The organism is Streptomyces sp. NPDC104309, assembly GCF_055584025.1.
Genome location: NZ_JBVJMV010000001.1, coordinates 400335 through 458005, shown reverse-complemented (window position 1 = coordinate 458005; position 57671 = coordinate 400335). Strand labels below are relative to the sequence as shown.

Genomic DNA, 57671 nt, shown 5'->3' with positions numbered 1-57671 from the left:
CTGCACCGGCTGCGCGAACTGGTCGCGGAGGCCGCGGACAACGGCCTCAAGGTCGTCGTGTTCTCGTACTTCCGCGAGGTGCTCCTGACCGTCGGACAGGCCCTGGGAGCAAGCGTGTTCGGACCTCTCACGGGGAGTCTCCCGGCTGCCCGGCGCCAGGAGATCATCGACGACTTCGCCGCCGTGCAGGGCCATGCCGTCCTGCTGAGTCAGATCCAGGCCGGCGGGGTCGGGCTGAACATGCAGGCCGCCTCGGTCGTCATCCTCTGCGAACCGCAGATCAAGCCGACGATGGAGCACCAGGCGGTGGCCCGCGCCCATCGGATGGGACAGATACGGACCGTCCAGGTGCACCGGCTCCTCGCGGCCGACAGCGTCGACGAACGGATGCTGAACATCCTGGCCCGCAAGGAGCGGTTGTTCGACCTGTACGCACGGCGCAGCGCCGTCGCCGAGACGACGCCGGACGCCGTGGACGTGTCGGACGGGGCTCTGGCCCGACGCATCGTCGAGGAGGAACAACTGCGCCTCGCCACCGGAGCGGCCGGAACGGCCGCGGCGGCGCCGGAGAACTGACCAGTCGAAAGCCGTGCACCGCCGGATCACGGGCGGCCGCGCCTCGCCCGTCGTCCCCGTCCGGCAGTCCCGGCCCGGGCACCGGAGAGCACGTGGAGCACGCCGCTGCCTTGGCGGGCCCTCGCCGGGCTCGATCGCGGCGCTCCAATGGGGGTGGGCCGGGTCGAGGTCGTCGGCCTCGTGGATGCCGGGGAGGCCGACGGTGTTGAATTTGCCGTGCTCGCTGGTGTGCAGCCGCACCGGCGGGTGGGGCGCGTCAGCAGCGTTCACCGTCCGCGTGGGTCCGGCGCTGGACCCGCACGCGATCGACGGTTCTGGTGGCCGGCAGCGCGAGCGGCGGACCAATGAGGTACTGCCATACGCACCACCGGCTCCTCGTGGATCCTGGACGGACCGCCACCGACCCGGCGGTGATGCTCGCCGACGGTGGCGAGGCCATAGCGGACCTGGCCGTCCTACGGGACCAGGCCGAAGTGGTCGGCTCGGTCGCCTCGACACCGACGGCCTGGCGGCTGCTCGCCGACGTTGACGAGCGGGCACTGGCTCTTCTGCGCTCGGCCCGCGCTTCGGCTCGGGAGGTCGCCTGGATGCAGGCCGCCGAGACCACTGACGGCATACCCGCTGCCCAGGCCGACGGACGCGAACTTCCCGCCCTCGTCCTGGACCTCGACGCCACGCTGATCACCTGCCACTCGGCGAACAGCAGCGCCTCATCACCCCAACCGAAACGGCGAGGCTAAGAGGCTAAGATCCGTCCAACCGTTGACGTTCTCGCCAATCGGCGAGGCGGGTCCGGGTGATGAGGGTGCTCGAGTGGTCATGGCCCAAGACGCGTTCCTGGTCGGCGAGTACCTCTTCGAGCGCGGCAATGGCACTCGTGGTGTCCCCTGCTATGCCCCTCATGTTGGCAAGCTGGCTTCGGGCCAAAAGGGTGTGAGGATGGTCAGGGCCTAGCACACGCCGATGGTGAGTGACCGACTGACTCAGGGCGACTACCGCTCCTGCGGCGTCTCCTGCCGACCCGCGGTACAGGGCAAGTTCGTACCCTGTCATCAAGGCCAGCTGATGATCTGGTCCCAGGGCGCGTTCCATTTGGGGAAGCAGCGCTGCGCACGTATCTGCCGCGCTGGCATGGTCACCCGATAATCCCTGTAGCCGGGACAGGGAGTGCCGGGCTTCAAGGGTGTCCTCGTGGTCCGGCCCCAGGACCCTGTTCAGGTCAACGAGCAGTTCGACACATACGGCGAGGGCTCCGCCGAGATCCCCGGCGTCTGCGCGCACGCGAATGAACTTTACCCGGGCTTTGAGTACCCGGGGATCCTGGAAGGCCTCGGGATTTTGTTGCACTACGTCCAACAGTTCGGCGTAACGTGCCGCCTGGGCTACAGCCTCGGCAGTCTGCTCATCCTGCGGATTCTCATCCGTAGTCCAGCTCGCGGAGCTGGCCTGGCGTTTGTGCTGCTGTCCCTGGAATGGCCCCTGTTGGGGGTGCGTGTTGTTTCCGGCCGCGCTCCCTCTGAGCTTGAGCAAGCTCCTGGCGGTGGCGATGGTGTCGGGGTGGTCGGGGCCCAGTCTGCTCACCTGGTCGGCGAGGAGTTCCTGGCGGGTGGCGATGGTGTCGGGGTGGTCGGGGCCCAGTCTGCTTACCTGGTCGGCGAGGACCGACTCCAAAATGCCCGTAGCGATGCTCGTGCCCAGGTCTTCTAAGAATCCCTTGACGGCGTCGGGGCGGTCGGAGTCCAACGTGCCTGACAGGCCGGCGAGTAGCTCTTCCAAGTCCCGCCAAGAGCGTGCGGGGCCGATGTCGGGGAATTCACTGGGCATTTGGAGGCCCAGGTCGCCCCACGTCTGCGGGATGACGTCCTTGCAGAAGTGCAAACGCCAGGCATCGTGGGCCTTCCTGTACTCGACATCCCGGTCGGTCCACATGAACGGTCCGAACCCCTGAGTCATCCGCTCTTGGCGCTCCCTCATGATGTGCGCCTGGACGAGTGGGGCGCGCAGCGCGGCGCTCAGCAGGCGGTGTGCCTTGTCGTCTTCGCCGCGTCGCCACGCGACCATCCCAAGGACACACAGTGCGCTGTGGAACGCCTGGCACGCCTCGGTCGCGCGATGGGCGCTGTGCAGGGCGCGAAGCCGGAATTCCTCCCTGTGCTTGCGCTCCGCACGGCGTCCCTTGGGTCGCGGGGTGGTGTACACCCAGGTGCCGAGGATGAGGTTATAGCAGGTGACGAAGGTCGCGGCGTCCGCCGCGAGTTCTTCATTCATCTCCTCGGAGATCTCAAGCAGAGATGCCCAATTCGACGGAAGCAGTCGGCTTTCCAGGGGCATCGCTTCGGGAAGCAGGTGCCCGTGCTGGATGTGGGCAAGTTCGTGCGCGATAACGAACGACATCGCCGCTGCCTTGTAATCACCCGGACCCTGGCCACTCGCCCACGGCAGCCCCATCTGATGTGCCGTCTCAAGCGGACTCTCCGGCAAGGGCCCAGCACCAGGAGCCTCCAGCGACTTCACGTACTCGATTACGGCAGAATCGAGCAGTTCCTGCGGCTGCCTGGCATCCCAGCCCGCAGTGAACGCCTCCTGGAAGCGGGGGTGGATCATGTTCACACCCCAGGCGATCTCCGCGGCCATCTGGACGGGCAGCAATGCGACGCCGATGAGATAGCCCGTGGCCTCCCCTGGATTCTTCCAGACCTGCGACTCCACCGCGTTGGACGGAAGACAGAACACCTCCACGGATCCTGCCAGTTCCCTGGCCTGGTCCCGTTCGTCCGGAGGGAACGTCCCGAGCAGCCTGTCCAGGACCAGCCGGGCCTGGGGCTGGGTATCGGTGAAATACTTCTCCCACGCCCGCCAACGATCCTTCTCGCCGGTAACCCGCCGCAGGTAGTCGAAGTCGGCGAACGCCAGGCTCATCTCCCGCGCCTCGGTCACAAGCGCCTGGTTCTGAAGTCCTGGGAACAGGGAACTGCGCGTCACATCAGGCATTTCCCCGCTCTCCGGTCCCCGTAGAGTCACTTCCGCGTGGAGGGAGCGCACCCGCGATGATGTCCGCCAACCCGACCCCGTCCCGGACCGCGACCTCCCCCGACACGGACCGCACGACCACAACACCGCGGGGTAGAGACGGGTCCTGGCGAACAGTCAGTCGCAACCCCATTGCGTCGACCACTACGCCCTTGCTCCAGGACTTCCGCAGCGTATTGATCATGTAGGCGAGAGCGTGCGTTGCCACCGACCCGATCAACAGTATCTCCGCCAGGGAAACAGACCCTCGGGCCTCTACCTCCCTCTCGACACTTTCCACTGCGGCGAAAGCCGCATGTGCGGCGGCCCGCTCTTGCGGATCAGCGGGGGAGAGCACATTCACCCTGATCCGCTCGGTCTCGGCCTCGTCCATCAAGCCTCCATCGCATGGTTCGCAACTCCGCTAAAGCCAAGTTTGGCACCAAACAGATGCTGTAACAGCGAGATCGGAGATTAGCTAACCTCGCCGTTTCGGTTGAGATGAGGCCGGAAGCGGGGAAGAAATACGAAAGTGCCTCCTGAGCTGGGACGATGGACCTTATCGAGGGGTTCTTTCGGTCCAAGCGGAAGGCACTCTCTGCGTGCAGGGTATCGAGAACACGAGCTGCGCGATCGGCTCGATCTTCCGGCGGGCTCAGGGTGCGGCCGCGCGGGCACCCTCGCATAGGCTGGCCGTCTCATCCGACGCACTGCGACGAGGATCAGCCCATGCGCAGCAGCACCAGGATCCGCCTGATCGAGCCCAACGACGCCGCCTCGATCGCCGCGCATCGGGTGCGGGACTTCGAGGCTTTCCGGCCGTGGGAACCGGCCCAGCGGGCCGACTTCTTCACCCCGGAGGGCCAGGCGGAGCGGATCGACAGCCTGCTGGCCGGATACCGGGCCGGCTCGGTCTGGCCGGGCGTGGTGCTCGCCGACGACCAGGTGATCGGGCAGGTCACCGTCGGAGGCATCCTGCCGCAGCCGCACCTGCGCCGCGGCTCCGTCGGATACTGGATCGCCAGCGTCGCCCAGAATCAAGGGCACGCCGGGCACGCCGTCGGGCTTGTACTCCGGGTGATGACGGACACACTCGGGTTGCACCGCGCCGAGGCGTCCACCAATCTGGAGAATCTGCCGTCGCAGCGGGTGCTGCGCCGCAACGGGTTCAGCCCGTACGGCGTCGCGCACTCCTCGATCTTTCTCGACGGGAGCTGGCGGGACGGGCTGCTGTGGGAGCGGATCCTCGGCGACTGACCTCGCCGCTTCGGCTGCGATGAGGCCGGAGGCGGGGAGGACATACGAAAGTGCCTTCTGAGCTGGGACGATGAACCTTGTCGAGGGGTTCTGTCGGTCCAAGCGGAAGGCAATTTCTGCGTGCAGGGTATCGGTTCTCGTCCCAAGCTCCACGTCTCCGCTGACGGTTGGGGGGTGGTCGGGCACGCGGGCGCACGTTTGCTGGCGGATCTTGCCGGTGCCACCCGTCTGACCACCGCCTACTCCACTGCGCTCAGGCCGCTGCGACCGCGTGGCACCGGGCACGATCCAGGTCGGACCGCCACCGATCTCGCGGTGATGCTCGCCGACGGCGGTGAGGCGATAGCGGATCTGGCCGTACTGCGGGACCAGGGCGAGGTATTCGGACCGGTCGCCTCCACGCCCACGGCCTGGCGGTTGCTCGCCGACACCGACGGGGCAGTACTCGCTTCGCTGCGAGCGGCCCGCTCCTCGGGCCCGGGAAGTCGCCTGGATGCAGGCCGCCGAGACCGGCTAGGGCATACCCGCGGTCCAGGCCGGCGGACGAGAACTTCCCGGCGTGGTCCTGGACCTCGACGCCACGCCGATCACCTCCCACTCGGAACCTCGCTACCGGCTGCTGCACGTTGCCGCCCGCCTCACCCGCGGTGGACGCCGCCTCCGCCTGCGGATCTCGGCGACCTGTCCCTGGAGACACGAACTGGCCACGGCTTTCCACCGCCTTGCCGCACTGCCCCGACCGGTTGACTGACCTGCGGCCCTTCGCCCACCGACGATCCGAAGGACCCGGAGAACCCGACCATTGCGCCGGGACTCCACCATGCCCAGGCAACAGAATCGCCTCGGACACCCGACAGCTGATGACCAACGCAGCCGCCTCAGCCCGACCGAAGCGGCGAGGCCAATGTAGGTTTCCGGTTACACATCGACGCCGGGACACGCGTTCCCGATCTCCCCCTACGTCGAATTACGCAACCCTACAACAGCCCCTACAACACAGGGGTTGTGTCCGTTCGGCACGGCCCGGCAGGCTGGTGCGTGAATCCCGCTCGCCGTGCGGGCAGGCGCGACCGCCCTCCTCGACCGGCAGCACGCGAAAGGACTTCGGGTGACCGCGAACCTCACCGACACCAGCCTGTGGATCCGTCGATTCCACCCGGCCCAGGACGCGCCGGCGAGACTCCTGTGCCTGCCGCACGCCGGAGGCTCCGCGCCGTTCTACTTCCCCGTGTCGAAGGCGCTTTCGCCCGACGTCGACGTGCTCGCCGTGCAGTACCCGGGCCGTCAGGACCGCCGCACCGAGCCGTGCATCGAGTCCCTCCCCGAACTGGCCGACGTACTGGTCGAGCAGGTCCTGCCGTGGACCGACCGGCCGCTCGCGCTGTTCGGGCACAGCATGGGCGCCTCGCTCGCGTTCGAGCTCGCCCTGCGTCTGGAGGAGCGGGGGACGGTGCCGCTGGTGGTGTTCGCCTCCGGGCGGCGCGCGCCGTCCCGGCACCGGGACGAGACCGTCCACCTGCGTGACGACGACGGCATGGTCGCCGAGCTGCGTGCGCTCAGCGGCACCGACGCCCAGGTGTTCGGCGACGAGGAGCTGCTGCGCATGGTGCTGCCCGCGATCCGCAGCGACTACAAGGCCGCCGAGACCTACCGGCACACGCCCGGCGCCCGCCTCGCCGCCCCCATCCATGTGCACGTGGGCACCGAAGACCCGAAGGCTACTCTGGACGAGGCCCGCGCCTGGGGCGAGCACACGAAGAGCGACTTCGAGATGCACACCTATCCGGGCGGACATTTCTACCTGAACAACCACGCACCGCGTGTCATATCCACGATTTCCGAGAAGATTTCCGCACTGCTTCCGTAAGCGGAATATTCGCTGCTGCCGCGACCGGGGTAATCCTCTATAGGGGTACTGGGTCCGGAGGGGTTGTTGGGGGCGGGGTCACGCCCCAACAGTGGACGGCATGACCATCCATCCCCAAGGGCCGGTCCCTTTCGTCTCCAGCTCGGCCCGCGGCCATTTGAAAACTGACCATGGCCGGTGAACTCGCCGCCCGCGGCGGGCTCGATGTGTGTTTCGCCGCGGACGACGACGTCCGCGGCGACCTGGAGGCACTGGGGAGCGGCTCCGTCACGTACGTACCGCTGGGCCCGCAGGTCCGGGGGCTGCACCCGACCTCTGGGACGACAAGGCGCACCGGGCGGCCACGACGCAATCGAAGTGGAAGAACTGCGTCGCCGTCATCCGCTAGGCCCTGGACGTGACGGTGCTCACCGAGTAGTACCTCGCGCTGGACGCCGAGGCCGAGCGCATCAGGCCCGCGCTCATGGTGGTCGACGCCGAGACGGTGTACGCCGTCGACGTGGCGATGACGCGCGGCATCCCGTTCGTCCTCAGCGTGCCCTACCCGGCTTCTTTCAGCCGCTGCTTCCCAAGGACTACCCGACCCAGCTGTCCGGGCTGCCGCAGCGCATGACGCGCGCCCAGCGGGTGGCCAACCGCCTGCTCCGTCTGCGGTTCCTGACGCTGCCGCTGCACACAGGCATGCCCAAGAAGCCGGCGGCGGTGGCGGTGGCGGCAACAGCGTCGGCGAGTGCCTGCACTTCGGCAGGCCGCTGGTGGTGGCGCCGCTCCGGCTGGACTGTCACGATCTGGCGGTGCGCGTCGTCGACTGCGGCGCGGGCCTCGCCGTGGACGACACCAGGACGTTCGACGCCGCCGAGGTCATCGCCGAGCCGAACCGGGTGCTGACCGAGAACTCGTTCTCCGAGCGCGCACGCCACTGGGCGGGGCGTCAGCACGAGGCCGGCGGGGTCGCCAGGGCGACCGACCTGTTCGTCGAGTACGGGGAGGGGCCTGCGCGCCCGGTGAACGGCCGGGGGCCGGAACGGGTTCGGGCGCACCGCCACACGACGGTGCGCCCGACCCCGTTCCGGCCCCGAGGATCCGTCGGCGGCGAACCGTGTCACTCGGCGAGCTTGGTGCCCCCCACCCAGACGAACACCCGCAGCTGCATGCCGTCGTGGGTCTCGCTCTCGGCGGTCGGCTCGAAGTGTTCGTAGCAATTGCCCCGCAGTAGCTTCAGCTTGTCGTCGGTGTCCTCCACATAACGAATGCGCTGATCATCCGTCAGATATGGCGAGACGCCACCCCGGAGAATCACATTCGGTTCGACGGCGTTCATACGGTTTCCTCTCCTCAAAGGCCGCTGTCAACAGACGAGCCGCTCGCAACCGACAACGCGATCGCTGTCACCACGAGACCGTTTCCGGTAATCCACCGCCCTGCGATCCCCCGGGGGAAATCCTGAGCACTCCGCACATGAGAGAGCAGCCGCACGGAGAACGTGCCGTCCGTCGGATCGAAGTCGATCACCGCGTCCTCGAATTCCAGCGGGCGGCGCGTGAGCGGATACCAGGTCTTGTAGACGCTCTCCTTGGCGCTGAAGAGCAGCCTGTCCCAGTGCACTTCGGGCACATCGGTGATCAGTTCCTTGACCATGACCTGCTCTTCGGGGAGCGCCACCGCCTCCAGCACACCGTCCGGCAGCGGCAGGTTGGGCTCCGCGTCGATGCCCACCGAGGCCAGCTCGGAGACCTTGCCGACGGCCGCCGCACGGTAGCCGCTGCAGTGTGTGATGCTGCCCCTGACTGAGCGCGGCCAGACAGGAGCCCCTCTGACTCCTTGGAGCACCGGCTGCGGAACGGAGTATCCGAGGCGCGCGAGTGCCTGGCGCGCACAGTACCGTCCGGAGGTGAATTCACGACGTCGCGATTCCACCGAGTCACATATCAGAGCCTCTTCCTCAGGGAAAAGCGTGGCCTCCGCCGGATCCTCGAACGTTTCGTACGAGGCGACCTGAGTCGGCAGTATCTTCTCAAGCATTGACTTTCCTTGGGGAGCGATTTCGAGCAGCGTATTTGTCGCCCCATCGGGGCGGTACCCCTATGCCACCCCTGGTTTCCCCGATACATAATCTGTCGTACTCGCCCATGCTGCATGCTCGGTGCAGGCGATCCGCCGACGCGGCCGACCACGAGGAGTTTTCAAGTGCCCATGACCCACAGGCGGATCGAGGTCGCGCTCGGCGAACGCTCGTACGCCGTACGCATCGGCCCGGGGATACGCCACACGCTTCCCGAGGTCGTCGCCGAACTGGGCGCCAGGCGGGTCGCCGTGGTGTCCGCGCGGCCGGCGGACTGGGTGCCGGATCCCGGGGTGCCCGCCCTGATGCTCGCGGCCAGGGACGGCGAGGAGGACAAGACGCTGGCGACGGTGGAGGAACTGTGCCGCCGCTTCGCCGAGTTCGGCCTGACCCGGTCGGACGCCGTCGTCTCCTGCGGCGGCGGCACGACCACCGACTCGGTCGGTCTCGCCGCCGCGCTCTACCACCGCGGCGTACCGGTGATCCATCTGCCGACGTCGCTGCTGGCGCAGGTGGACGCGAGCGTCGGCGGGAAGACCGCGGTGAACCTGCCCGAGGGCAAGAACCTGGTCGGCGCGTACTGGCAGCCGAAGGCCGTGCTGTGCGACACCGACTATCTGGAGACGCTGCCGGAGCGGGAGTGGGTCAACGGCTACGGCGAGATCGCCCGCTGTCACTTCATCGGCGCGGGCGATCTGCGGTCGCTGCCGCTGCACGAACAGATCGCCGCGAGCGTGGCCCTCAAGGCGTCGGTCGTGACCGCCGACGAGCGGGACGCGGGCCGCCGTCATATCCTCAACTACGGCCACACGCTGGGTCATGCACTGGAGCGGGCGACGGACTACGCGCTGCGGCACGGCGAGGGCGTCGCCATCGGCACGGTCTTCGCGGGCCGGCTCGCGGGGGCGCTCGGCCGGATCGACGCGGCGCGCGCCGCCGAGCATCTGGATGTCGTACGCGGCTACTCGCTGCCCACCGAGATTCCCGCCGGACTCGACCCGGACCGGCTCATCTCCCTGATGCGGCTCGACAAGAAGGCCACGAGCGGTCTGTCGTTCGTCCTGGACGGCGCCCGCGGCCCGGAGCTTGTGCACGACGTCCCGGAGGCCACCGTCGCCGAGACCCTGGCCTCGGTGGCCCCCTAAGTGCCCCCTGAACACCCCACACTTGGCGGCGCGCGGACCGGTGCGGGACTTCGGCAGGGCACGGTGTGACCACTAGGGAACACTGCCGGGCCCTGCGGGGCGCCGGTCCGAGCACGCGGGGTGCATCGTGAGCAGACTGCTTCTCCTCAACGGGCCCAACCTGGGGATCCTCGGCCATCGCGAGCCCGAGGTGTACGGGAAAGCGACGCTGGCCGACATCGAAGCGGCCGTGGCGGAGGAGGTGAAGGGCAACGGCTGGGACGTGGTGTCCGTCCAGCGCGAGTCCGAGGGCGAGCTGATCCAGGCCATCCAGAGCAACTACGACACCGTCGGCGCGATCGTGAACCCCGGCGCCCTGATGATCGCCGGCTGGAGCCTGCGGGACGCGCTCGCCAACTACCCGCGCCCCTGGATCGAGGTCCATCTGTCCAATGTGTGGGCGCGGGAGCAGTTCCGGCACGAGTCGGTGATCGCCCCACTGGCCAGCGGCATCGTCGTGGGGCTCGGGGCGTACGGGTACGAACTGGCGGCCCGCGCCCTGCTGAACCTGACAAGGGATTGACCCGTCCGGGCGGCACCACATGAGTGCGGGGGTGGACTCACGTGGTGAAGGGGACGCCCGGACGGGAGTGTTGGGGATGCTCCGCGAGGTCCGCGGGAGCTCAGACGGAGCTCGGCCTGCCGAGCCGTGCGGCGAGCCGCTTGGCGTACGCCTTGCTGAACTGCACGACCGCGATCAGCATCACGACCAGGACTCCCGCGCCGAGGAGCGGCACGCTGTCGACCGGCAGCGTGTACGCCATCACCACTCGGGCCACGGCGTCGATCAGGAAGGCGGCCCCCCATGCGGCGGTCATCAGGCGCATGGCCTTGCGGAACTCCGGCGAGTTCTCCCAGTCCTCCCGCCAGGAACGCGCGGTGGCCTCCGGGAGGATCTGGATGGTCGCCGCGTAGAGGAAGGGCCGCTTGGCCAGCAGGGTGCTGAGCATCCAGAGGCCGACGAGCGCGGTGAAGTAACTCTCCCTGGCCAGGACCAGTCTGGGGTCTCCGGTGAGCAGCGACACCAGTGTGCTGGTGACGATGATGCTCAGGGAGAAGAGCGTCGTCCGCTCCACCTTGCGCTCTCTGACCACCTGGTAGGCTAGACGGGCCAGCGGCAGGGCACCGCTGATCACGAGGGCCAGCCACTGGTTCGTGCCCAGCATCCGCAAGCCGTAGTAGAGAAGGAGCGGCAGCGCGATGTCGAGGGCGGTGACCTTGATCAGCATGGTGCGCGGGTTGCGTTGCTCGCCCTGCGGTGCAGCTGCGGCCTCTGCCTCCTCCGTCCGTGGCTCCGTGTCGGCCGGCGTCGCGCCGTTCGTCCGCCGTGGCCATTGCGGCGGTTGTGTCGCCACCGTGGCCTCCTTCCTGTCGTGCCGCCGTTCCGTGCTTGCTTCGTTCCTCAGGCTATGTTCCGGGCGTGGCCGTCCGGAATGCAGTCACGAGCACGGTGGGGGTGCAGAAAACTGCACCCCCACCGGCGCTTCCCCGGCCGTGCCGGACTGGAGATCCATTCGGACTGCGGAGGTGCGGTGACCGGCGACGTCAGGCCTGCCGTCGGCTCCTGGCCCCACCGGCACGGGCCCGCGCCGGCCCGCGGGGCGGCCCTGGCCGCCCTCTCCGTCATGGGGCTGCTGTGTTTCGTGCCGATGGCCGTGGCGGCCGTGCTCGGCGCCGGCGGCACGGTGCTGCGTCTGCGCCGGCTGCCACTGCTGCGCCGCCGCCTGGCCGGCACCTGGTCCGGGGTGGACATCCCCGCGCCGTACGCACCGCCGGTATCGGCCCCGCAGCCCCGCGAGGGCGGCTGGTATCGCCAGGGCCGACGGCTGTACGCGTCTGACAAGGCCGCCCTGCGCAAGCGGCGGGCCCGGCAGGTCTCCCGGGACCGGGCGACGCTCCGGGATCTGGTGTGGCTGCTGGTCGACCCCTTGCTGTGCGCGCCCGTGGCGCTGCTGCCTGCCGCTCTGGTGGGCTGCGGGCTTGCGGGACTCACGGCCTTGCTGTGGTGGCAGGTGTCCTGGCCGGCGCTCGGGGCGGCGGTGCTCGGTGTGCCTCTGGTGCTCCTGGGCTTCACCGCGGGCCCCCGGGCGCTGCGGGCGCACGGCCGTCTGACGAAGCGCCTGCTGTCGCCCGGCGGTCTGCCGGGCGGTCGGGGGGCGGGTTGGTGGACGTGGCCGCGGCAAGCCGCTCAGGGCCTGGGCGCGGCCGTCCTGCTGTGTCTGCTCGCGCTGTGCGGATTCCTGCTGGCCCTGCTCCAGCTGGTGGCGCTGGCCCTCTCGGTGCCTCTGGGGCTGGTGCCCGTCTTCGCGTGGGCGGTCGAGCCGAGCCGGCGGCTGACCGGGCTGTGGCGGGGGCTGCTGCGCGAGTGGGCCGGGGTGGACATTCCCCCGCCGTACCGGCCGAGGCCCGAGCCGCCGGCCCAACGGGCGGACGGCCATTACGCGTACGGCACGCATCTGCACAGCAATCCGGTCCTGCCCAGGTGGCTGACCGCGCGGCGTCGGCTGCTCGGGGACCCCGCGACCTGGCGGGACCTGCTGTGGCTGCTCCTCAATCCGTTCGTCTGTGCGGTGCTGCTGCTCGGCCCGGCGGCCGTGGTCGCGCTGGTGGTGCGGTGGGGTGCCGGCGGGCCGGGCCTCGCGCTCGCCGTGCCGCCCGCGGTGCTCGCCCTGTGGGTGACGCCGTACGCCCTGCGCGGCCTGGCCGCGTGGAGTGCGCTGCTGCTCGCGCCGACCAGGAAGTCCCAGCTCGCCCTGCGCGTCGAACAGTTGACCGCGACGCGGGCGGAGGCCTCCGGCGTCCAGGCCGCCGAGCTGCGCAGGATCGAGCGGGATCTGCACGACGGGGCGCAGACGCGACTGGTCGCCATCGGCATGACGCTGCGGGCCATCGAGCGGCGCCTGGACGGGCAGTCGACCGAGCTGCTTGAGATGGTGGCCGAGGCCCGTGAGAACTCGGCCGCGGCCCTCGTCGATCTGCGCGCGCTGGTGCGCGGGGTGCATCCGCCGGTGCTGGCCGAGCGGGGGCTGGCGGACGCCGTGCGTGCGCTGGCGCTCGCCCATCCGCTGGCGGTGGACGTGAGCGTCGATCTGCCCGGCAGGCCGGCGCCGCCCGTGGCGGCGTGCGCGTACTTCTCGGTGAGCGAGGCGCTGTCGAACGCCGCCAAGCACTCGGGCGCCGAACGGGTACGCGTCGTCCTGCGCCATGCGGCGGGCGCGCTGTGGATCACCGTGACCGACGACGGCCGCGGTGGCGCGGATCCGACGCTGGGCAGTGGGCTGCGGGGGATCCAGCGGCGGCTCGCCACCTTTGACGGTCTGCTAGACGTGGCCTCCCCTCCCGGCGGCCCCACCACCTTGACCATGGAGTTGCCGTGCGTGTTGTCCTCGGCGAGGACCAGTACCTCCTCAGGAAAGGACTGACCCATCTACTGGAGGATCACGGTTTCGAGATGACCGCCGTGGTCGACAACGGCCCTGATCTGTTGACGGCGTTGCTCGAACACCGGCCCGATGTGGCGCTCGTCGATGTGCGGCTGCCGCCGACGTTCACCGACGAAGGACTGCGGGCGGCGCTCGCGGCCCGCAAGGAGCTGCCAGGACTGCCGGTCCTGGTGCTTTCGCAGTATGTGGAGCAGCTGTACGCGCGCGAGCTGCTCGCGGACGGCCGGGGCGGGATCGGCTATCTGCTCAAGGACCGTGTCTTCGACGACGACGAGTTCATCGGCTCGGTGCGCCGGGTGGCGGCCGGCGGCACGGCCATGGATCCGGAGGTGGTGGCCCAGCTGGTCCGTTCCGGCGGGCCGCGCAGTCCGCTGTCGGCGCTGACGGAGCGGGAGCGGGAAGTGCTCGCGCTCATGGCGGAGGGCCGGTCCAACGGGGCCATCTCGGAACGGCTGTTCCTCAGCGACAGCGCGGTGAGCAAGCACACGGCCAGCATCTTCGCCAAGTTGGACCTGCCGCAGTCCAACCATGACAACCGGCGAGTGCTGGCCGTGATCGCTTATCTCAAGAACGCCCACGAAATGCAGGAGTAGAGCGCGGTGACACGGACCTGAGGGCAGACGGGGCGATCTGTCCGTACACCATCAAGCCGATGATGCGGCGTGGAATTCCAGCTCGACGGGCAGGTCGGTCCTGCGCTTGACCTTCAACTTCCGGAATATCTTGGTGAGATGCTGCTCCACCGTACTGACGGTGATGTGCAGCTTTCCGGATATCTCGCGGTTGGTGTAGCCGAGCGAGGCCAGCGCGGCGACCTTGCGCTCGGAGAGCGTGAGCATGTCGGCCGCCTGCCGTGCCGTGGTGTCGGGCTGCTTCCAGGTGTCGTCCTCGTCCGGCACGAGCATCAGCGGCTGCTCGTGACTCGGGGCGATTTGCTCCTGCATCCGCTGGACCCGGCACTCCTTCGCGAGGCGCCCGGCCCTGCGCGAGATCATCCGCGCCTTGCCGAACTCGCCGAGCACCTGGTGCACCCTGCTGAGGTCGTACAGCGCCTGGGTGAGCGTCAGCCGGTCCCCGCTCGCCTGGAGGACCTCGACGGACTCCTTCAGGAGCCGCAGCCGCCCCCGGTGGCCGATGGTCGCGGCAAGCACCCGCAGTGAGGCGCCGTGGGTACGCGACTTGGGCGAGCCGGAAAGGGACATCTGTTCCTGGGCGAGCTGTTGGGCCCGCTCATGGTCGCCGAGCCTGAGGTGGACCTCCGCGGAGTCGCTGCGCCACGGGACGAGCGCGGGGGCGTCCAGGCCCCAGGCGGTCATCAGCTCTCCGCAGTAGCGGAAGTCGGCGAGCGCGGCCTGCAGCCGGTCGGTGGCCAGATAGTAGCGGCCTCTGGCCCGCTGGTAGGACAGTCCGTACCGGGTCTGGAACATGGCCGAAGGGACTGGTTCCTTCAGGTACTTGCGGGCGTTCTCGAAGTCCCCCATGGCGGTGGCCGTGTAGAGGAGGGCACCGAGCGGCACGCCGATCGCGACCCCCCAGCCGTGGGGGCCGATCAGGTCCAGGGCGCGCGCCGCGTGTCTCTCGGCGTCGACCAGCTCGCCGTTGCGGATGGCTATCTCGGCCCGGCAGCCGGAGAAGACCGCCTGCCACCAGGTGACGCCGCGGGCCTCCGCCTCGGCGAGCAGCATGTCGCACCAGCGCGCCGCCATGGGCAGCCGCTCGCCGTAGACGAGCGTCTGGATGGCCGAGGTGATGGCTTCCAGGGAGTTGTCGGTGAGGGGGGTGCCCTGCAGTATCTGCTCGGCCACGCGGGTGCACCGCCCGTCGCCGTCGCCCTGTCTGAGGACCGCGCTGAGCACGGCGGCGGCCTGGTCCTGCTGGGCCGGCGGCGCGGCGGCGCTGTCGGCCTGCGGCACGGGGGCGCCGTCGGTGTCGGCGGGCAGGAACTGCGGGTAGGCGTGGCTGAGCCAGTCCCCGGTGCTGGTCAGGAGGGAGCCGATGGGTTCGTTCAGCGTCGGGCGCAGCCGCACCAGTTGGTCCAGTGCCTCGGTGGTCTCCTCGGTCCGCCCGTGCCACATGCCGTAGCGCACGAGCATCGCCGTCTGGTCGGCGTCGAGGTGTCCGTCCCGCTGCTCCTGGAAGAGGGCCGTCAGGTGGCGGGCCGCCGCCCCGGGGTCCTTGCGCCACTCGACGCGGATCAACAGCATCCTCAGCTGGGCGCGTTGGCGTGCCTCGGTGCAGACCGAGAGCGCGAACTCGACGTACTTGATGGCGGCCGCGTCGTCGTCGACGGCCAGCGCCTCCTCGGCCGCCCGCCGCAGGTCGCCGATGGCCCAGTCGGCCCGCACGCTCTTGGCCGCCACGAGGTGCTCGGCGACCTCGATGGCGTCTCCCGCGCCCTGGCGCAGCAACTGCGCTGCTCCCGTGTGCAGTTGAACCAGCTCGGTTCCTGACAGGTCCTCGTACACGGCGGCGCGGCCGAGCGGGTGCCGGAAGCAGTCGCCGTCCAGCAGACCTAAGGCGTGCAGGGCGTGCAGCAGGCGGGTGACCACATCGGGGTCACGGCCGATCAGTTTCGCGACCCGGTCCGCCGATGCGGCGGTGTCGAGGACGGCGAGTGCCCTGGCCACGGCGAGCGCCTCCGGGCCGCTGCGCTGCAGGCAGGTGAGCACGGCCTGGCGGAAGCTTTCGCCGGCCACGCGCTCGAAGGACTCCACCGCGTCACCGTGGTCCTCGATGAGGGCGCGAACAAGCAGTTGGTTACCGCCCGTTGCCTCATGGACCTCGAAGGCGAGGCCGCACGCCGCCTCTCGTCCGAGGTGCTGCGTGAGCATTTCGGAGACCCCGGTCACGGACAGGGGGGCGAGGCGGATCCTGCGGAAGTGGGTCTGCCGGACGAGTTCGATCCGGTACGAGGGGTGCATCGACCAGTCGTACGCCGACTCCGCGAGCATGAGCATGGTGCGGGTCGAGCGACTGCGGTTGGTCATGCGCAACAGGCAGTCCATCGAGGGCTCGTCGGTGTGGTGCACGTCGTCGACCATGACGACCAGCGGTGCCGTCTTGGACACTTCGAGCAGTGCGGCGGTGGCTCGGCGGACCGTTTCCAGTTCACGCTCGGGGCTGATCAGCTCCTCGATGCGATCGGCGGAGAGGGGCATGCAGTCGAGCAGTTGACGCAGAACACCGAAGGGAATTTCACGGTCGGCGGCCGTCGCGGTGGCCGACAGGAAAAGGGCTTCGCCGGCGATGTTCCGGTCGGCAAAGGTTCGGAGGAGTTCTGTTTTTCCGTTCGCGACGGCTCCGCTGACCAGCACGATCCTGCCCCGCCCGGTGGCGGTTTCCGTAAAGAGTCCATCCAATATTTCGAGCTCACGCTCGCGTTCGACCAGCACTATCTATACGCCTTTCCCCCGCGTACCATTCCATGACATCAGGAACGAAAGTGGATTACCGTCATCGAAGGCGTGAAAATGATGACTTAATCCCGGAATTGCATGACTCTCATCTGATGTCACATCAATTACCGCCGGGCCCGCCCCATATCGGTAGACCCGTTCTCACTTCACACACTAACCCCCTCCGCACCCCCCTGTAAACCCTTACTGGAAGCTACCGACCAGTCGAACAGCCAGCTCTCCAGGCATTCGCCTTGCGTACATCTTCGGCCTCTCGACCTCAACTCACCGTCACCTCGAAGGCCTGAACCTCAATTCAAGCTCAAATCCAAAGCGGCCCCTCACGACGGGGCAACCCCGGACTCTCTGGTGCAACCTTAGGGGACAGGTCGACACATCTAGGGGGTTGACAGGAGGCGCAGCAGGTCACAAGGGTTGCGGGCGACAAGGTGCTGGGCACACTCAAGCAGCCTTGACATGGGGCGATCGAGGATCAAGTTCTCGGAACGAGAGAAACCTACAAATCAGCCGCGAAGCGACTCGGCGATAAGAAATGCCAGTTCCACGGCTACATTTCCATCAGCGAGGTCGAGCCGTATCCCGCCCGGGTCCGTGCCAAGGCTTCTGTGGACTTCGAAGAAGCCGCGCACCTCGTCGGAAAATTGAAAAAGGGACGACGCCCTGCGACCGTCCGACGACTCAAGGGAATTCTCCCGCACCGGATCGCACTGCCACACAACCTGATGCCCTGACGCGGTCACCTTCTCGACGATGGGCGGCAGTATGTCCCGCACCCTGTCGCTGCCCATTGCACTCATCAAGGTGACCCGGCCAGGCACGAAATGCGGATCCAGTCGCCGAACGCATTCGACGGCTTCTTCGGGAAGAGTCCCGGGGCCGATCTCAAGGCCGACCGGGTGGGCGAGGGACTCCACGAACGCGATGTGCGGTCCTTCCTTTTCCCGGCTTCGCTCCCCCAGCCAGACAAAATGGGCCGGCAAATCCCACGGGACAGGGCCTGCGGCCTTCTCGGGGCACGGCGGCGGCCGCTCGTGGTCGCGGGGCAGCACCTCATGGCCCGCGAAGATCCGTGTGGTCCGCAGCGGGGTGTCGTCGACGGGCCAGGCGGCCATGAAGCGCATCACGCGGTCGATCCGCCGGGCGAGCGCCGCGTACCGAGCGCCGACCTCCGTGGTCCGAACGAACTCCTGGTTCCACCGATGCACTTGGCGCATATCGGCGACGCCGGCCGCGCGGGTCATCGCCCGCACCATGTTCAGCGCCGTCACCGAGTACGCGTCGAGGGCTTCGTCGTGGCGGGCGGGCAGCCGGCAGATCTTGATCACCGGTACCTGAATGCCGTACGTCAGCACGAGCGCCGCCTGCAGGAGCGTGCGGACACCGGCCACGACGTTCGCCTCGACGTCCCCCGCGGACTGTGCCACGCAGTCGCCCATCTGCAGCACGAATGCCTCGCCGCGCGCGGCGGCCGCCATCTGCTCGGAGAGCCGATGGACCTCGGCCGGCAGGACGAGGGGCGGTCTGCCCGTCACTGCGGGGGGTTGCCGTGCTTGCGCGAGGGCAGGTCGGCGTGCTTGTTGCGGAGCATCGCGAGGGAGCTGATGAGGACCTCGCGGGTCTCGGCCGGGTCGATGACGTCGTCGACCAGCCCGCGCTCTGCGGCGTAGTAGGGGTGCATCAGCTCGGCCTTGTACTCCTTGACCATGCGCGCGCGCATCGCCTCGGGGTCCTCGGCGCCCGCGATCTGCCGGCGGAAGATCACGTTGGCGGCGCCCTCCGCGCCCATGACCGCGATCTCGTTCGTCGGCCAGGCGTAGGTCAGGTCCGCACCGATGGACTGGCTGTCCATCACTATGTACGCGCCTCCGTAGGCCTTGCGCAGGATCACCGAGATCCGCGGCACGGTGGCGTTGCAGTACGCGTACAGCAGCTTGGCGCCGTGCCGGATGATCCCACCGTGCTCCTGGTCGACGCCGGGCAGGAAGCCAGGGACGTCCAGCAGGGTGACGATCGGGATGCTGAACGCGTCGCAGAACTGCACGAAGCGCGCGGCCTTCTCGGAGGCCTCGATGTCCAGCACACCCGCCAGCGACTGCGGCTGGTTGGCGACGATGCCGACCGTGTGTCCGTCGAGCCGGGCCAGTGCGCAGACGATGTTCCGCGCCCAGCGCTCGTGGACCTCCAGGTAGTCGCCGTCGTCGACGATCTCCTCGATGACCTTCGTCATGTCGTAGGGGCGGTTGCCGTCGACGGGCACGAGGTCGAGCAGTGCGTCGCCGCTCCCGCCGACGGCGTCCGGGCCCGTGGCGGCCGGGGGCATCTCGCGGTTGTTGGACGGCAGCAGGGACAGCAGGTAGCGGACCTCGGACAGGCAGGTCTCTTCGTCGTCGTACGCGAAGTGGCACACGCCCGACGTCTCGGCGTGCACATCCGCGCCGCCCAGGCCGTTCTGCGTGATCTCCTCGCCCGTCACCGCGCGGACCACGTCCGGCCCCGTGATGAACATCTGCGAGGTGTCACGCACCATGAACACGAAGTCCGTCAGGGCCGGCGAGTAGGCTGCACCACCCGCACACGGGCCCAGCATCACGCTGACCTGCGGGATGACACCCGAGGCCTTGGTGTTGCGCTGGAAGATGCCGCCGTAGCCGGCCAGCGCCGAGACGCCCTCCTGGATACGGGCACCCGCACCGTCGTTCAGCGACACCAGCGGCGCACCGGCCGCGATGGCCATGTCCATGATCTTGTGAATCTTCGTGGCATGCGCCTCACCCAGCGCACCGCCGAAGATCCGGAAGTCGTGCGCGTACACGAAGACCGTCCGGCCCTCCACCGTGCCCCAACCGGTGATCACACCGTCCGTGTACGGCTTCTTCGTCTCCAGACCGAAACCCGTGGCCCGGTGCCGACGCAACTGCTCGACCTCGTTGAACGACCCCGGGTCGAGCAGCAACTCGATCCGCTCACGCGCCGTCAGCTTCCCCTTGGCATGCTGCGCCTCGGTCGCCTTCGCACCGGGGCCGGCGATGGCCTGCTCCCGCATCCCCATCAGTTCGGCGACACGGCCGCGGGCGTCGGACGCCGGCAGCCCGGCCGGGCGCTCGTGCAGGACAGTCATCTCACACCACTCCAACTTTGCGGGAATTCGCTGAGCAGCCTCAAGTCATGCGGGGTGTCACACGGGAACGGCCGCCGGCAGGACCGGCACCGGACGGCCGGGCTTGCCCGGACGGCGACGCCACTCCCGGGGATAGCCGAGGGAGACCTCCTGGTGCGGTACGCCGTCGCACGTGATCACCCGCGGGATGTGCAGATGTCCGTAGACCACGGCCCTGGCACGGAAGCGCCGGTGCCAGTCGTGCGTGGCCGTCGTCCCGCACCACAACGCGAACTCCTGGCGCCACAGCACCCGGGTGGGCTCACGCACCAGCGGGAAGTGGTTGACGAGGACCGTGGGCAGTTCCGCGGGCAGCTCCGTAAGCCGGGCCTCGGTCGCCCGTACCCGGGCGCGGCACCACGCCTCCCTGCTGGGGTAGGGGTCGGGGTGCAGCAGGAACTCGTCGCTGCAGACCACCCCGGCCCGCTCTGCCAGTTCCAGCGCCGCCGTCTTGGAGTACGTCCCCGCGGGCCGGAAGGTGTAGTCGTACAGCAGGAACAGCGGGGCGACCGCCACCGGGCCGCCCTCTCCCTCCCAGATCGGATAGGGGTCCTCGGGGGTGGCCACACCGAGGCCGCGGCAGAGGTCGACCAGGTTCAGATAGCGCTGCTCCCCGCGGAGTTGGACGGGGTCGTCGGGGGCCGTCCACAGTTCGTGGTTGCCCGGGGCCCACACCACCTTGGCGAACCGGTCGCGCAGGGTCCGCAGCGCCCACTCGACGTCCGACACGCGCTCCCCGATGTCGCCCGCGACGATCAGCCAGTCCTGGTCGGAGCCGGGCCGCAGGGCGTCGACGATCGCTCTGTTCTCGTCGTACCGGATGTGGAGGTCGCTGATCGCGACCAGTCTGCCCGGTCGTGGGTCAGGCACCGCCCACCCCGCTGCCCACGCGCGCGTGTTCGGCCAGTTCCGCCACCCTGGCCAGGGTGGGGCCTGCGATGATCTCCGGCAGCCTGGCCATGAAGTCCTTCTCCCGCTCGATGCCCACGACGTCCGCACTGACCGCGGCCAGCATCGCGAGGAGCGTGGCGGAGTCGCCGCCGAGCCGGTGGAAGTCCGCGTCCGCGCCGAGCCGGTCGACGTCCACCGCGAGGACCCGGGCCCAGATCTTGGCCACCGCGTCCTCGGCCTCGCTGCGCGTCGCGGCACCCGCCGTCGCGGAGTCGGCCGCCGGTCCCTCGAAGGGCACGGGCAGCGCCGAGACGTCGACCTTCTCGTTGACGGTGCGGGGCAGGTCGGGGACGACGAAGGTCGCGGTCGGCACCATGTAGCGCGGCAGTCGTTCCTTGACGTGTGCGGTGAGCTCCTCGACGGTCGCATCGCCGCCCAGCACGACGTAGGCGCACAGGACCTTGTCCCGCGTGCCCGGCTTGACCAGGCCGGTGGCGAATGCCGTGGCCACGGCAGGGTGTTCCTCCAGGGTCCGGGCGATCTCGGCGGGTTCGATGCGGTAGCCGAGCACCTTCACCTGCTCGTCGTTGCGACCGACGGACTCCAGTTCGCCCGAGGGGAGCATGCGGGCCAGGTCGCCGCTGCGGTAGACGCGGGTCCCGTCGGCCAGGGCGGTAAAACGCTCGCGATCGAGGTCGGGGCGGCTGCGGTAGCCGCGCGCCAGCTGGTCGCCCGCCAGGTGCATCTCCCCCACCTCGCCCGGGGCAACGAAGCGGCCGTTGCCGTCGAGCAGGTGGATCCGGGTGTTGTCGGTGGGCACGCCGATGGGCACGGAGGGCCGTCCGGCGTCGCGCTCCGCGTCGTAGCGCCGCGTCATGCAGCCGATGGTCGTCTCGGTGGGCCCGTACTCGTTGAAGATCCCGCAGTCCGGGCCGAAGAGCCGCTGGGCGCGGTCCGCGACCGAGGTCCGCAGCAGCTCGCCGCCCGCGATGACGGAGCGGAATCCGCTCGGTGCGAGATCGAAGCGGCTGATGAGGTCGAGGTGAGTGGGCGTGAGCTTGAGCGCGTTGGCACCCGAGTTCTCCAGCATGTCCCGCAGGACCACGTGGTTGGGCTCGTCCGGCACCAGCGCGATCGAACCGCCCGCGAGGAGCGGCACGAAGAGCGCCGTGTTGGACAGGTCGAAGGCGAGCGAGGTGAACAGCGGGAAGCGGGAGGTGGCGTCCACGCCGTAGACCCGCGTCGCCCAGCTGACGAAGGTGGTCAGCTGGCGGTGCTCGATCTCGACGCCCTTGGGGCGGCCCGTCGACCCCGATGTGTAGATCACGTACGCGAGGTCCCCGGGCCGCACATCGACGCCGGCCGGCCTGCGCGTGGACTCCGCGAGGTCCTCCAGGAGCACCGTCTGCGCCCCGGCCCGGGCGGCGAACTTTCGGTCCGCGTAGGCGCGTTCGGTCAGGCAGATGGTCACCCCGGCGTCCGCCACCAGGTCGGCGAGCCGGTGGTCGGGCTGCTGCGGGTCGAGCGGCAGATACGCGGCGCCTGCCTTGAGCACGCCCCAGATGGCGGCCATGCCCGCGACCGTGCGGCCCGCGAGGAGCCCCACGAGGGTGTCGCGGCCGGCGCCACGATGGAGCAGCTCGGCCGCGACAGCGTCCGCCCGACCGCTTAGTTGACGGAACGTCACATCCCCTTCGGAGCCGGTCAGCGCGATGGCTTCGGGGTTCCTGTCGGCCTGCTCCTGGAACTGCTGGACCACCGTGCCGGGGTGGGCGAGGGGACGCGCGGTGTCGTTGGCCTCCCACTCGCGGTGGGCGTGCGGGGAGAGCGCTTCCTCGATCCGGTCGAGCAGCGCCTCGGCCCGCTCGGGGGTCTGCGGGCCGTCGTACCAGCCGATGGTGATCTCCGTGCGTCCGCCGCACTCCACCGCGTTGATCTCGGGCGGGCCGAGCGGACCCGCGTTGGGCAGCGAGTACACCGTCGTGGCGTGGAAGGTGTCCGTGCTGAAGTCGGCCAGGTCCACCTTGCCGACGTGCGACAGCGTCGCCAGGCTGCTGTAGCGGTCGTGCTGTGCGGAGAACGCGTCGAGCCCCATGATCTGCCGGCTCAGCACGGTCAGGTCCTGGGTGGGCAGCGTGGGGTCGACGCGGGCCGCGAGGTCCTGCCGGCCGGTGAGGATCGACAGGAGCTGCTCGTGCGCCTGCTCCCAACGGGAGCCCGCGCGCACCTCGTACAGCGGGTTGTTGGTGAGGTTGCCGGTCGAGCGGACACCGGGCAGATACCTGCGCAGGTCGACCGGGACGAGGAAGCGTCCGGTGCTCAGCCCGCAGGCGTGGGTGACCGCCAGCGCGACCTTCGCCACGAGCGCCGGGTGCGTGCCGTCGACGGTGCGCCGCCGCCAGAAGAACGCGTGCTGACCCTGCGGGCGGGAGCCGAGCGACGAGGGCCAGTCGAGATCGGGCTCGATGTCGCGGCTCTCGGGGGCGCCCGCCTGCTCGATCAGCTCGCACTCCGTGATGCGCGAGGGCGCGCCGAGCGGCTCCTCGCCGCGCAGCACGCGGAAGATGTCGTTAGCCCAGGCGCGCACGCCCTGGCCGTCCATGACCGCGTGGAAGGCCCTCAGGATCAGCGTGTCCGACGCTTCGCCGGGCTGCAGCAGGATCTCGCAGGTGGGGCCGCCGTCGCGGCCCATGAGGGGGCTGTGCAGCCGCTCGGTACCCGCGAAGGTGCGCGGGTCGAAGGAGTCGGCGGGCAGCACCCGCACGGCCGGGGCCGTGCCACTGTCCACCCAGGTCATGCCCTGCCGGGTCAACCGCGCCCCGGGACAGGCCCGGGAAGCGGTCTCCACCGCGCGGGTCAGCTCGTCGGGGTCGATGTGCCCCGCACCCTCGACCACGATCTGGATGACGCCGGGAACCGAGTCGGGGTAGACCAGGAACCATGTCTCCGTGGGTGAGACAGGTCGGCTGTAGGTGCTGTCGTCCTCACCCGCGGACATGGGGGTACCTCAATTCGGTTCGATCGGTGTCGGTGCGTTCGCGCGCGGCCGGCGCGGCGGTCAGACGGCTCCGAGGACCTGGCCGTCCCGTCCCCGCATGGCGCGGGACCTGCGGAAGTCCAGGTGTACGAAGACGCGTTGCAGCCAGCGGTCCCGGCCGTCGTACCGCGGCTGGAAGGCGTTGCGTCCGTGCAGGGCGAGTCGGTTGTCGACGAACGCCAGGTCACCGGGGCGCAGGATCAGCGTGTGGGCGATCTGCTCGATGACCGACTCGAGCTGCGCCATCGCTTCGCCGGCCTCGTCGTCGACCGGGAGCGTGCTGCTGAAGTCGACCTTCAGGTCGGGGTCGTCGACGCTCCCGCTGAGGATGCCGTGCGGCTCCTGCATGCCGTCCTCCAGTTCGAAGGAGGCCGGCGCGACCGTGACGAAGCGGGGCTGGTGGAGGATCTCCCTGGTGCGGTCGGACAGCAGCGGGAGGGCGTTGCGTACGGAGGCCACCCGCAGTCCCGCGATGTCCTCGTGGTCGTTGCGCAGGCACATCAGGCCGACCAGATCGGGCTTGTGCTCGTGAAACGCGTTCTCCGTATGCATGTTGAGCTTGATGGAGCCCGCGTTTCCCTGGAACTCCTCCATGCCGGGCACCGGCACCACGTCCTGTACGAGCGCGCCCGACTTCTCCTTGTCGAAGGCGATCACCTCGCCCATCGCCATGGCGATGAGGACCAGCGAGGCCGCCGACGTGCTGCTCTCGCGCTGCACCGAGCCGCGGACCGCCGGGGTGTCGGGCACCGTCTCTGGATCCACCGGCAGATTGCGGACCAGCAGCATGGCCTCGCGGCCGGAGTTCCAGGTGAACTGGCGCAGCACCTGGCGCAGGCGCGGTGGCAGCAGGCAGGAGAGTTCCCTGGCCTGGGCTATCCAGCGTGGGTCGTCGACCAGTTGGGGTGCGGCGTCTTTCAACTGGCCTGCCAGTGACGCCAGTTCGGCCCTTTCCCGACCGTCGAGGGAGATCTGGGCATCATCGCCGATTTTCGGCCTTGCTTCGACAGGCATAACCAACCATTCGTTTGCAGAGTTGATGCGAACTACGGGTCCGCCAAGTCGACTCCAGTCCGGAGACTATGAATCGAGCCAAACTCGCGGCAACCCCTAACCGCCGCCGCCGACCCCTGTACGGGGTGCGGCGGCGGGCCCTCTCAGCAGCCCTCGCTCCTGAGCCATTCCTGCATCTGACGGGCGACGTCCGCCGCGTGGCCGCCGATCAGGGTGAAGTGGTCACCCGGTGCGTCGACGGCCGTGTGTGGCAGGGGCCAGGACGCGCGCCAGTCGCCCTCCCCCGTCCACTCGCTCAGGGGGTTACTCGCCCGCATCAGGAGCGTGGGCACATCGACCGGCTGCGGCGTCACGCCGTGCAGGAGCGGCAGATACGCGGCCCACGCGGTGGTGCGGAAGTCGTCCATCGGCGTGTAGGCGCTGTCCCGCTCCAGCATCCCGTCCAGGAGCTCGGGGACCCACTGCGCCATCACGTCGCTGTCCATGGGGTAGCTGTCCAGGAGCACGACGGCGGCGGGCGGGCGGCCCTGCCCGGCCAGCTCGTGCGCGAGGGAGTTGGCCAGCTGCGCGCCGCCGGAGTGGCCGGTCAGCACGAACGGCCCGTCCCCCGCGGTGCGCAGGACCGAGTCCGCGTGCGTACGCATCAGGACGTCGTAGGAAGCCGGCAGCGCCTCGTCGTCGGCGAAGCCCGGGTGCGGCAGCGCGTACACACTGCGCGACCCGCGGAACCCGGCCGCGAGCCTCGCGTACTCGTGCGCTCCGGAGAGCATCGACATCGTGCAGCAGCAGAAGACCGGGGGCAGCTCCCCGCCGGACCCGGCCCGCCGGCCGCCGGCCGTGTCCTGTCCCCTGCTCGACGCGAGACGCACGACGGTGGCGGGACGCGGCAGGTCGGCCGGGTCCGTGTAGACCGGGCGGAACTCGGCGAGCCGCAGCAGGACCTTCGCGTACTCGGTGGACTCCCCCTGGGCACGCGTGTGCCGGAACAGCTGGCCGAGGATGCCGCCGTTGCCCGCGGCGGGACCCCTGTTGGCCGCGGGCGCGGTGGCCGCGCCCGCGGCGGCGCCCTCGCCCTCCTCCACGCCGGTGTTGCCGTCGGCGAGCACGGCCGACAGGTGCCGGGCCAGCTCGGACGGCGTGGGGTGGTCGAACAGGAGCGTGACGGAGAGGCCGTCGAGGCCGGTCGCCGCCTGCAGGGCGTCGCGCAGCTCCAGCGCCGTCAGGGAGTCGAAGCCCTGCTCCAGGAAGTCCCGGTCGACATCTACGTGGCCGGCCGACGCATGGCCGAGCACCGCCGCCGCACGGCTGCGGACCAGTTCGAGCAGCAGCTGATAGCGGTCGAGCGGCGAGCAGCTCTCCAGCTGGGCGGCGAGCACCGCCGGGGACTCGTCCGGCTGCGCCTCCGTCACCGGTGCGGCGAGCACCGCCCGCGCCTCGGGGATCCCGGTGAGCAGCGCACTGGGCCGGGCGACGGTGAACGCGGGCGTGAACCGCGCCCAGTCGATGTCGGCGATGGCCACGCAGGTGTCGTCGTGGTCCAGCGCCTGCTGGAGCGCGATCACGGCCGGGCCGGGGCGCAGCGGCCGCACCCCGCGCCTGCGCAGCTGCTCGTCGCCGGCCCCGGGGGACGAGCCGGCCCACGGCACCCAGGCGATGGAGGTGCCGGGCAGGCCGCGCTCCCTGCGCGCCTCCACGAGGGCGTCCATGGCGGCGCCGACCGCCGCGCGGACGGCGAAGCCACCGCTGCCCCAGGTGGCCGCGGTGGAGGAGAACACCACGAACGCCTCAAGTTCGGGAGCGGTGAGCGCCCCGTCGAGAAGCCGGGCGAGTCCGGTCTCCACGCGCACGGCCCGCGCCAGCTCGGCGGGCTCGGTCTCGGCCAGCGGGACGCCCACGGCGGTCGGCAGCGCGATGTGCACGACGGCGGTGACACGACTCAGGCGTGCGAGCTGCCTGATCCGGGCGCCCAGGTCGGGGCAGTCCTCCACATGGTCGGGCAGCACGGTCACCTTCGCGCCCGCGGCGGTCACCCGCTCCTCCACGACCGCGGCCTGCTCGGCGCCGGAACCGGCAAGGACCACGTGGTCGGCGCCCTGTTCGGCCAGCCAGCCGGCCACATGAGCGGCGCGCTCGCCCGCCGCGCCGGTCAGCAGAACGGTGCCGTGCGGGGTCCAGCGGCGCACCGGCTCCCGGTCCTTGGTGCGGGCGCGCACCAGTCGGCGCCCCAGTACTCCCGAGGCGCGCACGGCAAGCTGGTCCTCGCGGTCCGCGGCGCCGAGCACCCCCACGAGGCGGTCGAGCGCGGCCTCGTCCAGGGCGGCGGGCAGGTCGACGACGCCACCCCACCGCTCGGGGTGCTCCAGCGCCACGACCCTGGCCAGGCCCCAGAGTTGAGCGGCGACCGGATCCGGGGCGGGGTCGGTGTCGGCGGCGCGCACGGCGCCCGAGGACAGACACCACAGGGGCGCGGAGACGCCGTTGTCGCCCAGCGCCTGCAGCAGGGCGACCGTCGCCGCGAGCGCACCGTCGGGGCAGCTCCCGTCCGCGGGTTCGGCCAGCGCCTCCAGTGACAGCACGCCCGCCATCGGGGGCAGCGCGGGGTCGGGCCACAGCCGGTTCACGGCGTCGGCGAGGGTGTCCCGGTCGGCACCCGCGAGGGGGACGCGGAGCACCTCGGCCCCGTGGGCGCGCAGTGCCCGCGTCACGTCCGCCGCGGGGGCCGTGTCCGGGCCGACGACCAGCCAACTGCCGGACAGCGAAGAGGATTCGGGGACCGTGACCGGCTCCCAGGCCGTCCGGTAGCGCCGTTCGCTGGTCAGCGTGGAGCGCGTGTAGCGCGTGCGGTACGCGGCCAGGGTCGGAAGGACCGTGCTCAGCGCGGCCTCGTCCTCCTCGGGCGCGTCCAGGAGCCGCGCCACCGCGGCGGGCCCGCCGTGTTCCACCGCGCTCCAGAAGCCGCCGTCCTCGGCCACGGGTTCCGGCGCGTCGGCGCGGGCCTCGGGGGGCGCGGGCCAGTACCGCTGCCGCTGGAAGGCGTACGTCGGCAGGTCGACGCGGCGTGTGCCGCGGCCCGCGAACACCGCGTCCCAGTCGACGGTCCTGCCCTGCACATGGAGTTCGGCGAGCATGTTGAAGAGCGCGTGTGCCGCAGGTCTGTCGCGTCGCTGCGCGGCGGCGAGCAGCGGCTGCCGGGCATCGGTACGTTCGGCCAGGCAGCCCCGGGCGAGCGCGGTCAGTACCCCTTCGGGCCCCAGCTCCACGAACGTGGTGACGCTGTCGTCGCTCAGCCGCCGCACGGCATCGGCGAAGCGGACGGTCTCCCTGACCTGCCGGGTCCAGTAGTCGGCGGAGACCGCCTGGTCCGCGGTGAGCCGTTCGCCGGTCAGCGCGCTGACGACGTCGATCTCCGGCCGACGGAACGTCAGGCCCTCGGCGACGGACCTGAACTCGGCCAGCATCGCGTCCATGTGGGCCGAGTGGAAGGCGTGGCTGGTTCGCAGCTCCTTGTGCCTGCGGCCGCGCGCCGCCCACAGCGCCACGACCTCGTCGACCGACGCGCGGTCGCCGGAGACGACCACGGCCGCGGGGCCGTTGACGGCGGCGATCGACAGGGCGTCGTCGGGGCGGGCCGCGAGCGAGCCGCGCACCTGCTCCAGCGACTCCCGCACCTCCTGCTCCGACGCCTCGACGGAGACCATGGCGCCGCCCGCGGGCATCGCCTGCATCAGCCGGCCGCGCGCCGCGACCAGCGTGCAGGCGTCCTCCAGGGAGAGGACGCCCGCGACGTGCGCGGCGGCGAGCTCTCCCACCGAGTGACCGGCCACCGCGTCCGGGCGCACCCCCCACGACTCCAGGAGCCGGTGGAGGGCCACTTCGAAGGCGAACAGCGCGGGCTGGGCGTACTCGGTCCGGTCAAGCAGGTCCGCGTCCGTGCCGGACATCACCGCACGCAGCGGCGTCCGCAGGTACGGGTCGAACCGGGCGCAGGCGGCGTCCAGGGCTGCGGCGAACGCGGGGAACAGCGCGTGGAGTTCCTCCCCCATGCCGAGGCGCTGGCTGCCCTGCCCGGTGAACAGGAAGGCGGTGCCGCCCGCGACGCGCACCGCGCCGCGGACCACACCCGGGCCCGGCTCGTCCGCGGCCACCGCCGTGAGCCCCCGCAGCAGAGCGGCGTGGTCGGCCGCCAGGAGCACCGCGCGGCGGTCCAGGGCCGCGCGGGACACGGCGAGGGTCCGCCCGAGGTCCGTCAGCGGTACGTCCGGGGTCTCGCGCAGCCGGTCGATGAGCCGGGCCGCCTGTCCGCGCAGCGCCTCGTCCGTGCGCCCGGACATCAGGAACGGCATGACGGGCAGCGGGGTGCCCACGGCCCCGGCGTCCGGGGTCTTGGTGGATTCCGCATCCGGGGCCTGTTCGAGGATCAGGTGGGCGTTGGTGCCGCTCAGTCCGAAGGCGGAGACCCCGGCCCGCCGGGGCCGCCCGGTGTCCGGCCAGGCGACGGCCTCGGTCAGCAGAGACACGGCGCCGCTCGACCAGTCGACGTGCGGGGTCGGCTCGTCGATGTGCAGGGTGCGCGGCAGCACGCCGTGGCCGAGCGCGAGGACCGTCTTGATCGCGCCGATCGCCCCGGCCGCGGCCTGCGTGTGGCCGATGTTCGACTTGACCGTGCCGAGCAGCAACGGCCGCTCTGCGGGCCGCTGCCGGCCGTACGTCGCGAGCAGCGCCTGCGCCTCGATGGGGTCGCCGAGCGTCGTGCCCGTGCCGTGCGCCTCCACCGCGTCGACATCGGCGGGCGTCAGTCCGGCGTCGGCGAGGGCCTGGCCGATCACCCTGCGCTGAGCAGGGCCGCTGGGCGCGGTGAGGCCGTTGCTCGCACCGTCCTGGTTGACGGCGCTGCCCCGCACCACGGCCAGGACCTGGTGGCCGTTGCGCCGGGCGTCGGACAGCCGCTCCAGGAGCAGTACGCCCACGCCCTCGCCCCAGCCGGTGCCGTCGGCGGCGGCCGCGAACGACTTGCACCTGCCGTTGCCCGCCAGCCCTCCCTGCTTGCTGAACTCGACGAACGCGCCGGGGGACGCCATGACCGTCACACCGCCCGCGAGCGCCAGCGAGCACTCGCCGCCGCGCAGCGAACGCACGGCCATGTGGAGCGCCACCAGCGACGAGGAGCAGGCGGTGTCCACGGTCACGGCCGGCCCCTCCAGGCCGAAGGTGTAGGAGAGCCGGCCCGAGAGGACGCTGCCCGCGCTGCCGGTGAGCAGGAAGCTCTCGCTGCCCTCGGCGTCGCCGTACATGCCCGCGCTGTACCCCGATGACGAGGCGCCCACGAACACCCCTGTGTCGGTGCCCCGTACGGACGTGGGGTCGACCCCGGCCCTTTCGAGCACCTCCCAGGCGGCTTCGAGGAGGAGCCGCTGCTGCGGGTCCATCGCCAGCGCCTCGCGGGGGCTGATGCCGAAGAGCACCGGGTCGAAGGCGTCGGCGTCGTGGACGAAGCCGCCCTCCGGAGTGATGCCCGAATCCCCCAGGCCGCGCAGCCAGCCCACGTCCCAGCCGCGCCCGTCGGGGAAGCCCGACATGGCGTCCTCGCCGTCCAGGACGAGCCGCCAGAGGTCTTCCGGTGACCGGACGCCGCCCGGAAGGCGGCAGCTCATCGCCACGACGGCGATGGGCTCGGTGCGTTCGTCGACGAGGCGCTGGTGCTGTTGACGCAGCCGCTCGTTCTCCACGAGAGACGTCCTCAGTGCCTGGACGATCTCTTCGACCTGCGTCCCCATCATGTGCTCCACACTGGTCGTCGCATCGGCAGTTCGCGCATCAGCAGTTCGCGCATCAGCAGTTCGCGCGTCAGCAGTTCGCGCGTCGGTAGTTCTGGCATCAGGCGTCCTTCGTCCCTGTCGCCATCCGGACGAGGTCGTCGATGTCCATGGCGTTGATCTCGTCCACACGGTTCTCGTCCACCCGGTCCCCGGACCCGGGCACCTCCCGACCCGCCCCGGCCTCTTCCCCGTCGGCGGCCCCGGCCAGGCGCAGCAGCCGGTCCAGCAGGCCTGCCGCGCGGATCCTGGCGATCGGCACGGCGGCGAGTACGGCACGCGCCTCGGCGTCCTCCGAGGTCTCGGCGCCCGCGGCGTCAGGCCCGGCGTCCCGGCCGGTGTCCGCCGGCAGCAGTTCGCGGCGCAGCCGGTCGCGCAGCGCCACCGGGGACGGCTCGTCGAAGACGACGGTGGTCTCGAGACGCACGCCGGTGGCTGCGGTGAGCCGGTTGCGCAGATCGACCGCCATGACCGAGTCGAACCCCAGCTCCTTGAAGGCTCGTTGGGGCTCCACGGCGTCGGCGGAGGGATGCCCCAGCGCGGCGGCCGCCTCCGTGCGCACCAGCTCCAGGAGCGTCCTGTCGCGCTCCGCTTCGGACGCCGATGCGAGCCGCTCCCGCAGGCCGGCGGCCGGCGAGGCGGCCATGTCCTTGGCCGGCTCGTCGGTCCTGAGCGCGGCGGCGGCCTCGGGGACGTCCTCGATCAGCGGCCGGGCCCTGGAGATGGTGAAGGCCGGCGCGAACCGCGTCCAGTCGATGTCGGCGACGGTCAGACAGGTCTCGCCCTGCTCCACGGCCTGGACGAGCGCCCGCACGGCCGACTCGGCCGCCATCGGCCGCAGTCCGCGGCGTACGAGGGTGTCCTCGGCGGCGTCGTCCACCATGCCGCCGCCCGCCCAGCCGCCCCAGGCGACCGAGGTCGCGGGCAGCCCCCGGGACCTGCGGTGCTCCGCCAGGGCGTCGAGAGAGCAGTTGCCGACGGCGTACGCGCCCTGCGCGGCGCCACCCCAGACAGCCGCCCCCGAGGAGAACAGGACGAAGGCGTCCAGCGAGCCGTCGGCGAACAGTTCGTCCAGGTACGCCGCGCCGGCCGCCTTCGCCGCCATGACGCGGGCGAACTCCGCCGGGTCGGAATCCCTGAGGCCCGCCTGCAGCGTCTCCCCCGCGGCGTGCACCACCGAGCGGATGGGCGCGCCGTCGGCCGCCTCCACCTCCTTGACCAGGGCGGCCAGGGCCGTGCGGTCCGCCACGTCACAGGCCGCCAGGGTCACCCGGACTCCCATGCCGGTGAGCTCGTCCCGGAGCACAGCCGCGCCGGGGGTGTCGGCACCCCTGCGCCCGGTCAGCACCAGATGCTCCGCGCCGTGCCCGGCGAGCCAGCGGGCGACATGGCCGCCGAGGGCCCCCATGCCGCCGGTGACCAGCGCGGTGCCGCGCGGCCGCCAGGGCTTCACGGCCTTCGTACGGTCGGCGGGTGCCCGCACCAGCCTGCGTACGACCACGCCCTGGGAACGCACGGCCAGTTGATCCTCGTCACCGGCCCCGGCGAGCAGTCCGCAGACCCGGGCGGCCGACTGCTCGTCGAGCACGTCCGGCAGGTCGATGAGGCCGCCCCAGCGCTCGGGGTGCTCAAGACCGATCACCCGGCCGAGCCCCCAGGTCTGTGCCTGGACCGGCCGGGCGAGCGGCTCGGCGCGGCTCACCGAGACCGCTCCGCGTGTCAGGCACCACAGGGGTGCGGTGACGTCCAGGTCCGTCATGGCCTGGACGAGGGAGGTGGTCGCCGCGACGCCCGCGGGAACCACCGGATGGAAGGGGTCGGGGCGTTCGTCCTGCGCGAGGAAGGAGAGGACACCGTCGACGGGCCCGAAGACGAGCGCGTCCCCGAGCCACTGGAGGGCCATGGCCCGTCCCGTGTCGTCGGCCTCGAAGGGCACGCGTACGGTACGCACACCTCGCCGGGCCAGCCCCTGCTCCACCGCGCGAACGGGCTCGTCGTCCTTCACTCCCTGGGAGGTGACGATCAGCCAGGTCCCGGACGGCACGGCGCCGCCCGGCGCGACGGCGCGCTCCAGCGGCTTCCAGACGACGCGGTACCGCCAACCGTCCACGACGGACTGTTCGCGCTGCCGCCGCCGCCACGAGGACAGCGTGGGCAGCACGTCCGACCAGGAGTCCCGGCCGTCCGCGCCGATCCCCAGGGTGTCGGCGAGCGTCCCGAAGTCCTGGTTCTCCACGGCGTCCCAGAACGCGGTGTCCACCGGGTCACCGCCGTGCGCCGCCGGGGCGGCGAGGGCCATGGGCTTCGGCCAGTAGCGCTGTCGTTGGAAGGGGTAGGTGGGCAGGTCCACGTGCATGGCCTGCTGCCCCGCGAACATCGCCTCCCAGTTCAGCTCCACACCGTGGACATGGGCTTCTGACAGCGAGGTCATGAAGCGGTGTGTCTCGTCCTCGTCACGGCGCAGGGTGCCCAGCGCGACCGCGTCGTTCTGGCCGGCCTCCTCGAAGGTCTCCTGCAATCCCAGGTTGAGGACCGGGTGCGGACTCACCTCGATGAACACAGACAGACCATCGGCTTCCGCCGCACGCACCGCCTGCTCGAACTCCACCGTGGAACGCAGATTGCGGAACCAGTAACCGCCGTCCAGACCCGTCGTATCGTCCAGCAGACCGCCGGTCAGCGTCGAGTAGAACGGCACCCGCCCCGCAACCGGCGCAACCCCCGCCAGCAACTCCGCCAGCTCCTCCTCGATCAGCTCCACCTGGGCCGAATGCGAGGCATAGTCCACCGCGATCCTCTTCGCCCGCACACCCTCCTCCGTGCAGGACGCCACCAGCTCCTCCAACGCATCCGGCTCACCCGACACCACCACAGACGACGGACCATTCACCGCGGCCACCGAGATCCGTCCGCCCCAGACGGTCAGACGCTCACGCACCTCCGCGACCGGAAGCGACACCGAAACCATGCCACCGCCACCGGACAGCGCCAGCAGAGCACGCGACCGCAGGGCCACCACCCGCGCACCGTCCTCCAGCGACAGGCCCCCCGCAACCACCGCAGCCGCGATCTCACCCTGCGAGTGACCGATCACCGCCGCCGGCTCCACACCGCATGCCCGCCACAACTCCGCGAGCGACACCATCACCGCCCACAAGACGGGCTGCACCACATCCACCCGGTCGAAGCCCGGGGCACCTTCCGTACCGCGTACGACGTCCAGCAACTGCCAGTCCGTGGACGGCTCCAATGCCGCCCCGCACTCCGCCATCCGCGCCGCGAACACCGGAGACGACCCCAACAGCCCAGCCGCCATACCCGCCCACTGCGCACCCTGACCCGGGAACACAAACACCGGACGCACAGCCCGGCCCGCCACACCCCGCACCACATCCCCAGCAGCACGCCCCTCGACCACCGCCGACAACGCACCCGCCAAAGAACCCGCATCACCCGCAAGCACCACCGCACGATGCTCGAACCGCGACCGGCCAAGCGCCAACGCCCGCCCCACAGCCGACAGTTCCGGCAGCACACGACCGCCCTCCACCGCCAGCCGCAACCGCTCCGCCTGCGCCCGCAGCGCACCCTCCGACTTGCCCGACAGTACGAACGGCACACCCGCACCCACCACCGGAGCAGACCCGGCCACGGACACCGCCACCACGGGCTCCGCCTCCGGAGCCTGTTCGATGATGGTGTGGGCGTTGGTGCCGCTGACGCCGAACGACGACACCGCCGCGCGGCGCGGCTGTCCGGTCTCCGGCCAGACCACCTGATCGGTCAGGAGCTCGACGGCACCCGCCGACCAGTCGACGTGCGAGGACGGCGCGTCCACGTGCAGGGTCCGGGGCAGGACGCCATGCCGCATCGCCATGACCATCTTGATGACGCCCGCGACACCGGCGGCCGCCTGGGTGTGGCCGATGTTGGACTTGATGGAGCCGAGCAGCAGCGGCCGGTCCTCGGGCCGGTTCTGTCCGTACGTCGCGATCAGGGCCTGCGCCTCGATGGGGTCGCCCAGTGTCGTGCCCGTGCCGTGCGCCTCCACCGCGTCGACGTCCGCGGGCGTCAGGCCCGCGCTCGCCAGCGCCTGGCGGATGACGCGCTGCTGTGCGGGGCCGTTGGGGGCGGTCAGACCGTTGGACGCGCCGTCCTGGTTCACCGCGGAACCACGTACGACCGCGAGGACTTCATGGCCGTTGCGGCGGGCGTCCGAGAGACGCTCCACCAGGAGCATGCCGACGCCCTCGCCCCAGCCGGTGCCGTCGGCGGCCTCGGCGAACGCCTTGCACCGGCCGTCCGTGGCCAGGCCACGCTGGCGGCTGAACTCGATGAACGCCGACGGGGTCGACATCACGGTCACACCGCCGGCCAGCGCCATGGTGCACTCGCCCGACCGCAGTGCCTGGACCGCCAGGTGCAGGGCGACCAGCGACGACGAGCACGCCGTGTCGACCGTGACGGCGGGCCCCTGGAGTCCCAGCGTGTACGAGACGCGGCCCGAGACCACGCTCGCCGCGTTGCCGGTGCCCACGAGCCCCTCCGCGCTCTCGGCTGAGCCCAGCAACAGCCCTGTGTAGTCCTGGCTGTTGGTGCCCGCGAAGACGCCGACGCGTGCACCCCGTACCGAATCGGGGTCGATCCCGGCGCGCTCGAAGGCCTCCCAGGACGTTTCCAGGAGCAGGCGCTGCTGCGGGTCCATCGCCAGTGCCTCGCGCGGCGCGATGCCGAAGAACGCGGCGTCGAACTCGGCCGCGCCTGCCAGGAACCCGCCTTCGCGGACGTACGAGGTGCCCTGCTGTTCCGGGTCCTCACTGTAGAGCCGGTCGATGTCCCAACCCCGGTCCGCGGGCAGCGGGGAGACGGCGTCGGTGCCCGACTCCAGGAGCTGCCACAGTTCCTCCGGCGACTGGGCGCCGCCGGGGAAGCGGCAGCCCATGCCGACGATCGCGATCGGGTCGTCGTCGAGGGCGGCCGAGGCGGCCAGCGGCTGGTCGTGCGCGGGGTCGGCGCCGGCGCCGACCAGTTCGTCGCGCAGGTGCCGGGCGAGGACGAGCGGGGTCGGATAGTCGAAGACCAGCGTGGCGGGCAGAGCGAGGCCGGTGCTGCTGCCGAGCAGGTTGCGCAGTTCCACGGCGGTGAGCGAGTCGAAGCCCAGGTCGCGGAAGGCACGGGAGGGCTGTACCGCGTCCGCGGACGTGTGCCCGAGCACGGCTGCGGCCTGCCCGCTGACCAGGGCCAGCAGGAGCTGCTCGCGCTCTCCCGCGGAGGCGCCCGACAGCCGGGCGCGCAGCGCGTCGGTACCCTGTTCGGCCGTCTTCGGCGCGGCGTCGGAGGCCGGCAGGGCGCGCACCTCGGGGAGTTCGCCGATGAACGCGGCGCGCCCGCCCGCCAGGAGCGTGGGGGCGAAGCGCGCCCAGTCCACGTCGGCGACGACGATGTGGGCGGCGCCGTGTTCGACCGCCTGACGCAGCGCGGCCATGGCCTGCTCGGGCGGCAGCGGCGGCATGCCGCCGCGGCGGACGCGCTCGGCGACCACCGGGTCGGCGGCCATGCCGGCCCCCGCCCAGGCGCTCCAGCCGATGGACGTGGCGGGCAGGCCGTGGGCGCGGCGGTCGGCCGCGAGCGCGTCGAGGAAGGCGTTGCCCGCCGCGTAGGCACCCTGGCCGGCGTTGCCGAAGGTGGCGGCCAGCGAGGAGAAGAGGACGAACGCGGACAGGTCCAGGTCGCGGGTCAGTTCGTGGAGGTTGAGCGCGGCGTCGACCTTCGGTCGCAGGACCTTCTCGACCTGCTCCGGGGTCATCGAGGCGAGCATGCCGTCGTCGAGCACACCGGCCGTGTGCACCACCGCGGTCAGCGGCTCGTCGCCGGGCAGCGACGTCAGCAGGGTGGCCAGCGCGTCGCGGTCGGCGGCGTCGCACGCGGCGACGGTGACCTCGGTGCCGAGCCCGGTCAGCTCGGCGACCAGCTCGGCGGCGCCGGGGGCGTCGTTTCCGCTGCGGCTGACGAGGACGAGGCGGGCGGCTCCGTTGCGGGCCAGCCAGCGTGCGGCGACGGCGCCGAGCGCGCCTGTTCCGCCGGTGACCAGGACGGTGCCGGAGGGCTGCCACGCCGTCCGGGTGACCGCCGCGCCCGGGGCGGGCCTGGTGAGCCTGCGGGCGTGAACTCCCGAGGACCGAAGGGCCAGTTGGTCCTCGCCGTCGCGCGCGGCGAGGACGGCGCACAGGCGACGTCCCGCGCGGGCGTCCAGCACGTCGGGCAGGTCGACGATGCCTCCCCAACGTGCCGGTTCCTCGGCCGCCACGACCTGGCCGAGGCCCCAGAGCATCGCCTGTTCCGGGCGCGTCAGCGGATCGGAGGCGCCCACGGAGACCGCGCCGCGGGTGGCAAGCCACAGGGGCGCGGCGACCTGGGCGTCGCCCAGCGCCTGCACCAGTGCGAGGGTGCGGAGCAGGGCTTCGGTGCCGTCGACGCCGCCGGTGGTCGGGCCCGTCAGGGACAGGACTCCGGCGACCGGCAGAGCACGGCCCGACTCGTCCGCTCCGCGCAGGGTGCCCCGGAGCCGCTCGGCGAGCGTGGCCCGCTCGTCACGTCCGGCCCGCTCATCATGTCCGGCCGCTGCGCCGGGTGTCCGCAGCCGTACGACGGCGGCGCCCCGCCCGGCCAGGGCGTCGGCGGCCGCGTCGGTGGTGTCGTCGTCGGGGCCCACGACGAGCCAGGTGCCGGCGGGCGCGGCGTCCTCGGCTTCCGGCACGGTCCGCCAACGGATTTCGTAGCGCAGGGAGTCGAGGGCGGACTGCTCCCGCCGGGCGCGCCGCCACTCGGCCAGTGCGGGCAGCACGACGCTCAGCGGCTGGTCCCCTTCCAGGGCCAGCGTCCCGGTCACGGCGTCCAGGTCCGTGCGCTCCACGGCAGACCAGAATCCGGCCTCGGCAGGGTCTTCGCCGGCCGCGCCGTCGGGGGCCGCCGTCCACGTCAGGGACTCGGGCCAGTACCGGCTGCGCTGGAACGCGTAGGTGGGCAGGGGGACTTGACCGGCGCCGGGCAGGAGGGCGGTCCAGTCCGGGTTCCGGCCGCGTACGTGCAGGCGGGCCAGTGCGGTCAGTGCGGCCCTGGTCTCGGGGCGGTCGCCGCGCAGTACGGGGAAGGCGACGGCGGGTTCGGCCGCCGGGTCGGCGGTGCGGCCCGCCAGGCTGTCCGCCACCAGGGCGGAGAGCACGCCGTCGGGGCCCAGTTCGACGAAGGTGGTGACCCCGTGCTCGGCCAGGGCGCGGACGCTGTCGTCGAAGCGGACGGCCTGGCGGACATGGCGCACCCAGTGCTCGGCGGTGCAGATCTCCTCGGCGGGGACGAGCGCGCCGGTGACGTTGGAGACGATCGGGATACGCGGCGGACGGAACGTCAGCCCCTGGGCGACCGCGCGGAAGGCGTCGAGCATGGCGTCCATGCGCGGCGAGTGGAAGGCATGGCTGACCCGCAGCCGCTTGGTTTTGCGGTCCTGGTCCTCGAAGTGCGCGGCAATCTCAAGAACCGTCGCCTCATCACCGGAAATGACCGTAGCGGCGGGCCCGTTGAGCGCGGCGATCGAGACGCCCTCGACCAGCAACGGCAGGACCTCGTCCTCCGACGCCTGGAGCGAGACCATCGCCCCGCCCTCCGGAAGGGCCTGCATCAGGCGGCCCCGGGCGGCGACCAGCGTGCTGGCGTCCTGGAGGGAGAGGACGCCCGCGACATGGGCGGCGGCCAGCTCGCCGATGGAGTGGCCGGCGAGCAGGTCGGGTTCGATGCCCCAGTGGCCGAGGAGCCGGGACAGCGCGACCTCGACGGCGAACAGGGCGGCCTGGGTGTAGGCCGTCCGGTGCAGCAGGCCGGCTTCGTCGCTCGTCTCCTCGGCGTACAGGACGTCGCGCAGCGGGCGGTCGAGGTGCGGGTCCAGCTGTGCGCAGACCTCGTCGAACGCCTCGCGGAACACGGGAAAGCGGGCGGCGAGTTCACGTCCCGTGCCGAGCCGCTGGCTGCCCTGCCCGCTGAACAGGAACGCGAGCCTTCCCTCCGTCACGGTGCCGTGCACCGGCCCCGCCTCGTCGGCCACGAGGGCGTCGAGGCCGCGCAGCAGCTCGTCGCGGTCCGCGCCGACGACGACCGCACGGTCCTCGAAGGCGGTGCGTGTGGTCGCCAGCGAGTGGGCTACGTCGACGGGGTCGTACTCGGGGTGCGCGGCGAGCAGGGCCCGCAGCCTGGCCGCCTGGCCGGCGAGCGCCGCCTCTCCGCGCGCGGATATCACCCAGGGGACGAGGCCGGGACGTACGGCTGTGTCAGGGCGTTCATCCGTTGCGTCGGGGTGTGCGTCCGCTGTGTCAGGGCGTGCATCCGCGTCGGTGTGCCCGGCCTGTTCGAGGATGACGTGGGCGTTGGTCCCGCTGATGCCGAACGACGAGACGCCCACGCGGCGCGGCTCGCCCGTCTCGGGCCAGTCGGTCCGCTCCGTCACGAGCCGCACCTGACCGGCCGTCCAGTCCACGTGCGGCGTCGGGGCGTCCACGTGGAGGGTGGGCGGCAGCACTCCCTGCCGCATCGCCATGACCATCTTGATGATCCCGGCGACGCCCGCGGCGGCCTGGGTGTGACCGATGTTCGACTTCACCGAGCCCAGCCACAGCGGGCGATCCGCCGAGCGCTCCTGACCGTAGGCGGCCAGCAGCGCCTGCGCCTCGATGGGGTCGCCGAGTACCGTGCCGGTGCCGTGCGCCTCGACCGCGTCGACCTGCTCGGGGCCCAGGCGCGCGTCGGCGAGCGCCTGCTCGATGACGCGCTGCTGGGAGGGGCCGTTGGGCGCGGTCAGGCCGTTGCTCGCACCGTCCTGGTTGACCGCGGAGCCGCGCAGCACGGCGAGGACGCGGTGGCCGTTGCGCCGGGCGTCGGAGAGCCGCTCCACCAGGAGCAGCCCGACACCCTCGGCGAAGCCGGTGCCGTCGGCCGCCGCGGCGAACGCCTTGCAGCGACCGTCGAGGGCGAGTCCGCGCTGTGCGCTGAAACTGCTGAACATGCCCGGGGTCGCCATGACGGTGACCCCTCCCGCGAGCGCCAGCGAGCACTCGCCCTTGCGCAGGGCCTGGGCCGCGAGGTGCAGCGCCACCAGCGACGAGGAGCACGCGGTGTCCACCGTGACCGCGGGTCCTTCGAGACCGAGCGTGTACGAGACCCGGCCGGACACCACGGCCGCGGCGCTGCCCGTGCCCATGTACCCCTCCAGCCCGGCCTGCGCCCCCATCAGCAGATAGGGGTAGTCCTGGCCGTTCGTGCCGGCGAAGACACCGGTCCGGCTGCCGCGCAGCGACTCCGGATCGATGCCCGCCCGCTCGAACGCCTCCCACGCCGTCTCCAGGAGCAGCCGCTGCTGCGGGTCCGTGGCCAGGGCCTCGCGCGGGCTGATGCCGAAGAACGCCGCGTCGAAATCGCCCGCGTCATGGACGAAGCCGCCCTCGCCCGCGTACGACGACCCGTCGGGCGCGGGCTGGAACACGCTGTCCAGGTTCCAGCCGCGGTCCGAAGGGAAGGGCGACAGGCCATCGGTGCCCGCGGCGACCAGGTCCCACAGGTCCTCGGGCGACCGGACGCCGCCCGGGAAGCGGCAGCTCATGCCGATGATGGCGATCGGCTCGGTGTCGCGCTCCTCCATCTCGCGGATCCGCTCGTGCGCCGCATCGAGATCGGTGCTGACCCGCTTCAGGAAGTACCGGAGCTTGTCTTCGTTCGCCATCGGGCGACCCCTCTGTCAGGAACTGTGGTGATCGTGGTGGGTGCCACTGAGGGCGTTCAGGAGATGCCGAACTTCTTGCCGAGGAGCTCGAACATCTCGTCGTCGGAGGCGGATTCGATCTCCTCGCCGACCGGGACCTCGTCTGCGGACCCGCTCTGCAGCCGGGTCAGCAGCGCCTGCACGCGCCGCACCACCCTGGCCCGTCCCGCGTCGTCCGGCGCGACCCCGGCCAGTGCCTTCTCGATCCGGTCCAGTTCCTCCAGCGCGGTCACGGCCACGGTCTCCCCGTCGCGCACGAGCTGCTCGCGCAGGAACCCGGCGAGGCGCTGCGGCGTCGGGTAGTCGAACGCCAGGGTGACCGGAAGCTTGAGTCCGGTCTTGGCGCCGATGCGGTTGCGCAGTTCGACGGCGGTGACGGAGTCGAATCCCACCTCGCGGAAGGCGCGCTTGACCCCCACGGCCTCGGGTCCGGTGAGTCCGAGCACCGCCGCGACCTGCTCGCGCACGGTCTCCAGGAGCAGTGCGTCCTGCTCCGCCTCGGAGAGCCCGGCGAGCCGCTGCACCAGCGCCGACTGCTCCTCACCGCCGGATCCCGCCTGGCCCGTGCCGTCCTGCGCGATGCGGCGGACCTCGGGCACGTCGGCGAGGAGCGGGCTCGGCCGGGCCGCGGTGAAGGCGACGAAGAACCGCTCCCAGTCGATGTCCGCGATCAGCAGACAGGTGGCGTCGTGCTCCACGGCCTGCCGCAGCGCGCCCGCGGCCGCCTCGGGTGCCATCTCGCGCAGCCCGTGCCGGTTGAGGGTCTCACCCAACTCGCCTTCCGCCATTCCGCCGCCGCCCCAGGCACCCCAGGCGATGGAGGTGGCCACCAGACCCGCGGCCCTGCGCTCCTGGGCCAGCGCGTCGAGGTAGGCGTTCCCCGGTGCGTAGTTGCCCTGGCCCGGGGTGCCGACGATGCCGCCGAACGAGGAGAACAGCACGAAGGCGGACAGGTCGTGGTGGCGTGTCAGCTCGTCCAGGTTCCGCGCTGCCCTGGCCTTGGCGTGCAGGGAGTTGGCGAGTTGGTCGGGGGTGAGCGTGTCGAGCAGGCCGTCGTCGAGCGCGGCCGCGGTGTGCACGACGCCGGTCAGCGGATGCTCGGCGGGCACGGCGGCGACGACCTCCGCCAGCGCGTCCCGGTCACCGGCGTCGCACGCGGTGACGGTCACGCGGGCGCCCAGCGCGGTCAGTTCGTCCCGCAGGGCCTGGGCGCCGGGCGCGTCCGAGCCGCGACGGCTGACCAGCAGCAGGTGCTCGGCGCCCTCGCGGGCCAGCGAGCGCGCTACCTGCCCGCCGAGCGCGCCGGTTCCGCCGGTGATGAGCGTCGTGCCCTTCGGGTCCCAGCGCCGGGTGCCGGGGGCGGCGCCGAGCCGGGCGCGGTTGAGGCGGCGTACGAAGGTGCCGGACTGCCGCACAGCCAGCTGGTCCTCGTCGCCGGCCCCGCCGAGCGCGCCGCTCAGCATCGCGGCCGTCCGTTCGTCCAGGTCCACCGGCAGGTCGATCAACCCACCCCAGCGGTCGGGGTGTTCGAGCGCGGCGACGCGCCCCATGCCCCAGGCCATGGCCTGCTCGGGTCCGGCGATGGGGTCGGCGGGTCCCACCGACACCGCGCCGCGCGTGGCACACCAGAGCGGCGCGGACACTCCGGCCTCGCCGAGCGCCTGCAGCAGCGCGACGGTGGCCGCGTAGCCCCGCGGCACGTCCGGCAGTTCGGGGTGCGGCTCGTGGTCGAGCTGGAGGAGCGACAGCACGCCTGCGAGGTCGGCGGGCAGGTCGTGGCCGGCGAACAGGTCGCGCCGCATCTTGCCCCCGTCGACCGTCACGGGCAGCACCTGGGCGCCGTGGTCGGCGAGCGCCGCGAGGCACCCGGCGGTCAGGGCGTCCTCGGCGTGGGTCTCGGGCACGACGACGAGCCAGTGGCCGGACAGCCGGGCGGCGGAGGCGTCGGGCAGCGGACGCCAGGCCACCTCGTAGCGCCAGTCGTCGACGGTGGACAGCTCACGGGTGCGGCGGCGCCACGAGGACAGTGCGGGCAGCATCGCGCCCAGGGCCGAGCGGGCGTCGTCGCCGCCCTCGATCTCCAGCGTTTCGGCGAGACCCTCGAAGTCATCCTGCTCGACCGCGGACCAGAACTGAGCGTCGGCAAGCGAGAGTTCGGCCGCCGCGCCGACGGGCGCCTCCATGACCGGACGCAGGTCGTCGATCCAGTAGCGCTGTCGTTGGAAGGGGTAGGTAGGCAGATCCACGCGGACGGCCTCCTGCCCCGCGAACACCGCCTCCCAGTCCAACTCCACACCATGCACGTGTGCTTCGGACAGTGAGGTCATGAAGCGGCGTGCCTCGTCCTCGTCACGGCGCAGGGTGCCCAGCGCGACGGCGTCACTGTCGGCCGCGTCGAACGTCTCCTGCAACCCCAGATTCAGGACCGGGTGCGGGCTGACCTCGATGAACACGGACAGACCATCACCGGCCGCGGCCCGCACCGCCTGCTCGAACTCCACCGTGGAGCGCAGATTGCGATACCAGTAACCGCCGTCCAGGCCCGTCGTGTCGTCCAGCAGACCGCCGGTCAGCGTGGAGTAGAACGGCACCCGGCCCGCAACCGGCGCAACCCCCGCCAGCAACTCCGCCAGCTCCTTCTCGATCAGCTCCACCTGGGCCGAATGCGAGGCATAGTCCACCGCAATCCTCTTCGCCCGCACACCCTCCTCCGTGCAGGACGCCACCAACTCCTCCAACGCATCCGGCTCACCCGACACCACCACAGAAGACGGACCATTCACCGCCGCCACCGAAACACGTCCGCCCCAGGCCGTGAGGCGCTCGCGGACCTCCGCGACCGGAAGCGACACCGAAACCATGCCGCCACCACCGGACAACGCCAGCAGAGCCCGTGACCGCAGGGCCACCACCCGCGCACCGTCCTCCAGCGACAGACCACCCGCAACCACCGCAGCCGCGATCTCACCCTGCGAGTGACCGATCACCGCCGCCGGCTCCACACCGCATGCCCGCCACAACTCCGCGAGCGACACCATCACCGCCCACAAGACGGGCTGCACCACATCCACCCGGTCAAAGCCCGGGGCACCCTCCGCACCACGCACCACGTCCAACAGAGACCAGTCCGCGAACGGGTCCAACGCCGCCCCACACTCCGCCATCCGCGCCGCGAACACCGGAGACGACCCCAGCAGCCCAGCCGCCATACCCGACCACTGCGCACCCTGACCCGGGAACACGAACACCGGACGCACAGCCCGGCCCGCCACACCCCGCACCGCATCCCCAGCAGCACGCCCCTCGACCACCGCCGACAACGCACCCGCCAAAGAACCCGCGTCACCCGCAAGCACCACCGCACGGTGGCTGAACTTCGTCCTGCCCGTGGCGAGTGAGTGTCCGAGGTCGGCGATCCCGATCCCCGGATGGTTCGCCATGTGTGCGTGCAGACGGCGGAGTTGGTCCTCCAGTGCCTGTTCCGTGCGGGCGGACACGACGACCGGGAGCGGCACGCCGTCCAGCGGTGCCCTGCGGTCCGTGTCCTGCTGCGCGTCCTCCGGCTGCTCCGCCGCAGGTCCCTGCTCCTCCGGCGGTGCCTGCTCGATGATGGCGTGCGCGTTGGTGCCGCTGACGCCGAAGGAGGAGATGCCGCCGCGACGCGGCTGGCCGGTCTCCGGCCAGGGCGTGGGGTCGGTCACCAGGGCCATGCTCCCGTCGGACCAGTCGATGTGCGTCGTGGGGTTCTCGACGTGCAGGGTGGGCGGCAGCGTGCCGCGCTGCACGGCCATGACCATCTTGATCAGTCCCGCAGCTCCCGCGGCGGCCTGGGTGTGACCGATGTTGGACTTCACCGATCCGAGCCACACCGGGCGGCCCGCGGGGCGGTCCTTGCCGTACGTGGCGGCCAGCGCCTGCACCTCGATCGGGTCGCCCAGCGTCGTACCCGTGCCGTGTGCCTCGACGAGATCGACCTGGGCCGGGGACAGGCGCGCGTCGGCCAGGGCCTGGCGGATGACGCGTTGCTGTGCGGGGCCGTTGGGGGCGGTGAGGCCGTTGCTCGCGCCGTCCTGGTTGATCGCCGTGCCGCGGACGACGGCCAGCACCGGATGCCCGTTGCGCCGTGCGTCGGAGAGCCGCTCGACGAGGAACATGCCGATGCCCTCGCCCCAGCCCGTGCCGTCCGCGTCGGCGGAGAACGCCTTGCAGCGGCCGCTGCTCGACAGTCCGCGCTGTCGGCTGAACTCGGTGAACGCGCCGGGGCTCGACATCAGGGTGACCCCGCCGGCCAGTGCCATGGAGCACTCGTTCCGGCGCAGCGACTGACAGGCCATGTGCAGCGACACGAGCGACGAGGAGCAGGCCGTGTCGACGGTGACGGCGGGGCCGTTGAAGCCGAAGGTGTAGGCGACCCGGCCGGAGGCGACGCTGCTGGTGTTGCCGACGCCGAGGTAGATCTCGGTGCCCTCCGGCGGGACGAACACCGTGCTGCCGTACCCCTGGTAGGAGGTGCCGACGAACACGCCGGTCTGGCTGCCGCGCAGGGTCGACATGTCGATGCCGGCCCGCTCCACGGCCTCCCACGACGCTTCCAGGACGAGCCGCTGCTGCGGGTCCATCGCCAGCGCCTCGCGCGGTGAGATGCCGAAGAACTCGGGGTCGAAGTCCGGGATGTCGTAGACGAATCCGCCTTCGAGCGTGTAGCTGCGGGTGGGCTCGTCGGGGTCCCGGAAGAACAGTCCTTCGAAGTCCCAGCCGCGGTCCTCGGGGAACGGGGAGAGCGCGTCGACCTTCGACATCATGATCTGCCACAGGTCTTCGGGGGTCCGCACGCCGCCCGGGAAGCGGCAGCTCATCGCGGTGATCGCGATGGGCTCGCTGTCCTTGGTCTCGGCGGCGTGCAGCCGGCCTCGGGTCTCCTGCAGGTCGGCGGTAACCCGCCGCAGGAAATAGCGGAGCTTGTCGTTGTCGGTCATGGCCTGGGTCCCCCCTCGGAACAGTTCGGTCGGGTGTTGCGGTGTGTTCACGAGATGCCGAACTCCTTGCCGAGGAAATCGAAGATCTCTTCGTCGCTCGCGGCGTCCAGGTCCTTGGGCGCGGCGGCCGGTGCCGCGGCGACCCTGACATCGCCCCACTTCGCGAGCAAGTCGTTGAGCCGCAGGGTGATTCTGGTGCGCTGCTCGTCATCGGAGCCGACGGTCGCGAGCAGGTTCTCCAGGCGGTCGATGCCCGCGAGCACCGGCGCGTCGGAGGCGCCCGCCGTGTCCGGGACGACCTCGGACCGCAGGTACGCGGCCAGTTCGGCCGGGGTCGGGTAGTCGAAGACGAGCGTCGCCGGGAGTCGGAGACCGGAGGCCGCGTTGAGCCGGTTGCGCATGTCGACGGCGATGAGCGAGTCGAAGCCCAGCTTCTTGAAGGCCATGTCCGGTTCGACGGCCGCCGCCGACGCGTGGCCGAGCACAGCCGCGGCGTGGGTGCGGACCAGGTCGAGCACCACGCGGTCGCGGTCCTCCTCGGAGAGCCCGGCCAGGCGCTGTGCCAGGCCGACTCCGCCGGTGCCGGTGGCGTCGTCGCCCGCGGCGGCGCGCGGCGCCGCGGCCCGGACCAGCTTCCGCATCAGCGGCGGCAGCGTGCCGGCCGTCGCCTGGGCGCGCAGGGCCGTGAGGTCCAGGCGCACGGGCAGCAGCAGCGGTTCGCCGGACGCCGTGCCGAGGTCGAACAGGGTGAGGCCCGCCTCGGTGCTCAGGCCGGTGACCCCGCCGCCGCTCATGCGGAGCACTTCCGTGTCACTGAGGTGTCCGGTCATGCCGCTGGCCTGCGCCCAGAACCCCCAGGCGAGGGTGGTGGCCGGGAGTCCGACCGCGCGGCGGTGGTGGGCGAGCGCGTCCTGGAAGGCGTTGGCCGCGGCGTAGTTGCCCTGGCCGGAGCTGCCGAGGGTGCCCGCTGCCGAGGAGAACATCACGAACGCCTTCAGCGCGCTGTCCCGCGTCAGCTCGTGCAGGTGCGCGGTGGCGTCGACCTTGGGGCGCAGCACCGCGTCGAGGCGTTCGTCGGTGAGCGAGGTGATGACACCGTCGTCGAGGACGCCGGCGGCGTGCACCACCGCGGTCAGCGGGTACTCGTCGTCGATGTCCTGGAGGACGCGCGCCAGTTGGTCCCTGTCCGCCGTGTCGCAGGCGACGGCGTGCGCGTGGGCGCCCGCGTCGCGCAGTTCGGCGAGCAGTTCGGCGGCGCCGTCGGCGGCGGCGCCCTGCCTGCTGAGGAGCAGCAGGTGGCGTACGCCGTGCCGGTCGACGAGGTGGCGGGCGAGGGCGCTGCCCAGGGTGCCGGTGCCACCGGTGATGAGTACGGTGCCTCGGTCGTCGAAGGCGGGGTCGGGCGCGGGGTCGGCCGCCGGTCCGGTGCGGACCAGGCGGGGCACCAGCACGGTGCCTTCGCGCAGGGCGAACTGCGGCTCGGGCAGGGTGAGCGCCGCGGGCAGGGCCTGCCACGAGGCCTCGCTGTCGTCGGCGTCCACCAGGACGAACTGGTCGGGGTGTTCGGCCTGCGCCGAGCGGACGAGGCCCCAGGCCGGTGCGGCGGTCAGGCCGTCGACGGTCTCGCCCGCGATGGTGGCCACCGAGCCCGAGGTGCGGATCACCAGTCGCGCGGCGGTGAGGCGTTCGTCGGCCAGCCAGCGCTGGAGCAGGGCGAGCGTGGCACGGGCGACCGTGTGCGCGTCCTGCGCGATGTCTCCGGTCGCGTCACCTGTTCCGGCACCCGTCGTGTCCGTCGCGGTGTCGCCCGTGGTGAGGGCGCCGAGGGTGACGACCACGGTGTCGGGCAGCGGGGCGCCCTTCTCGACCTCCGTGAGGAGTGCGGACAGGTCCGGGTGGGTGTCCGTGCGCACGCCCGCCGCGGTGAGGGGTGCGGGGGCGGCGCCCAGGACCGCCCAGTGCAGGCCCGTGGGCACGGCGGCCGCGGGGGCCTCGGCCCACTCCAGCTGAAACAGCGAGTCGTGGTCGCCGTGTCCCGCGGTCTTGAGCTGCCGGGGGTCGACGGGCCGCATGTCCAGGGAGTCGACCGTCGCCACGGGGGCGCCTGTGCCGTCGGCCACCTGGAAGGCGATGCCGTTGGCGCCGCTCGGGGAGAGCCGCACGCGCAGCACCGACGCCCCGGTCGCGTACACGCGCACACCGCGCCACGCGAACGGCAGCCGCGGCTTGCCCGCGTCCTCGCCGCGTCCCTGGCCCGGACCGAAGGTGCCGAGGCCCATCGCCTGCAGGGCGGCGTCGAACAGCGCCGGGTGCAGCCCGAAGTCGGCGGCTTCGGCGCGGCCGTCCTCGGGCAGGGCCACCTCGGCGTAGATGTCCTCGCCCGACTGCCAGGCGGAGCGCAGACCTTGGAACATCGGGCCGTAGTCGAAGCCGAGGAGCGCGGCCTGTTCGTAGACGCCTTCGAGTTCCAGCGCGGTGGCCGCGGGGGGCGGCCAGGCCGTGAAGTCGAAGCCGGCGTCCGGCGCGCCGTCGCGGACGGCGAGCACACCGGTGGCGTGCCGCAGCCACGGGCGTTCGCCGGGGCCTTCCGCGGCGGAGTCGGCGGGGCGGGAGTGGACGGTCAGCGGGCGGTGCCCGGTACCGTCCGGCACCCCCACCACGAGCTGCACCTGGACGGCGCCCCGTTCGGGCAGCACCAGCGGGGCCTCCAGGGTGAGTTCCTCCACGAGGTCGCAGCCGACCTGCTCGGCCGCGCGCAGGGCCATCTCCACGAAGCCGGTGCCCGGCAGCAGGATGGTCTCCATGACGACGTGGTCGGCGGTCCAGCGCTGCGTCTGCGCCGACAGCTGTCCGGTGAACAGATGACTGTCTGTGTCGGCGAGCGTCACCGCGGCGGCGAGCATCGGGTGGTCGGTCGCGCCGAGCCCGATGGAGGCCGCGTCGCCCAAGCCGCCGGTCCTGATGGGCAGCCAGTAGCGGCGGTTCTGGAAGGCGTACGTGGGCAGGTCGGCCCGCCGTGCGTCGCGTCCGGCGAACAGTGCCGTCCAGTCGAGGCCGGCCCCGTGGACGTACGCGGTGGCCAACGACGTGAGGAACCGTGCGGGGCCGCCCTCTTCGCGGCGCAGCGAACCGAGCACGGCGCCGTTCGCCTGTGCGTCGTCCAGGGTCTCCTGGAGTCCGACGGCCAGGACGGGGTGGGGGCTGATCTCGACGAAGACGCAGTGGCCGGAGCGGAGCAGTCCGCGGGTGACCTCTTCGAGCCGGACGGTCTGGCGGAGGTTGCGGTACCAGTACTCGGCGTCCATGACCGTGGTGTCCAGGAGTTCACCGGTCACCGTGGAGTGCAGCGGCACGTCCGAGGCGCGGGGCGTGATGCCGGACAGGACCTCGCCGAGCCGCTCGTGGATCCGCTCCACGTGGGCGCTGTGCGAGGCGTAGTCGACGTCGATCCGCTTGGCCCGCACGCCCTCGGCGGTGCAGGTGGCGAGCAGGTCGTCCAGTGCGTCGGCGTCGCCGGAGACCACGACGGACGAGGGTCCGTTGACGGCCGCGACGGACAGCCTGCCGTCCCAGCGGGCGATCCGCTCCCGCACCCGGTCGACCGGTTCCGGCACCGATGCCATGCCGCCGAGGCCGGAGAGTTCCAGGATCGCCTTGCTGCGCAGTGCCACCACGCGGGCGGCGTCGTCCAGGGACAGCGCGCCGGCGACGCAGGCGGCGGCGATCTCACCCTGCGAGTGGCCGACGACGGCGGCGGGTTCGACGCCGCCCGCCCGCCACAGCTCGGCGAGCGACACCATCACCGCCCACAGCGCGGGCTGTACGACGTCGACCCGGTCGAAGCCCGGTGCGCCGGGCTCGCCGCGCAGCACGTCGAGCAGCGACCAGTCGGTGTGCGCCGAAAGGGCCGTCGCGCACTCGCGCAGCCGCTCGGCGAACACCGGTGAACAGTCGAGGAGTTCGAGCGCCATGCCCGCCCACTGGGCGCCCTGGCCGGGGAAGGCGAAGACGACCTTGGGCGGTTCGGCGGGGGCGCTGCCCTGGACGAGTCCGGGGGCTCCGGTGCCGTCCGCGAGGGCGGCGAGCCCGTGCAGCAGCTCGTCCCGGTCGCCGGCGACGAGCGCGGCCCGTTGGGCGAGCCCGGCGCGGCCGGTGGCCAGCGACCAGCCGACGTCGGCGAGGACTGCGTCCTCGTGGACCAGCAGGTGCGAGTGGAGCCGGGCGGCCTGCTCGCGCAGGGCGTCCGCGGAGCCGCCGGACAGCACGAACGGCAGCGCGCGGGTGCCGATGAGGGGCTCGTCGGCGGCCGTGGCCGGTGCCTCCGCCGCCGGGTCGGCGGCGGGCTCCGTACCCGCGTCGTCGCCCTGTTCGAGGACGACGTGCGCGTTGGTGCCGCTGATGCCGAAGGAGGACACGGCCGCGCGGCGCGGCCTGCCGGTCTCGGGCCATGGCACGGCTTCCTGGAGCAGCGACACCGCGCCGGCCGTCCAGTCGACGTGGGAGGTGGGCTCGTTCAGGTGGAGGCTGCGCGGCGCCGTTCCGTGCCGCATCGCCATGACCATCTTGATGATCCCGGTGACGCCCGCGGCCGCCTGGGCGTGGCCGATGTTGGACTTGATGGAGCCGAGCAACAGCGGCCGGTCGGCGGGGCGGTCCTGGCCGTAGGTGGCGAGGACGGCCTGGGCCTCGATGGGGTCGCCGAGCTTGGTGCCGGTGCCGTGCGCCTCGACGACATCGACGTCCGCGGTGCCGAGCCCCGCGTTGGCCAGGGCCTGGCGGATGACGCGCTGCTGGGAGGGGCCGTTGGGTGCGGTGAGGCCGTTGCTCGCGCCGTCCTGGTTGATCGCCGAGCCGCGGAGCACCGCGAGCACCGGGTGGCCGTTGGCGCGGGCGTCGGACAGCCGCTCGACGAGCAGCAAGCCGACGCCCTCGCTCCAGCCGGTGCCGTCGGCGGACTCGGCGAAGGCACGGCAGCGCCCGTCCGAGGCGAAGCCGCCCTGCCCGCTGAGCCCGGCGAAGCCGGCCGGGGTGGCCATGACCATGACGCCGCCGGCCAGTGCCAGCGAGCACTCGTCCTGCCGCAGCGCCTGGGCCGCCAGGTGCAGCGCCACCAGCGACGAGGAGCAGGCGGTGTCGACGGTGACCGCCGGGCCCTCAAGTCCGAACGTGTAGGAGACGCGGCCGGAGATGACGCTGGCGGTGGTGCCGGTCAGGATGTACCCGGCGTTGCTGTCCTCCGCCTGCTGGAGCAGGCCGGTGTAGTCCTGGCCGCTGGAGCCCACGAAGACGCCGGTGCGGGAGCCGCGCAGCGAGGTCGGGTCGATGCCCGCCGCCTCGACGGCCTCCCAGGCGGACTCCATCATCAGCCGCTGCTGCGGGTCCATCGCGATCGCCTCGCGCGGCGATATCCCGAAGAACGCGGGGTCGAAGTCGCCCGGGGCGGCGAGGAATCCGCCGCTGAGCCCCTCGATGTCCCAGCCGCGCTCGGCGGGTACGTCGGTGATGGCGTCCACGCCGTCGGCCACCAGGCGCCACAGGTCCTCGGGGGTCTCCACGTTCCCCGGCAGCCGGCAGCTCATGCCGACGATGGCGATGGGTTCGTCGCTGTCGACGGCTCTGACCGGGCCGGGGGTTCCCGCGGGTGCGGCCGATCCCGCCAGGAGCGAGGCCACGTGCGCGGCGAGCGCGGCGGGGGTCGGGTAGTCGAAGACGAGGGTGGAGGGCAGCCGCAGCCCGGTGACGAGGTTCATGCGGTTGCGCATCTCGATCGCGGTGAGCGAGTCGAAGCCCAGGTCGTTGAAGGCGCGTCCGGCGCCGATCTCGTCCTGTGCGGCGTAGCCGAGTACGGCGGCGGCCTGGGCCCGCACCAGGTCGAGGACCGCTGCCGCGCGGTCGTCCTCGTCGAGGCCTGCCAGTCGCTGCGCGAGCGGTTCCTCGCCGGAGCCGCCGTTGTGCGCGGCGGGCCTGGCCGGCAGTCGCACCAGGCCGCGCAGCAGCGGCGGCACGGCGTCGGCCGTGGTGGCACCGCGCAGCCCGGACACGTCCAGGGGTGCGGGCACCAGGGTCGCGTCGTCCAGGGTGCGTGTGACGTCGAACAGGGCCAGGCCGTCCGCCGACTCCAGCGAGCCGACACCGGACCTGCCGATCCGGCTCAGCTGGGTGTCGTCGAGGCTCGCGGCCATGCCGCTGCGCTCGGCCCACAGGCCCCAGGCGAGCGAGGTCGCGGCGAGGCCGCGGGCGCGGCGGTGCTGGGCGAGGGAGTCCAGGAAGACGTTGGCCGCGGCGTAGTTGCCCTGTCCCGCGCCGCCGAGGGTGGCGGCGACCGAGGAGAACAGGATGAACGCGGAGAGGTCCAGGTCCTTGGTGAGTTCGTGCAGCGCGACCGCGGCATCCACCTTGGGCCGCAGCACCGCGGTGACGCGCGCCGGCGTCAGCGCGTTGAGCACACCGTCGTCGGTGATGCCCGCGGCGTGCACGACGGCGGTCACCGGATGCTCGGCGGGGACGGCGGCGAGGAGCTCAGCGAGCCGGGCACGGTCGGCGACATCGCAGGCCGCGACGGTCACCGTGGCGCCGAGGCCGGTGAGTTCGGCCTTCAGTTCGGCCGCGCCCGGCGCTTGCGGGCCGCTCCTGCTGACGAGCAGCAGCCGCTCGACTCCGTGCGTGGTGACCAGGTGTCTGGCGAACAGCTTGCCGAGCGTGCCGGTGGCACCGGTCATCAGTACGGTGCCGCCGGGCCTGCCGAGGAGCGGTGCGTCGGCGGGGGCCTCGGGCGCTGCCGCCCGGCCGAGCCGGGGCACCCGCACCTGCCCCGCCCTGATGGCGCACTGCGGTTCGCCGGCGTCCAGGGCCTGCGGGAGCGCGCGGTGCGATGCGGGCAGTCCGTCGAGGTCGACGAGGATGAACCGGCCGGGGTTCTCCGACTGCGCCGAGCGGATCAGGCCCCACACGGTGGCCTGTGCGACGTCCTCGACCTCGTCGTCGGCGGTGGCGCCGACCGCGCCGCGGGTGACGAAGACCAGGCGGGTGTACGCGAACCGGTCGTCCTCGACGAGGATCTGGGCGAGCGCGAGGGCACGGGCGGCGGCTCCGTGCGCCGACTCGACGGTGTCCGTGCCGGGTTCGGATACACAGGGAACGAAGAGGACGTCGGGCACGGGCCCGCCCGCCTCGACGGCCTCGCCGAGCTCCACCAGGTCCGGGTACCGCAGGTTCGCGGGCAGCCCGAAGGCGGTGTCGCCGAGGACGGCCCAGCCGCTGGTGTCCGGCGCCGTGCCGGTCTCCGTGAGCACCGGCCACTCGACACGGAAGAGACGGTCGTGGTGGGCGCTGCGGGCGACGTCGAGCTGCTCGGCGGAGACCGGGCGCAGCGCCGTGGCCTCGACGGAGGCGACGGGCGCCCCGGTGCCGTCGGCCAGCGCGACCGACACGGTGTGGCTGCCGGTCGGGGTGAGCCGCACCCGCAGCTCGGCCGCACCGGTGGCGTACAGGGAGACCCCGGTCCAGGAGAAGGGCAGCCGCTCCTGGCCGGACTCCGTGTCGTCGCCGGAGCCCAGCATGGCCCGCGCGTGCATTGCGGCGTCGAACAGGGCGGGGTGCAGGCCGAACCTGCCGGCCTCGGCGGCCGGTTCCTCCGGCAGACGGACCTCCGCGAAGACCTCTTCGCCGCGCCGCCACACCGACCGCAGGCCCTGGAAGGCGTGCCCATAGCCGTAGTTGGCGGCGTCGAGCCGGGCGTAGAAGTCGTCCATGGGGATCTGGACGGCCTCCGGGGGCGGCCAGGCGGTGAAGTCGCTCCAGTCGGGTGCCGCGGCCTGGCCGGCGGCGAGCACTCCGCTGGCGTTGCGGGTCCAGGCGTCCTCGCTCTGTGCGTCGTCGGCCCGCGAGTAGACGTACAGCTCGCGGTGTCCGCTCTCGTCAAGGGTGCCGACGCTCATCTGTACGGCGATGCCGCCCTCGGCGGGCAGGATGAGCGGCGCCTCAAGGTTGAGCTCCACGACCTGCCCGCAGCCGAGTTGGTCGCCGGCGTGGACGGCCAGCTCGACGAAGGCGGTGCCGGGCAGCAGGACGGTGCCGAGGACGGTGTGGTCGGCGAGCCAGGGGTGGGTCTGCAGGGAGAGCCTGCCGGTGAACAGCATGCCGTCGTCATCGGCCAGGGCGACCGCGGCGCTGAGCAGCGGGTGTTCGGCCGCGCGGAGCCCCATGGCGGTGGCGTCGCCGGCCCAGGCGGATGACAGCTTCGGCCAGTACGAGGCCCGCTGGAAGGCGTAGGTGGGCAGCGCGGTCACGTGCGCGCCGGTGCCTTCGAAGAGGGCAGTCCAGTCCGGTCCTGCGCCGTGGACGTGCAGTTCGGTGAGGGCGGTGACGAGCGCTTGGCCCTCGGGTCTGTCCGTGCGCAGCGCGGGGACGAAGGCGGGCTCCGCGGTCCCCGCGGGGAGATCGGTCAGGCAGTCCTGGCCGAGGGCGGTCAGTACGCCGCCGGGGCCGATCTCCAGGAACGCGGTGACGCCGTGGTCGGCGAGCGCCCGGATCCCGTCGTGGAAGCGGACGGCCGCACGGACGTGGCGCACCCAGTAGTCGGGGTCGGTCAGTTCCTTGGCGGCGATGACGCCGCCGGTCACGTTCGAGACGACGGGCAGTTCGGGCGCGTGGAACTCCAGGGTCCCGGCGAACTTCCCGAACTCTTCGAGCATGGCGTCCATGTGCGGCGAGTGGAAGGCGTGGCTGACCCGCAGACGCTTGGTCTTGCGGCCCTCGCCCTCGAAGTGCGCGGCGATCCGCAGGACGGCCGCCTCGTCGCCGGAAATGACGGTGGCGGACGGACCGTTGAGGGCGGCGATCGAGACACCGTCGACCAGGAGCGGCAGGACCTCGTCCTCCGCCGCTTGCAAGGAGACCATCGCTCCACCCGTCGGGAGCGCTTGCATCAGACGGCCCCGGGCCGCAACGAGAGCGGCGGCGTCTTCGAGGGACAGCACCCCGGCCACGTACGCGGCCGACAGCTCACCGATCGAGTGGCCCAGCAGGAAGTCGGGCTTCACGCCCCACGACGTCACCAGCTCGAACAGCGCAACTTCGAGAGCGAACAGACCGGCCTGCGTGAACTGCGTCTGATCCAGCAGCGCACCACCCTCGAAGACCACCTCACGCAGGGGCTGGCTCAGATGACGGTCCAGCTCCGCACACACCGCGTCGAACGCGTCCGCGAACACCGGGAACGTCGCGTGGAGTTCACGCCCCATGCCGGCGCGCTGCGAGCCCTGCCCGGAGAAGAGGAAGCCGAGCAGTCCGCTCTCCGGGGCGGTGCTGCGGGTCACGCCCGCGGCCGACTCCCCGGAGACCAGCGCCCGCAGACCACGCAGCAGGCTCTCGCGGTCCGTGCCGACGACGGCGGCCCGGTGATCGAGGGCCGCCCGGCTGGTGGCGAGCGAGAAGGCCACGTCCAGCGGGCTCGCGTCGGTGGTCTCCGCGTACGACAGCACCTGCGCGGCCTGTGCCAGCAGGGCCTGTTCGGTCTTGCCCGACACCGTCCACGGCAGCACGGGAAGCTCGGCCGCCGGGCCGGTCTCCTGCGGTGCGGGGGCCTCCGCGGCGGGCGCCTCCTCTATGACCGTGTGGGCGTTCGTCCCGCTCATGCCGAACGACGAGATGCCGAACCGCTTCGGGCGGTCCGTCGCGGGCCAGGGCGTCGCCTCGGTCAGCAGCCGCACCGCACCGGCCGACCAGTCGACGTGCGGGGTGGGCTCGTCGATGTGCAGCGAGCGGGGCAGCGTCCCGTGCCGCATCGCCTCGACCATCTTGATGATGCCCGCGACACCGGCGGCCGCCTGGGTGTGCCCGATGTTGGACTTGACCGAACCGAGCAGCAGCGGCCGGTCCTCGGGCCGGTTCTGCCCGTACGTCGCGAGCAGCGCCTGCGCCTCGATGGGGTCGCCCAGCGTCGTACCCGTGCCGTGCGCCTCCACCGCGTCGACGTCCGCCGGGGACAATCCGGCATTGGCCAGAGCCTCTTGGATGACGCGCTGCTGCGAAGGCCCGTTGGGGGCGGTCAGACCGTTGCTCGCGCCGTCCTGGTTCACCGCGGAACCGCGTACGACCGCGAGGACCTGGTGGCCGTTGCGGCGCGCGTCGGAGAGGCGCTCCAGGAGCAGCAGACCCGCGCCCTCGGCCCAGCCCGTGCCGTCGGCAGCCTTCGCGAAGGCCTTGCAGCGGCCGTCCGTGGCCAGGCCGCGCTGCCGGCTGAACTCGATGAACGCACCGGGCGTCGACATGACCGTCACGCCGCCGGCCAGCGCCAGCGAGCACTCGCCCTGCCGCAGCGCTTGCGCGGCCAGGTGCAGCGCGACCAGCGACGACGAGCAGGCCGTGTCGACGGTGACGGCGGGGCCCTCCAGGCCGAACGTGTAGGACAGCCGTCCCGACACCACGCTGGCCGCCGTGCCCGTCAGACCGTAGCCCTCGACGCTGTCCGGCGAGAACTGCAGCAGCGACGCGTAGTCCTGGCCGCTGGACCCGGCGAACACTCCGACGCGCTCACCCGACAGCGACAGCGGGTCGATGCCCGCCCGCTCGAACGCCTCCCACGCCGTCTCCAGGAGCAGCCGCTGCTGCGGGTCCATCGACAGCGCCTCGCGGGGGCTGATGCCGAACAGGCCGGGGTCGAACTCCGTCGCCCCGTCGAGGAATCCGCCCGACCGCACATAGGACGTGCCCGCGGCGTCGGGGTCGGCGTCGTAGAGCCGTGTGATGTCCCAGCCGCGGTCGTCCGGGAAGGGCGACATCGCGTCGCCGTCCTCGGCGACCAGCCGCCACAGGTCCTCGGGGCTCGCGACCCCGCCGGGGAAGCGGCAACTCGTCGCGACGATCGCGATGGGCTGCTGCTCCTCGGACTCCACCTCACGCAGACGCTGCCGGGTCTGGTGGAGGTCGGCCGTCACCCGCTTGAGGTACTCGAGGAGCTTTTCGTCAGCCACCATTACCGCTAACCCCTTTGTATAGAACCGAAGTACGGTGCCGCCGCATCAGGAGGCCCCAAGTTCGTTGTCGATGAATGCCAGGACCTCGTCGGCCGACGCCGACTGCAACTTCTCGGCGACGGCGGCCCCGTCACCGCCCGCGGGCTCCTCGTCCCAGCCGGCGAGGATGTCCCTCAGCCGTGCCGCGATCCGGTGCCGCGCGGTGCGGTCCGCGGAGAGCGTCGCGAGGCTCGCCTCCAGGCGGTCGAGCTCCGCGAGGACGGGCACGGTCTGCGGCTCCGCGTCGCGGCCCGCCTCGCCCTTGAGGAAGGCGGCGAGGACGACCGGCGTGGGGTGGTCGAACGCCAGCGTCACCGGCAGCCGCAGGCCGGTCCGGGTGCTGATCCGGTTGCGCAGCTCCACGGCAGTCAGCGACTCGAAGCCGAGGTCCCGGAAGGGCCGCTTGGGTCCGATGGCCTCGATGTCGGTGTAGCCCAGCGCCCCGGCCGCCTCGGTGCGCACCAGCTCCAGGAGCATCTGGCCGAGCTCCACGTCCGAGAGCTCGGCCACGGCTCGCCGGAACTCCGCCGTGTCGTCCGCGCCGGTGTCCCCCGCCTGCTCGGCCGCCCGCGCGATCTCCCGCATCTGCGGCACATCAGCGATCAGCGGGCTGGGCCGTGCCGCCGCGAGCGCGGGACCGAAGCGGTCCCAGGCGATGTCCGCCACCAGCTGGGCGGGACCGTCCTGTGCCACCGCCCGGCACAGCGCCGTGAGCGCGGGCGCGGTCGGCAGCGCGGCCAGACCGCGCCGGCTCGTCCGCTCCAGGAACGTGTCGTCGTCGAGGGCAAGACCACCCTCGGCCCACGGGCCCCACGCGATGGACGTGGCGGCGAGTCCCAAGTCCCTGCGGTGCTCGGCGAACGCGTCCAGGTAGGCGCCGGCCGCGGCGAAGGCTCCCTGCCCCGCGCCGCCGACCACGCCGGCGACACCGGAGAACAGTACGAACGCCGAAAGGTCGAGTTCCCGCGTCGCCTCGTGCAGGTTGCGCGCACCGGCGACCTTGGCCCGCAGGGCGCGGGCGAGACGCTCCGGGGTCAGCGAGTCGACGACCCCGTCGTCCAGCTCGCCCGCGGCGTGCAGCACCGCAGTGATCCGCTCCCCGTCAGCCTTCAACTTGCCTACCAGGGCGGTCAGTTCATCGCGGTCGGCTAC

The 57671-nt window shown here is 71.7% G+C and carries 25 protein-coding genes and 3 pseudogenes (2 of these 28 cut by a window edge); 9 read left to right on the top strand and 19 right to left on the bottom strand.

The window, feature by feature from the left end; genetic code table 11:
- Both ACZ68L_RS01390 and ACZ68L_RS01385 read left to right on the top strand, forming a co-directional pair.
- Nucleotides 1-576, top strand: the final stretch of a protein-coding gene (locus ACZ68L_RS01390; RefSeq protein ID WP_469573209.1) for a DEAD/DEAH box helicase. Its footprint begins 1638 nt before the window's first position; only the last 576 of its 2214 coding nucleotides appear in the window; its start codon lies off the left edge, out of view; the stop codon is at nt 574-576.
- Between the two features lie 380 nt (nt 577-956).
- A pseudogene (locus tag ACZ68L_RS01385) lies at nt 957-1313 on the top strand (IS1380 family transposase); the annotation flags it as partial.
- A gap of 7 nt (nt 1314-1320) precedes the next feature.
- On the opposite strand, the gene ACZ68L_RS01380 reads toward ACZ68L_RS01385, so the two are convergent.
- Both ACZ68L_RS01380 and ACZ68L_RS01375 read right to left on the bottom strand, forming a co-directional pair.
- Nucleotides 1321-3567 (bottom strand): tetratricopeptide repeat protein, encoded by a 2247-nt coding sequence (locus ACZ68L_RS01380; RefSeq protein ID WP_469573207.1) that lies wholly within the window; start codon nt 3565-3567, stop codon nt 1321-1323.
- On the bottom strand, nt 3560-3979 hold the full coding sequence (locus ACZ68L_RS01375) for a hypothetical protein (RefSeq protein ID WP_469573206.1): 420 nt from the start codon (nt 3977-3979) through the stop codon (nt 3560-3562). Before ACZ68L_RS01375 ends, ACZ68L_RS01380 begins: the two co-directional genes overlap by 8 nt.
- Before the next feature lie 335 nt (nt 3980-4314).
- Here ACZ68L_RS01375 and ACZ68L_RS01370 point away from each other — a divergent pair, with 335 nt between their 5' ends.
- The 3 genes and pseudogenes from ACZ68L_RS01370 to ACZ68L_RS01360 all read left to right on the top strand — a co-directional run bounded on the left by ACZ68L_RS01370 (nt 4315) and on the right by ACZ68L_RS01360 (nt 6709).
- Complete coding sequence (locus ACZ68L_RS01370) at nt 4315-4842, top strand: GNAT family N-acetyltransferase (protein WP_469573204.1); 528 nt, start codon at nt 4315-4317, stop codon at nt 4840-4842.
- Nucleotides 4843-4932: 90 nt separating this feature from the next.
- Nucleotides 4933-5446, top strand: a pseudogene (locus tag ACZ68L_RS01365) (IS1380 family transposase); the annotation flags it as partial.
- 504 nt (nt 5447-5950) lie between these two features.
- Nucleotides 5951-6709, top strand: coding sequence for a thioesterase II family protein (locus ACZ68L_RS01360; protein ID WP_469573202.1), 759 nt, complete (start codon nt 5951-5953; stop codon nt 6707-6709).
- Nucleotides 6710-7093: 384 nt separating this feature from the next.
- Here the strand turns inward: ACZ68L_RS01360 and ACZ68L_RS01355 are convergent, their stop codons facing one another.
- From ACZ68L_RS01355 to ACZ68L_RS01335, 5 genes and pseudogenes are all read right to left on the bottom strand, one after another.
- The gene (locus tag ACZ68L_RS01355; RefSeq protein ID WP_469573200.1) at nt 7094-7228 is read right to left on the bottom strand and encodes a hypothetical protein; all 135 of its coding nucleotides are present in this window, start codon (nt 7226-7228) and stop codon (nt 7094-7096) included.
- Nucleotides 7229-7284: 56 nt separating this feature from the next.
- Nucleotides 7285-7749: a hypothetical protein gene (locus ACZ68L_RS01350; protein WP_469573198.1), complete on the bottom strand. Its 465-nt coding sequence runs from the start codon at nt 7747-7749 to the stop codon at nt 7285-7287.
- A 62-nt stretch (nt 7750-7811) separates the two neighbouring features.
- The gene (locus ACZ68L_RS01345; RefSeq protein ID WP_469573196.1) at nt 7812-8030 is read right to left on the bottom strand and encodes a DUF5988 family protein; all 219 of its coding nucleotides are present in this window, start codon (nt 8028-8030) and stop codon (nt 7812-7814) included.
- A 14-nt stretch (nt 8031-8044) separates the two neighbouring features.
- Nucleotides 8045-8425, bottom strand: a complete 381-nt coding sequence (locus ACZ68L_RS01340) for a 4'-phosphopantetheinyl transferase family protein (RefSeq protein WP_469573323.1) — start codon at nt 8423-8425, stop codon at nt 8045-8047.
- 36 nt (nt 8426-8461) lie between these two features.
- A pseudogene (locus tag ACZ68L_RS01335) lies at nt 8462-8731 on the bottom strand (4'-phosphopantetheinyl transferase family protein); the annotation flags it as partial.
- A gap of 171 nt (nt 8732-8902) precedes the next feature.
- Here ACZ68L_RS01335 and ACZ68L_RS01330 point away from each other — a divergent pair.
- Nucleotides 8903-9916 (top strand): 3-dehydroquinate synthase family protein, encoded by a 1014-nt coding sequence (locus ACZ68L_RS01330; RefSeq protein ID WP_469573322.1) that lies wholly within the window; start codon nt 8903-8905, stop codon nt 9914-9916.
- 127 nt (nt 9917-10043) lie between these two features.
- Nucleotides 10044-10478, top strand: a complete 435-nt coding sequence (locus ACZ68L_RS01325; protein WP_469573194.1) for a type II 3-dehydroquinate dehydratase — start codon at nt 10044-10046, stop codon at nt 10476-10478.
- Between the two features lie 100 nt (nt 10479-10578).
- Here ACZ68L_RS01325 and ACZ68L_RS01320 read toward each other — a convergent pair whose 3' ends face one another.
- Complete coding sequence (locus tag ACZ68L_RS01320) at nt 10579-11310, bottom strand: VC0807 family protein (protein ID WP_469573192.1); 732 nt, start codon at nt 11308-11310, stop codon at nt 10579-10581.
- Nucleotides 11311-11487: 177 nt separating this feature from the next.
- Here ACZ68L_RS01320 and ACZ68L_RS01315 point away from each other — a divergent pair, with 177 nt between their 5' ends.
- The gene (locus tag ACZ68L_RS01315; RefSeq protein ID WP_469573191.1) at nt 11488-13377 is read left to right on the top strand and encodes a sensor histidine kinase; all 1890 of its coding nucleotides are present in this window, start codon (nt 11488-11490) and stop codon (nt 13375-13377) included.
- On the top strand, nt 13329-13991 hold the full coding sequence (locus ACZ68L_RS01310; protein ID WP_469573188.1) for a response regulator transcription factor: 663 nt from the start codon (nt 13329-13331) through the stop codon (nt 13989-13991). The genes ACZ68L_RS01315 and ACZ68L_RS01310 overlap by 49 nt, the downstream gene beginning before the upstream one ends.
- Nucleotides 13992-14042: 51 nt before the next feature.
- Here ACZ68L_RS01310 and ACZ68L_RS01305 read toward each other — a convergent pair whose 3' ends face one another.
- The 11 genes from ACZ68L_RS01305 to ACZ68L_RS01255 form a co-directional block, all read right to left on the bottom strand.
- Complete coding sequence (locus ACZ68L_RS01305) at nt 14043-16790, bottom strand: helix-turn-helix transcriptional regulator (RefSeq protein WP_469573187.1); 2748 nt, start codon at nt 16788-16790, stop codon at nt 14043-14045.
- A gap of 527 nt (nt 16791-17317) precedes the next feature.
- Entirely contained in the window at nt 17318-18289 is a 972-nt protein-coding gene (locus ACZ68L_RS01300) for a 3-deoxy-7-phosphoheptulonate synthase (RefSeq protein ID WP_469573185.1), read from the bottom strand.
- Nucleotides 18290-18342: 53 nt separating this feature from the next.
- Nucleotides 18343-19932 carry an acyl-CoA carboxylase subunit beta gene (locus tag ACZ68L_RS01295; RefSeq protein WP_469573184.1) on the bottom strand — a complete coding sequence of 530 codons (1590 nt, stop codon included), beginning with the start codon at nt 19930-19932 and terminating at the stop codon, nt 18343-18345.
- 57 nt (nt 19933-19989) lie between these two features.
- Nucleotides 19990-20841, bottom strand: a complete 852-nt coding sequence (locus ACZ68L_RS01290; protein WP_469573182.1) for a metallophosphoesterase family protein — start codon at nt 20839-20841, stop codon at nt 19990-19992.
- Nucleotides 20834-23860: an amino acid adenylation domain-containing protein gene (locus ACZ68L_RS01285; RefSeq protein WP_469573181.1), complete on the bottom strand. Its 3027-nt coding sequence runs from the start codon at nt 23858-23860 to the stop codon at nt 20834-20836. Before ACZ68L_RS01285 ends, ACZ68L_RS01290 begins: the two co-directional genes overlap by 8 nt.
- A 60-nt stretch (nt 23861-23920) precedes the next feature.
- Nucleotides 23921-24913, bottom strand: a complete 993-nt coding sequence (locus tag ACZ68L_RS01280) for a TauD/TfdA family dioxygenase (protein ID WP_469573179.1) — start codon at nt 24911-24913, stop codon at nt 23921-23923.
- 143 nt (nt 24914-25056) lie between these two features.
- Nucleotides 25057-30687, bottom strand: coding sequence for a type I polyketide synthase (locus ACZ68L_RS01275; protein ID WP_469573320.1), 5631 nt, complete (start codon nt 30685-30687; stop codon nt 25057-25059).
- Nucleotides 30688-30787: 100 nt separating this feature from the next.
- Nucleotides 30788-40489, bottom strand: coding sequence for a type I polyketide synthase (locus ACZ68L_RS01270; RefSeq protein ID WP_469573178.1), 9702 nt, complete (start codon nt 40487-40489; stop codon nt 30788-30790).
- Between the two features lie 56 nt (nt 40490-40545).
- Nucleotides 40546-45555 carry a type I polyketide synthase gene (locus ACZ68L_RS01265; protein ID WP_469573176.1) on the bottom strand — a complete coding sequence of 1670 codons (5010 nt, stop codon included), beginning with the start codon at nt 45553-45555 and terminating at the stop codon, nt 40546-40548.
- The gene (locus tag ACZ68L_RS01260) at nt 45552-56480 is read right to left on the bottom strand and encodes a type I polyketide synthase (RefSeq protein WP_469573174.1); all 10929 of its coding nucleotides are present in this window, start codon (nt 56478-56480) and stop codon (nt 45552-45554) included. The genes ACZ68L_RS01265 and ACZ68L_RS01260 overlap by 4 nt, the downstream gene beginning before the upstream one ends.
- A 45-nt stretch (nt 56481-56525) precedes the next feature.
- A protein-coding gene (locus tag ACZ68L_RS01255) for a type I polyketide synthase (protein ID WP_469573318.1) crosses the window boundary here: on the bottom strand, nt 56526-57671 show its 3' end. 19845 nt of this gene lie beyond the right edge of the window; 1146 of the gene's 20991 nt are visible here — the last part of the coding sequence; the start codon falls outside the window, past its right edge; it ends in the stop codon at nt 56526-56528.

Coding starts and splice junctions, on each gene's coding strand:
- ACZ68L_RS01285 (WP_469573181.1), bottom strand. CDS start 23,860: ATGTCCGCGGGTGAGGACGACAGCACCTACAGCCGACCTGTCTCACCC.
- ACZ68L_RS01330 (WP_469573322.1), top strand. CDS start 8,903: ATGACCCACAGGCGGATCGAGGTCGCGCTCGGCGAACGCTCGTACGCC.
- ACZ68L_RS01380 (WP_469573207.1), bottom strand. CDS start 3,567: ATGCCTGATGTGACGCGCAGTTCCCTGTTCCCAGGACTTCAGAACCAG.
- ACZ68L_RS01370 (WP_469573204.1), top strand. CDS start 4,315: ATGCGCAGCAGCACCAGGATCCGCCTGATCGAGCCCAACGACGCCGCC.
- ACZ68L_RS01270 (WP_469573178.1), bottom strand. CDS start 40,489: ATGGCGAACGAAGACAAGCTCCGGTACTTCCTGAAGCGGGTCAGCACC.
- ACZ68L_RS01355 (WP_469573200.1), bottom strand. CDS start 7,228: ATGCCGCGCGTCATCGCCACGTCGACGGCGTACACCGTCTCGGCGTCG.
- ACZ68L_RS01295 (WP_469573184.1), bottom strand. CDS start 19,932: ATGACTGTCCTGCACGAGCGCCCGGCCGGGCTGCCGGCGTCCGACGCC.
- ACZ68L_RS01375 (WP_469573206.1), bottom strand. CDS start 3,979: ATGGACGAGGCCGAGACCGAGCGGATCAGGGTGAATGTGCTCTCCCCC.
- ACZ68L_RS01345 (WP_469573196.1), bottom strand. CDS start 8,030: ATGAACGCCGTCGAACCGAATGTGATTCTCCGGGGTGGCGTCTCGCCA.
- ACZ68L_RS01300 (WP_469573185.1), bottom strand. CDS start 18,289: ATGGCGGCCGCCGCGCGCGGCGAGGCATTCGTGCTGCAGATGGGCGAC.
- ACZ68L_RS01280 (WP_469573179.1), bottom strand. CDS start 24,913: ATGCCTGTCGAAGCAAGGCCGAAAATCGGCGATGATGCCCAGATCTCC.
- ACZ68L_RS01260 (WP_469573174.1), bottom strand. CDS start 56,480: ATGGTGGCTGACGAAAAGCTCCTCGAGTACCTCAAGCGGGTGACGGCC.
- ACZ68L_RS01275 (WP_469573320.1), bottom strand. CDS start 30,687: ATGGGGACGCAGGTCGAAGAGATCGTCCAGGCACTGAGGACGTCTCTC.